Origin of the sequence: Oceanobacillus caeni, assembly GCF_019037185.1 — a bacterium.
In the GTDB taxonomy this organism is placed as follows: Bacteria; Bacillota; Bacilli; order Bacillales; family Amphibacillaceae; genus Oceanobacillus; species Oceanobacillus caeni.
Genome location: NZ_JAHHXM010000007.1, coordinates 304 through 57,974, shown reverse-complemented (window position 1 = coordinate 57,974; position 57,671 = coordinate 304). Strand labels below are relative to the sequence as shown.

64 protein-coding genes (1 of these 64 running past the window's edge) are annotated in these 57,671 nt (G+C 34.8%); 36 read left to right on the top strand and 28 right to left on the bottom strand.

Annotated elements, in window-relative coordinates:
- Together KM885_RS06250 and KM885_RS06245 are read right to left on the bottom strand one after the other, a co-directional pair.
- On the bottom strand, nt 1–446 hold the 5' portion of the coding sequence (locus tag KM885_RS06250) for an ABC transporter ATP-binding protein (RefSeq protein WP_047185273.1). The gene continues 652 nt to the left of window position 1, outside the view; only the first 446 of its 1,098 coding nucleotides appear in the window; its start codon is at nt 444–446; its stop codon lies off the left edge, out of view.
- A 90-nt stretch (nt 447–536) separates the two neighbouring features.
- Nucleotides 537–1,424 carry a PucR family transcriptional regulator gene (locus KM885_RS06245; RefSeq protein WP_060667487.1) on the bottom strand — a complete coding sequence of 296 codons (888 nt, stop codon included), beginning with the start codon at nt 1,422–1,424 and terminating at the stop codon, nt 537–539.
- Between the two features lie 140 nt (nt 1,425–1,564).
- Between KM885_RS06245 and KM885_RS06240 the strand changes: the two genes are divergently transcribed.
- Nucleotides 1,565–1,918 carry a YlbF/YmcA family competence regulator gene (locus tag KM885_RS06240; protein ID WP_047185274.1) on the top strand — a complete coding sequence of 118 codons (354 nt, stop codon included), beginning with the start codon at nt 1,565–1,567 and terminating at the stop codon, nt 1,916–1,918.
- Nucleotides 1,919–1,990: 72 nt separating this feature from the next.
- Here KM885_RS06240 and KM885_RS06235 read toward each other — a convergent pair whose 3' ends face one another.
- Complete coding sequence (locus KM885_RS06235) at nt 1,991–2,176, bottom strand: YhzD family protein (RefSeq protein WP_216883692.1); 186 nt, start codon at nt 2,174–2,176, stop codon at nt 1,991–1,993.
- Nucleotides 2,177–2,340: 164 nt separating this feature from the next.
- Here KM885_RS06235 and KM885_RS06230 point away from each other — a divergent pair, with 164 nt between their 5' ends.
- The 7 genes from KM885_RS06230 (at nt 2,341) to KM885_RS06200 (ending at nt 10,183) form a co-directional block, all read left to right on the top strand.
- Nucleotides 2,341–2,550 carry a helix-turn-helix transcriptional regulator gene (locus KM885_RS06230; RefSeq protein ID WP_047185276.1) on the top strand — a complete coding sequence of 70 codons (210 nt, stop codon included), beginning with the start codon at nt 2,341–2,343 and terminating at the stop codon, nt 2,548–2,550.
- On the top strand, nt 2,543–2,689 hold the full coding sequence (locus tag KM885_RS06225; protein ID WP_157851580.1) for a hypothetical protein: 147 nt from the start codon (nt 2,543–2,545) through the stop codon (nt 2,687–2,689). The genes KM885_RS06230 and KM885_RS06225 overlap by 8 nt, the downstream gene beginning before the upstream one ends.
- Nucleotides 2,690–3,110: 421 nt before the next feature.
- Nucleotides 3,111–4,010, top strand: coding sequence for an ABC transporter ATP-binding protein (locus tag KM885_RS06220; protein ID WP_204798127.1), 900 nt, complete (start codon nt 3,111–3,113; stop codon nt 4,008–4,010).
- Entirely contained in the window at nt 4,003–5,256 is a 1,254-nt protein-coding gene (locus tag KM885_RS06215) for an ABC transporter permease (protein ID WP_216883691.1), read from the top strand. The genes KM885_RS06220 and KM885_RS06215 overlap by 8 nt, the downstream gene beginning before the upstream one ends.
- Before the next feature lie 123 nt (nt 5,257–5,379).
- Complete coding sequence (locus tag KM885_RS06210) at nt 5,380–6,603, top strand: metallophosphoesterase family protein (protein ID WP_204798129.1); 1,224 nt, start codon at nt 5,380–5,382, stop codon at nt 6,601–6,603.
- A 4-nt stretch (nt 6,604–6,607) separates the two neighbouring features.
- Nucleotides 6,608–9,565 (top strand): ATP-binding protein, encoded by a 2,958-nt coding sequence (locus tag KM885_RS06205; RefSeq protein WP_216883690.1) that lies wholly within the window; start codon nt 6,608–6,610, stop codon nt 9,563–9,565.
- 69 nt (nt 9,566–9,634) lie between these two features.
- Complete coding sequence (locus KM885_RS06200) at nt 9,635–10,183, top strand: GbsR/MarR family transcriptional regulator (RefSeq protein WP_216883689.1); 549 nt, start codon at nt 9,635–9,637, stop codon at nt 10,181–10,183.
- A 158-nt stretch (nt 10,184–10,341) separates the two neighbouring features.
- Here KM885_RS06200 and KM885_RS06195 read toward each other — a convergent pair whose 3' ends face one another.
- Nucleotides 10,342–11,568, bottom strand: coding sequence for an HD domain-containing protein (locus KM885_RS06195; RefSeq protein WP_060667480.1), 1,227 nt, complete (start codon nt 11,566–11,568; stop codon nt 10,342–10,344).
- A 149-nt stretch (nt 11,569–11,717) separates the two neighbouring features.
- Between KM885_RS06195 and KM885_RS06190 the strand changes: the two genes are divergently transcribed.
- Nucleotides 11,718–11,912, top strand: coding sequence for a sporulation YhaL family protein (locus KM885_RS06190; RefSeq protein ID WP_052771720.1), 195 nt, complete (start codon nt 11,718–11,720; stop codon nt 11,910–11,912).
- Nucleotides 11,913–11,957: 45 nt separating this feature from the next.
- On the opposite strand, the gene KM885_RS06185 is transcribed toward KM885_RS06190, so the two are convergent.
- Entirely contained in the window at nt 11,958–12,857 is a 900-nt protein-coding gene (locus KM885_RS06185; protein WP_047185304.1) for a peptidylprolyl isomerase, read from the bottom strand.
- A gap of 156 nt (nt 12,858–13,013) precedes the next feature.
- The gene (locus KM885_RS06180) at nt 13,014–13,556 is read right to left on the bottom strand and encodes a DUF3267 domain-containing protein (protein WP_047185305.1); all 543 of its coding nucleotides are present in this window, start codon (nt 13,554–13,556) and stop codon (nt 13,014–13,016) included.
- A gap of 343 nt (nt 13,557–13,899) precedes the next feature.
- On the opposite strand from KM885_RS06180, the gene KM885_RS06175 reads away from it, so the two are divergent.
- Nucleotides 13,900–14,253, top strand: coding sequence for a DUF1878 family protein (locus KM885_RS06175; protein WP_052771721.1), 354 nt, complete (start codon nt 13,900–13,902; stop codon nt 14,251–14,253).
- 5 nt (nt 14,254–14,258) lie between these two features.
- Here the strand turns inward: KM885_RS06175 and KM885_RS06170 are convergent, their stop codons facing one another.
- The gene (locus tag KM885_RS06170; RefSeq protein WP_216883688.1) at nt 14,259–14,738 is read right to left on the bottom strand and encodes a GbsR/MarR family transcriptional regulator; all 480 of its coding nucleotides are present in this window, start codon (nt 14,736–14,738) and stop codon (nt 14,259–14,261) included.
- Nucleotides 14,739–15,127: 389 nt separating this feature from the next.
- On the opposite strand from KM885_RS06170, the gene KM885_RS06165 reads away from it, so the two are divergent.
- The 3 genes from KM885_RS06165 (at nt 15,128) to KM885_RS06155 (ending at nt 18,146) form a co-directional block, all read left to right on the top strand.
- Nucleotides 15,128–16,327, top strand: a complete 1,200-nt coding sequence (locus KM885_RS06165) for a quaternary amine ABC transporter ATP-binding protein (protein WP_060667479.1) — start codon at nt 15,128–15,130, stop codon at nt 16,325–16,327.
- Nucleotides 16,320–17,174, top strand: coding sequence for an ABC transporter permease (locus tag KM885_RS06160; RefSeq protein ID WP_047185308.1), 855 nt, complete (start codon nt 16,320–16,322; stop codon nt 17,172–17,174). Before KM885_RS06165 ends, KM885_RS06160 begins: the two co-directional genes overlap by 8 nt.
- Before the next feature lie 69 nt (nt 17,175–17,243).
- On the top strand, nt 17,244–18,146 hold the full coding sequence (locus KM885_RS06155) for a glycine betaine ABC transporter substrate-binding protein (protein ID WP_047185309.1): 903 nt from the start codon (nt 17,244–17,246) through the stop codon (nt 18,144–18,146).
- A gap of 52 nt (nt 18,147–18,198) precedes the next feature.
- On the opposite strand, the gene KM885_RS06150 is transcribed toward KM885_RS06155, so the two are convergent.
- The 3 genes from KM885_RS06150 to KM885_RS06140 all read right to left on the bottom strand — a co-directional run bounded on the left by KM885_RS06150 (nt 18,199) and on the right by KM885_RS06140 (nt 19,781).
- Nucleotides 18,199–18,570 carry a YtxH domain-containing protein gene (locus KM885_RS06150; RefSeq protein ID WP_370447396.1) on the bottom strand — a complete coding sequence of 124 codons (372 nt, stop codon included), beginning with the start codon at nt 18,568–18,570 and terminating at the stop codon, nt 18,199–18,201.
- 121 nt (nt 18,571–18,691) lie between these two features.
- Nucleotides 18,692–19,213 carry a tryptophan transporter gene (locus tag KM885_RS06145; protein ID WP_047185311.1) on the bottom strand — a complete coding sequence of 174 codons (522 nt, stop codon included), beginning with the start codon at nt 19,211–19,213 and terminating at the stop codon, nt 18,692–18,694.
- Nucleotides 19,214–19,349: 136 nt separating this feature from the next.
- On the bottom strand, nt 19,350–19,781 hold the full coding sequence (locus KM885_RS06140) for an HIT family protein (RefSeq protein ID WP_047185312.1): 432 nt from the start codon (nt 19,779–19,781) through the stop codon (nt 19,350–19,352).
- Nucleotides 19,782–20,408: 627 nt separating this feature from the next.
- On the opposite strand from KM885_RS06140, the gene KM885_RS06135 reads away from it, so the two are divergent.
- Together KM885_RS06135 and KM885_RS06130 are read left to right on the top strand one after the other, a co-directional pair.
- Complete coding sequence (locus KM885_RS06135; RefSeq protein WP_047185313.1) at nt 20,409–21,152, top strand: ABC transporter ATP-binding protein; 744 nt, start codon at nt 20,409–20,411, stop codon at nt 21,150–21,152.
- Complete coding sequence (locus KM885_RS06130) at nt 21,145–22,359, top strand: ABC transporter permease (protein ID WP_204798131.1); 1,215 nt, start codon at nt 21,145–21,147, stop codon at nt 22,357–22,359. Before KM885_RS06135 ends, KM885_RS06130 begins: the two co-directional genes overlap by 8 nt.
- 91 nt (nt 22,360–22,450) lie before the next feature.
- Here KM885_RS06130 and KM885_RS06125 read toward each other — a convergent pair whose 3' ends face one another.
- Nucleotides 22,451–22,888 carry a ferritin-like domain-containing protein gene (locus KM885_RS06125; RefSeq protein WP_047185315.1) on the bottom strand — a complete coding sequence of 146 codons (438 nt, stop codon included), beginning with the start codon at nt 22,886–22,888 and terminating at the stop codon, nt 22,451–22,453.
- Between the two features lie 90 nt (nt 22,889–22,978).
- Between KM885_RS06125 and KM885_RS06120 the strand changes: the two genes are divergently transcribed.
- The 3 genes from KM885_RS06120 to KM885_RS06110 all read left to right on the top strand — a co-directional run bounded on the left by KM885_RS06120 (nt 22,979) and on the right by KM885_RS06110 (nt 24,615).
- Nucleotides 22,979–23,608 (top strand): phosphatase PAP2 family protein, encoded by a 630-nt coding sequence (locus KM885_RS06120; protein WP_244986925.1) that lies wholly within the window; start codon nt 22,979–22,981, stop codon nt 23,606–23,608.
- Nucleotides 23,609–23,696: 88 nt separating this feature from the next.
- On the top strand, nt 23,697–24,143 hold the full coding sequence (locus KM885_RS06115) for a disulfide oxidoreductase (protein ID WP_047185316.1): 447 nt from the start codon (nt 23,697–23,699) through the stop codon (nt 24,141–24,143).
- A complete protein-coding gene (locus tag KM885_RS06110; RefSeq protein WP_204798132.1) occupies nt 24,136–24,615 on the top strand; it encodes a thioredoxin family protein in 480 nt (159 codons plus the stop codon). The genes KM885_RS06115 and KM885_RS06110 overlap by 8 nt, the downstream gene beginning before the upstream one ends.
- 185 nt (nt 24,616–24,800) lie before the next feature.
- On the opposite strand, the gene KM885_RS06105 is transcribed toward KM885_RS06110, so the two are convergent.
- Nucleotides 24,801–25,286 carry an antibiotic biosynthesis monooxygenase family protein gene (locus KM885_RS06105; RefSeq protein WP_225344049.1) on the bottom strand — a complete coding sequence of 162 codons (486 nt, stop codon included), beginning with the start codon at nt 25,284–25,286 and terminating at the stop codon, nt 24,801–24,803.
- A gap of 358 nt (nt 25,287–25,644) precedes the next feature.
- Between KM885_RS06105 and KM885_RS06100 the strand changes: the two genes are divergently transcribed.
- From KM885_RS06100 to hemY, 4 genes are all read left to right on the top strand, one after another.
- Nucleotides 25,645–27,852 (top strand): transglycosylase domain-containing protein, encoded by a 2,208-nt coding sequence (locus KM885_RS06100; protein ID WP_204798133.1) that lies wholly within the window; start codon nt 25,645–25,647, stop codon nt 27,850–27,852.
- Nucleotides 27,853–28,066: 214 nt separating this feature from the next.
- Nucleotides 28,067–29,101, top strand: coding sequence for a uroporphyrinogen decarboxylase (gene hemE / locus KM885_RS06095; RefSeq protein ID WP_145523891.1), 1,035 nt, complete (start codon nt 28,067–28,069; stop codon nt 29,099–29,101).
- A 20-nt stretch (nt 29,102–29,121) separates the two neighbouring features.
- Nucleotides 29,122–30,057, top strand: a complete 936-nt coding sequence (gene hemH, locus KM885_RS06090) for a ferrochelatase (RefSeq protein WP_216883687.1) — start codon at nt 29,122–29,124, stop codon at nt 30,055–30,057.
- The gene (hemY, locus tag KM885_RS06085) at nt 30,057–31,457 is read left to right on the top strand and encodes a protoporphyrinogen oxidase (protein ID WP_216883686.1); all 1,401 of its coding nucleotides are present in this window, start codon (nt 30,057–30,059) and stop codon (nt 31,455–31,457) included. Before hemH ends, hemY begins: the two co-directional genes overlap by 1 nt.
- A gap of 315 nt (nt 31,458–31,772) precedes the next feature.
- On the opposite strand, the gene yhfH (KM885_RS06080) is transcribed toward hemY, so the two are convergent.
- Nucleotides 31,773–31,898 carry a protein YhfH gene (gene yhfH, locus KM885_RS06080; RefSeq protein WP_379566188.1) on the bottom strand — a complete coding sequence of 42 codons (126 nt, stop codon included), beginning with the start codon at nt 31,896–31,898 and terminating at the stop codon, nt 31,773–31,775.
- A gap of 108 nt (nt 31,899–32,006) precedes the next feature.
- Nucleotides 32,007–32,135: a protein YhfH gene (gene yhfH, locus KM885_RS06075; RefSeq protein ID WP_083452453.1), complete on the bottom strand. Its 129-nt coding sequence runs from the start codon at nt 32,133–32,135 to the stop codon at nt 32,007–32,009.
- 105 nt (nt 32,136–32,240) lie between these two features.
- Between yhfH (KM885_RS06075) and KM885_RS06070 the strand changes: the two genes are divergently transcribed.
- The 3 genes from KM885_RS06070 (at nt 32,241) to KM885_RS06060 (ending at nt 35,089) form a co-directional block, all read left to right on the top strand.
- Nucleotides 32,241–32,972: an MBL fold metallo-hydrolase gene (locus KM885_RS06070; RefSeq protein ID WP_047186735.1), complete on the top strand. Its 732-nt coding sequence runs from the start codon at nt 32,241–32,243 to the stop codon at nt 32,970–32,972.
- A 238-nt stretch (nt 32,973–33,210) separates the two neighbouring features.
- Complete coding sequence (locus KM885_RS06065; RefSeq protein ID WP_047186736.1) at nt 33,211–34,206, top strand: lipoate--protein ligase; 996 nt, start codon at nt 33,211–33,213, stop codon at nt 34,204–34,206.
- A 349-nt stretch (nt 34,207–34,555) separates the two neighbouring features.
- Nucleotides 34,556–35,089, top strand: coding sequence for a competence protein ComK (locus KM885_RS06060; RefSeq protein ID WP_216883685.1), 534 nt, complete (start codon nt 34,556–34,558; stop codon nt 35,087–35,089).
- Here the strand turns inward: KM885_RS06060 and KM885_RS06055 are convergent.
- Nucleotides 35,025–35,414: a YhjD family protein gene (locus tag KM885_RS06055; protein WP_216883684.1), complete on the bottom strand. Its 390-nt coding sequence runs from the start codon at nt 35,412–35,414 to the stop codon at nt 35,025–35,027. The genes KM885_RS06060 and KM885_RS06055 overlap by 65 nt on opposite strands.
- A gap of 212 nt (nt 35,415–35,626) precedes the next feature.
- Here KM885_RS06055 and KM885_RS06050 point away from each other — a divergent pair, with 212 nt between their 5' ends.
- The 3 genes from KM885_RS06050 to addA all read left to right on the top strand — a co-directional run bounded on the left by KM885_RS06050 (nt 35,627) and on the right by addA (nt 43,681).
- Entirely contained in the window at nt 35,627–36,262 is a 636-nt protein-coding gene (locus KM885_RS06050; RefSeq protein ID WP_216883683.1) for a TVP38/TMEM64 family protein, read from the top strand.
- A gap of 158 nt (nt 36,263–36,420) precedes the next feature.
- Nucleotides 36,421–39,918, top strand: a complete 3,498-nt coding sequence (gene addB / locus KM885_RS06045; RefSeq protein ID WP_216883682.1) for a helicase-exonuclease AddAB subunit AddB — start codon at nt 36,421–36,423, stop codon at nt 39,916–39,918.
- Entirely contained in the window at nt 39,911–43,681 is a 3,771-nt protein-coding gene (gene addA, locus KM885_RS06040) for a helicase-exonuclease AddAB subunit AddA (RefSeq protein ID WP_216883681.1), read from the top strand. Before addB ends, addA begins: the two co-directional genes overlap by 8 nt.
- A 145-nt stretch (nt 43,682–43,826) precedes the next feature.
- On the opposite strand, the gene KM885_RS06035 is transcribed toward addA, so the two are convergent.
- From KM885_RS06035 to KM885_RS06010, 6 genes are all read right to left on the bottom strand, one after another.
- Nucleotides 43,827–44,045, bottom strand: a complete 219-nt coding sequence (locus KM885_RS06035) for a spore germination protein (RefSeq protein WP_216883680.1) — start codon at nt 44,043–44,045, stop codon at nt 43,827–43,829.
- A gap of 68 nt (nt 44,046–44,113) precedes the next feature.
- Nucleotides 44,114–44,482 (bottom strand): spore germination protein GerPE, encoded by a 369-nt coding sequence (locus tag KM885_RS06030; RefSeq protein ID WP_047186461.1) that lies wholly within the window; start codon nt 44,480–44,482, stop codon nt 44,114–44,116.
- A 16-nt stretch (nt 44,483–44,498) separates the two neighbouring features.
- Nucleotides 44,499–44,672: a hypothetical protein gene (locus tag KM885_RS06025; protein WP_047186460.1), complete on the bottom strand. Its 174-nt coding sequence runs from the start codon at nt 44,670–44,672 to the stop codon at nt 44,499–44,501.
- A 154-nt stretch (nt 44,673–44,826) separates the two neighbouring features.
- Entirely contained in the window at nt 44,827–45,402 is a 576-nt protein-coding gene (gene gerPC, locus KM885_RS06020) for a spore germination protein GerPC (RefSeq protein WP_047186459.1), read from the bottom strand.
- An 82-nt stretch (nt 45,403–45,484) separates the two neighbouring features.
- Nucleotides 45,485–45,688 carry a spore germination protein GerPB gene (locus KM885_RS06015; RefSeq protein WP_047186458.1) on the bottom strand — a complete coding sequence of 68 codons (204 nt, stop codon included), beginning with the start codon at nt 45,686–45,688 and terminating at the stop codon, nt 45,485–45,487.
- A gap of 10 nt (nt 45,689–45,698) precedes the next feature.
- Entirely contained in the window at nt 45,699–45,914 is a 216-nt protein-coding gene (locus KM885_RS06010) for a spore germination protein (protein ID WP_047186457.1), read from the bottom strand.
- Nucleotides 45,915–46,090: 176 nt separating this feature from the next.
- Between KM885_RS06010 and KM885_RS06005 the strand changes: the two genes are divergently transcribed.
- From KM885_RS06005 to KM885_RS05985, 5 genes are all read left to right on the top strand, one after another.
- The gene (locus tag KM885_RS06005; protein ID WP_244986924.1) at nt 46,091–47,266 is read left to right on the top strand and encodes a DUF418 domain-containing protein; all 1,176 of its coding nucleotides are present in this window, start codon (nt 46,091–46,093) and stop codon (nt 47,264–47,266) included.
- Between the two features lie 133 nt (nt 47,267–47,399).
- Nucleotides 47,400–47,759, top strand: coding sequence for a YisL family protein (locus KM885_RS06000; protein ID WP_047186456.1), 360 nt, complete (start codon nt 47,400–47,402; stop codon nt 47,757–47,759).
- A gap of 173 nt (nt 47,760–47,932) precedes the next feature.
- Nucleotides 47,933–49,429 carry an alpha-amylase family glycosyl hydrolase gene (locus tag KM885_RS05995; RefSeq protein ID WP_216883679.1) on the top strand — a complete coding sequence of 499 codons (1,497 nt, stop codon included), beginning with the start codon at nt 47,933–47,935 and terminating at the stop codon, nt 49,427–49,429.
- A gap of 348 nt (nt 49,430–49,777) precedes the next feature.
- Nucleotides 49,778–50,317, top strand: a complete 540-nt coding sequence (locus tag KM885_RS05990; RefSeq protein ID WP_047186454.1) for a DUF6944 family repetitive protein — start codon at nt 49,778–49,780, stop codon at nt 50,315–50,317.
- A gap of 276 nt (nt 50,318–50,593) precedes the next feature.
- Nucleotides 50,594–51,238, top strand: coding sequence for a cupin domain-containing protein (locus tag KM885_RS05985; protein ID WP_084824119.1), 645 nt, complete (start codon nt 50,594–50,596; stop codon nt 51,236–51,238).
- Nucleotides 51,239–51,356: 118 nt separating this feature from the next.
- Here the strand turns inward: KM885_RS05985 and KM885_RS05980 are convergent, their stop codons facing one another.
- From KM885_RS05980 to KM885_RS05970, 3 genes are all read right to left on the bottom strand, one after another.
- Complete coding sequence (locus tag KM885_RS05980) at nt 51,357–52,229, bottom strand: SDR family oxidoreductase (protein ID WP_216883678.1); 873 nt, start codon at nt 52,227–52,229, stop codon at nt 51,357–51,359.
- 110 nt (nt 52,230–52,339) lie between these two features.
- The gene (gene yppF / locus KM885_RS05975; protein ID WP_047186452.1) at nt 52,340–52,540 is read right to left on the bottom strand and encodes a YppF family protein; all 201 of its coding nucleotides are present in this window, start codon (nt 52,538–52,540) and stop codon (nt 52,340–52,342) included.
- A gap of 118 nt (nt 52,541–52,658) precedes the next feature.
- Complete coding sequence (locus KM885_RS05970) at nt 52,659–53,528, bottom strand: DegV family protein (protein WP_216883677.1); 870 nt, start codon at nt 53,526–53,528, stop codon at nt 52,659–52,661.
- A gap of 174 nt (nt 53,529–53,702) precedes the next feature.
- Between KM885_RS05970 and KM885_RS05965 the strand changes: the two genes are divergently transcribed.
- Complete coding sequence (locus KM885_RS05965; RefSeq protein ID WP_216883676.1) at nt 53,703–54,089, top strand: putative periplasmic lipoprotein; 387 nt, start codon at nt 53,703–53,705, stop codon at nt 54,087–54,089.
- A gap of 71 nt (nt 54,090–54,160) precedes the next feature.
- Here the strand turns inward: KM885_RS05965 and KM885_RS05960 are convergent, their stop codons facing one another.
- The 4 genes from KM885_RS05960 to KM885_RS05950 all read right to left on the bottom strand — a co-directional run bounded on the left by KM885_RS05960 (nt 54,161) and on the right by KM885_RS05950 (nt 55,874).
- Entirely contained in the window at nt 54,161–54,424 is a 264-nt protein-coding gene (locus tag KM885_RS05960) for a NifU N-terminal domain-containing protein (RefSeq protein ID WP_216883675.1), read from the bottom strand.
- A gap of 113 nt (nt 54,425–54,537) precedes the next feature.
- A complete protein-coding gene (locus tag KM885_RS05955; protein WP_047186448.1) occupies nt 54,538–54,726 on the bottom strand; it encodes a DUF3813 family protein in 189 nt (62 codons plus the stop codon).
- A gap of 23 nt (nt 54,727–54,749) precedes the next feature.
- A complete protein-coding gene (locus KM885_RS18065; RefSeq protein WP_257456403.1) occupies nt 54,750–54,884 on the bottom strand; it encodes a hypothetical protein in 135 nt (44 codons plus the stop codon).
- A gap of 171 nt (nt 54,885–55,055) precedes the next feature.
- Nucleotides 55,056–55,874 (bottom strand): HAD family hydrolase, encoded by an 819-nt coding sequence (locus KM885_RS05950; protein ID WP_216883674.1) that lies wholly within the window; start codon nt 55,872–55,874, stop codon nt 55,056–55,058.
- A 204-nt stretch (nt 55,875–56,078) separates the two neighbouring features.
- Between KM885_RS05950 and KM885_RS05945 the strand changes: the two genes are divergently transcribed.
- Both KM885_RS05945 and KM885_RS05940 read left to right on the top strand, forming a co-directional pair.
- Entirely contained in the window at nt 56,079–56,840 is a 762-nt protein-coding gene (locus tag KM885_RS05945; RefSeq protein ID WP_047186446.1) for an alpha/beta fold hydrolase, read from the top strand.
- An 84-nt stretch (nt 56,841–56,924) separates the two neighbouring features.
- Nucleotides 56,925–57,236 carry a metal-sulfur cluster assembly factor gene (locus KM885_RS05940; RefSeq protein ID WP_047186445.1) on the top strand — a complete coding sequence of 104 codons (312 nt, stop codon included), beginning with the start codon at nt 56,925–56,927 and terminating at the stop codon, nt 57,234–57,236.
- Nucleotides 57,237–57,671: the final 435 nt, after the last annotated feature.

Genomic DNA, 57,671 nt, shown 5'->3' with positions numbered 1-57,671 from the left:
ATTGCACGACCAAGAGCAACACGTTGACGTTGACCACCTGAAAGGGCCTTTGGTTTACGGTCTAAATAAGCTTCAAGGCCTAAAATTTTGGCCGCATTATTCACACGTTTGTTAATTTCCTCTTTGCTAAATTTACGTAGTTTTAATCCAAACGCCATATTATCAAATACAGACATATGTGGATAAAGAGCATAGTTTTGGAATACCATCGCGATATCACGATCTTTAGGAGCAACATCGTTCATACGTTTACCATCAATATAAAAATCTCCACCTGAAATTTCTTCCAATCCAGCAACCATACGTAGTGTAGTAGATTTACCACAACCAGAAGGACCTACGAAGACGATAAATTCTTTGTCTTTGATATGTAGATTGAAGTCCTTTACTGCAACTACTTCTTTATCATATTTTTTTTGTATATGTTCTAATCTTAATTCAGCCATTTTTATTACCTCCAATTTGGTGTAAGCGGTTAATTATATTGTATGGTTTATGGAGAATTCTGAAAATGGTAGACGTGCACAAAGAATAGACTATTTCTTGTGCACCATGGACAATATCGCTAAATATACAGCCATTGCACCACTGAATTGTCTAACATCTATACCGGTTTTATCAATAAATTTATCTAATCGATATTGTAAGCTATTGCGATGTAAATGTAGTTTTTTTGCAGCAGTAGTTACATTTTGATTACTTAGAATAAATACCTTAATGGAATGGAGTAGATCTTGATCATTTGTCAATTCGCCTAATATCATATCTTTCGTTTTTTGTAAAAATTCCTTTTCTGCTTGGTGGATCAGAAGATAGGGAATCGCATCAACATACGTAACAACTGATTGGTCTGTATAGTGAAATGCAATATTAGCTTCCTTTATAAAAGTTGTATAAAAATCATTTAATCTTTCCAACTTATTCATATATGGTCCGATGCAAAAGCGTATGTTTATATATAAATCGCTCATTAATACGTCAATCATTTGTTCATAGGATATCGATTCATCCGAAATGTTAGGTTTTTCTTCGATGATAACCCCTTGATGATCGTTTTCCCACATGATTGCTACAGGGTTTGTATAGAAATTATGTATTGCTTCTTTAAATAGTTTTGGTTCCATTGGAGTGTTCTTTGTAGAAAAATAAACAAAACGAAATGTATTAACATATTCATTATTAGTATTAGTATGAATTCGTTGATTCCAAATTTGTTCTAATTCTGTAGGTTGAGGAATAAAAATATGGTATGGTGTAAGAAAAGCCGATAATATTTCTTCATCTTTATGGGTTAGTTCCTTTTTATCAATCCCAATTATTTTATGATCATCTGTTATAAACCAACTATATTTTTCTGGAATATTAACTCCTTCATCTTTATAGCATAAAGATGGGAATATTTTCTTTAGATCATTCATATACATGTAATTCCTCTTTTCTATCATATATATCCATTTTAACATGGTAGTGGTGATTCATTGAAATTAAATAATGACTTATGGGTATACATGGGAAATCACGTTTGATATAGTGGATAAGAATAAAAATCTAGGAGGGTACGTTTTTGGCTAATATTCATGATAGTGCGTACGATTTGGAGAAAGCAATTCGAGAAAGTGAGGAATTTAATCATTTAAAAAATTCCTTTGAAGCAGTAATGAGTAATCCACAAGCAAAACAATTATTTGAACGTTTTCGCGATACACAAATGCAATTACAAGAAAAACAAATGCAAGGATTAGATATAACGGAAGAAGAAGTAGAACAAGCTCGCACAGTTGTAGAAGAAGTACAACAACATAGTGATATTTCTAAACTAATGGAAGATGAACAACAACTAAATCTTTTAATTAATGATATTAGTAAAATTATTACAAAACCATTAGAAGAGCTTTATGGAAATCCGGATCATCAGTAATACGAGAAACGACTTCACCATGTGAAGTCGTTTCTTTTTACGTTGTCTAGCTCCAGCGCCCGCTTTTCTTATTTACCTATGGAATAAAACTAATTTAGCTTCAGGTGACACACAGCGATGTGTATATTCACTAAAACCTTTCTCTTCCAATTGTTGTTGTCCGATTGCTTTTGCTTCCTCATTATTTTGTGCTGTAAATTTTTCATCTAATAATTTTTCCCCAGATTTACTGAATACCGTTAATGTATATTCTCCCATAGCATAGCCTCCTTATGTTTAATCGCTATATTCTAAATATTATTATAAATTAAGACAAGAAAAATTTAAACTAAAACATTTGTAAAGCCTACTTGACATTAAGGGGTTTGTGAAGTAAACTTAACGTCAAGTGAACTTTACTATTTGTAAGGGGCGGAGTGAAGATGAAGACATTAATTCGTGAAAAAAGAACGGAATTAAACATCACACAAGAAGAATTATCTAAAAGGTTAAAAGTTTCCAGACAAACCATTATTTCACTTGAAAAAGGAAAATACAAACCTTCCTTAGTTTTAGCACATAAACTCGCCCAGACATTCGGATGTACGATTGAAGAATTATTTATTTTTGAAGGGGATGAGAATATTGAGTGAATCCTTTTTAGCGAATCCTTGGGGGTTAATGGGGGTCATTGGAGCAGGAATTATTTTGCTTGTTGTATACTTTGTTAATAAACATATTGGGAAGAAGAAACATTTATTTGATAAGATAAGTGAAAGTATAAGAATTTAGCTTATAAATCTTGTCATAGGGAAGTCCACGTCCAGCTCCAGCGCCCAGCGACTAGCGAGACTTCCTTCACCTCCGTGCGATAAGTCAACATCGACTCACTCCGTTCGTCGTGTTTCCTTTATCTCCTACGGCTCAGTCCAGTCCGTACGTCGCTAAACGGGCGCTTGCGCTTTTGGTCTGAACGTTATCATCAACAGACGAACCGTATGAAGGCAAGATCTTGGGATGCCATGATTGTGATATATATGATTGCATGGTGTATGGTGATTATATTTGATGGCATTTCATTTAGTTTCTTTCTAATAACAGCCCTTTATGTCTTCCATAATATTACCGCAATTATTGCAAAACTATATTTTCTTAACAAAGAATGATATGTTTTTGTTATAATCATACTGTTACTTTTAGGGGGGGATACAGAATGACGTTAGTGTTAAATCAAGTAACAAAAAGATTTGGAAAAGATACAGCAGTTAATCATTTATCGTTAAAAATCCCAGAAAAAGAAATGTTTGGATTTTTAGGTGGAAATGGCGCTGGAAAAACGACAACCTTTCGAATGATTCTAGGTCTTTTGGATATTACGGAAGGGGAAATTACTTGGAATGGCGAGCGAATTAACTACAGTAAAAGTCATCTCATAGGCTATCTTCCAGAGGAAAGAGGTTTATATCCGAAATTAACGGTTAAAGACCAAATCATTTATTTAGGTAAATTACGTGGGATGAGAAAGAAAGAAATCGTATCAGAGCTTGAAAGTTGGTTAGAGCGTTTTAAAGTACCGGAGTATATGAATAAACGGGTAGAAGAACTTTCAAAAGGGAACCAGCAAAAGATTCAATTCATCTCCGCAGTAATTCATAAACCCAAATTATTAATATTAGATGAACCATTCTCTGGGTTGGATCCTGTCAATGTAGAATTGTTGAAGCATGCTGTGATTGATTTGAAAGAACAAGGTACATCCATTGTATTTTCTTCACATCGCATGGAACATGTAGAAGAATTATGTGAGCATCTATGTATTTTGCACAAAGGGAACCCAGTTGTGGAAGGTTCATTACGGGAAATTAAACGTTCCTTCGGTAAGAAAAATCTTATCATTCATGCAGATTTTGAATTAGATTTTTTAGGTAATGAATCTGGAGTAGTACGATATAAGAAGGTAGCGGAAGGTTGTGAATTACAAATTGAAAATGAAGATGTTTCACAACGAATTTTTTCTTTGTTACAAGGAAAAGGATTTATTCGTAAATTTGAACTAGAGGAGCCTTCCCTAAATGATATTTTCATAGAGAAGGTAGGTGCAAGCTATGAATAAATTTTGGGTAATCCTTTCACATACCTATTTATCAAAGCTGAAGGCAAAACCATTTATCATAAGTACTATCATTTCGCTATTATTCGTTGTTGCGTTGGCAAATATCCAGTCCATTATTGATCTTTTCACTGATGATGAGGTTGACCAAATTGCAGTAATCGATGAATCGAATACATTATTTGTTCCATTAACAACAAATGTAGAGGCGGCTAGTAATGATTTGGAATTAGTGGAGTTTGATGGGACAGTAGAAGAAGGGAAAGACGCTGTCATTAATGAGGAGTACAATGCACTTCTTGTTATCACGTTAAATGATAAGCAATTACCAGAAGCGTCGTATTATGCAAATAATATTTCCGATACAGGTGATCAAATACTCCTCGAACAGCAAGTGCAACAGTTAAAAGTTGCATTAGCTACCCAATATTCAGGAATTGACGAAAAGGCATTAATGGAAATTAATGAACCGGTAACTTTTCAAGCAACAGCTTTGGACGAAACAGCTAAGACAGAAGAGGAATTGAATCAGGCAAGGGGTATTGTCTATGTCATGCTATTCGTTCTATATATAACGGTCATGTCATATGGGCAATTGATTATGACGGATGTGGCGAATGAAAAATCATCACGAGTAATGGAACTCTTAGTCTCTAGTGCTCCAGCTGTGACACATATGTTTGCAAAGATCCTTGGTATTGCACTTCTTGGACTTACACAAGTCGGTTCTATTATCATACTAGGAATCATTCTTATTAAATCAAAACAGGATGAGTATATGGGAGGCATTTTTGAATATTTAGGGTTTCAAGATATTTCCCCAGCAGTTTACGTATATGCTATTATTTTCTTCTTACTAGGATATTTAGTATATGCAACCATTGCTGCAATGCTTGGTTCACTAGTTAGCCGAGTAGAAGATACAGGACAAATGATGTTACCACTTATTTTCTTAATTATGATTGCATTCTTTATCGCTATGTTTGGTTTAGAAGCTCCGGATTCAACTATCGTTAAGGTTACTTCCTTTATCCCATTTTTCTCTCCAATGATCATGTTTATGAGAGTGGGAATGTTGGATATACCAACTTGGGAAGTAATGGTATCAATAGGAATAATAGTATTATCCATTCTTTTATTTGCGTATATTGGAGCAAAAGTATACAAAGGTGGAGTTTTACTGTATGGAAGATCCAGCTCATTAAAGGATTTCAAAAAAGCATTAGCCTTATCTAAAAAAGATTCTTAATTTAGTAGGGGAAGGTCAATATTAGATCTTCTCCTTTTTTGGTTGAAAAGTACTTAGGATGCAGAACGTGCATTCTGTTTCTTCGTTTGCTAGAATAGAAGTAAAAAAGGGGTGGGGAGGACAATGAAAGAGATATCTTTTATTCATGCAGCTGATTTACACTTAGATAGTCCATTTAAAGGGCTAGCCCATACACCAAATCATATTTTTCAAGAAATCGTGGAGAGTACCTTTGTTAGCTTAGATAGATTAGTTGCGGTTGCGATACAAAAAGAGGTAGATTTTGTTCTTATTGTCGGAGATTTATTCGATAATGAAAAACAAAGTTTAAAAGCACAAATTCAACTTCGTAAAGCTTTTGAAGAATTAAAAAGACATAACATAGAAGTTTATCTATCTTATGGAAATCATGATTTTATAAATGGTAACCTCCATCCTGTAACTTACCCAGATAATGTTCACATTTTCGAGAATGTTACCGTGTCCCATTTCACCTATAAGAAGAGAAATGAAGCTCTTGCTAATATCTATGGTTTTAGCTATGAGAATAGAGCTGTAACAGATGAAAAGGCGAAGGAATTTAAAGTAATCAATCATGATATTCCTTTTCACATTGCAACCTTACATGGAAGTATACAAAGTAACACAGATCATGATGTTTATGCTCCTTTTCAACTTTCCGAGTTACAAAAAGAGCCATTCGATTATTGGGGACTTGGCCATATACATAAACGAGAAGTTTTAAAGGAAAATCCATTTGTTGTTTATCCTGGGAATATACAAGGAAGAAATCGTAAAGAAACTGGGCAAAAAGGGTGTTATCATGTGGTATTATCGGAGACAGATTCGGTGTTAACTTTTATCCCATTAAATACGATTACATTCCAACCTGTCCAAGTTGATCTTACTAATTGCGAGAATCTTCACCAAGCAGAACGTCTCATTCAGGAAACGATAAATAATGATAGGCAAATAGCAGGGAAGACCCTGATAGATCTTAGCTTAACTGGCGACTTCGTATTGAAACAATGGGAAAACGCTAAGCAGATCGAGGAATTAATAGAAATAATAAATCAAATGATTTCCCAGGACCAACAGTGGAAATATATTTTTCACTTTACTACAAACATAAAAAGGAAAAATTTAGATGCGGAACTAAAAAAAGGGGAACATTTTATAGGTGAAGTTATTAGACAAGCTGAAAAGATGGATTTACAAAAATCTATCCAGGATCTGTATTTACATAAGCAAGCAAGAAGATATTTACATTCAGTCTCCTTAGAAGATCAACAAGTAATGAAAGAAGAGGCAAAAGAATTATTATTAAATGAATTGTTAAAGGGGTGATGCAATGAAATTTACAAAAGCTTATATTTATGGATTTGGTAAATGGATAAACTTTGAAATAAGCTTCTCTGATGGGATTTGTATTTATGGAGAGAATGAATCAGGAAAATCTACTATTTACCATTTTATTCTGTTTATGTTATTCGGATTACCCCCTAAGCAAAGGGAATTTTATCGTCCAAAGTCGGGGGGACAGATTGGTGGAAGGTTGACAATCGCCGATGAGGAAGTGGGAATTTTTACAATTGAGAGACTAGACAGTTTAAGAAACGGGGCAGCAAGTTGTTATACCCCTGATGGAATGGAATACGACGAAGATTGGTTAAAGAAACGGTTAAAGGGAACAACGTTAGAAACCTATCAATCTATATTTTCCTTTTCTGCAATGGATTTAAATAAGATTACAAATATGAAGGAATCCGACCTTGGTGAAGTGCTGTTAGGAATTGGATTAACTGGTTCAACGGAGATCCACCATCTAGAAAAAAAGTTAGACAACAAATTGGCTGAACTTTTTAAACCATATGGGAAAAAGCCAATGATCAACCGGCAATTGGATACATTAGATAAGCAGTTTGCTTCACTACAGGGGTATAAGAAGAACGAAACAACCTATCGCGAGAAGAAAATGAATGAATCCCAACTTGAAGATAGGTTGTGTGAATTAAAGAATGAACTTCAGGAAGAAAAGATAAAGCTACTAAACATTGAAAAAAATATACAAGCATTACCACTCATAGGAGAATATATTCGATATCAAAGTAATTTGGAAAAGTATGGACAAAATCTTGATTTTCCTGAACATGGTGAAACTCGTATTGAAAATATAAAATCTAATCTTTTACCACTCCAAAGCGAATTGGCTGTTTTAAAAGGGAATGCAAAGAAGTATCAAGAGAAATTGGAGCGGCTCCAAAATAAATTAGCAAATCAAAAGCTATATGAAGCAGCACAAACATTGGTTAAGCTGAAACATGAGTTTCTGGATAATAAAAAGGAGCTTGAGCGGACTGAAAACATCATTGATAGTAAGAAAATGGAAATAGAAATGGAATTAAATCGGTTAAATGTAGATTTACATTTTGAGCATTTATATAAGATGAATTTTCCATTTCACATAGAACAAACATGGTTACAAATTAAAAGAGATGAAGGAAATGTAGCCTTAGAAAAAGAAAGAATCCAGGCAGAAGTACAACAATTAAAACAAGAAAGAAACTATCTCTATAATCAATTGGAAGAACTGGAAGAACAAATTTTACCAGATGAGAAGGTTTTTGAGTTAAATGAAAAAATAAATAGATTTCATAAACATCATGCTGTTCGAAATTTGCAGAATGAAGCAGCTCAAAAACAGCAAAATTGGGCGAAGAGAAGAGAAAAGAAAGAAAAAGATATGAATGTTTTATTTATTAGTTGTCTTGTCATTGGAGTTATTTTTTCGATGATCGGGCTATTTACTGATATAAGAATACTCCTTGATATTAGTTTTTTATTATTGCTATTTGGAGTCGGACAATGGATGTGGGGAAGAAAAAGTTTAAAAGAAATGGAAATTGTTATACAATCAGATTTTGAATCTGACACGTTCCATACATTATCAAAAGACGATCTTCAGGATGCAGAAATCCAAATCTCTGATCACCATAAACGTGTGTCTGAAATGGAAAATATTAAAGAACAATTAAAATCCAATGACATGAAACGGTTAAATTTTCGGGATAAAATGAAGGTTGTGGAAGATAGGTACGCGAATATTCAACAACAAATAAAGGAACAGTATCAATTCTATCCCTTTTTAAAACATATTGATATTTCCTATTGGCCAGAATTGTTTCATGCATTGAAGCAACTTGTTTCCCAATTTAAAGAGTATATGAAAGTACTGGAGGACAAAGAAATACTTCTAGAAAAAGTAATCCGATTTCAGTCGGAAGTAAATGAATTTGTCAAAGAACAAAATTGGGAAACTGGTGATTTGATAGAACAACAGCTAAAAGCAATTGAATCTTTTATAAGGAAACAGCAAGAGATATCCCAACAAATCGAGCAATACACCGATTTACTAAAAGAAAATAGTAAAGAACAAGATGAATTATTGCTGCGAATAGGAACGTACGAAAGCGAAATAAGGAATCTATTGGAATTGGCTCAAGTGGAATCAGAGGAATCGTTTTATCAAAAGGCGAATCAAGTAAATGAAATAAAGCAGAACGAGGAAGCATTAGACAACACGTATGCTCAATTAGAAAGATTATTTCCCAATAGCCAATGGAAATCCTTTGTAGAAAAGGCCCAGTCGGAAAGTGAACTAGAATGGATGCGAAATGATACGGCGAATACGATTGAAGATTTGCAACAGAAGATTGCTAAAACGCAAAAGGAATTAGTTACGATTCAAGCTCAGTTAGAAACAATGGAATCTTCTGAGGAGTATTCAAATAATTTACATCAGTTTGAAATGGAACAGGAACAATTAAATAAATTGGCAAGAGAATGGGCAATAATAAAAACAGCAAAAGAACTATTAAGTGAAACAAAACGAACATATAAGGAAAAGCATTTATATCAAGTGATGGAAGCTACATCATACTATTTTAGTAGGCTAACTGGATATAAATATAAAAGTGTATATGCCCCAATGGATCATAGGTCGTTTCAGGTTGAGGCAAATAACGGTTTACGATATGAGGTTAATGAACTTTCTAAGGGGACAATAGATCAACTCTATGTGTCATTGAGACTTGCCATTGGAAAGACAATGAGTGAAAGTAATCATTTACCGTTTATTTTGGACGATGCATTTTTACATTTTGATTCTTTACGAATAAAACAGGTAATTAACCTATTGGAAGAAATATCGAAAACGTATCAAGTCATTTTATTCACATGTAGGAAAGAGATAACCTTAGATATGGATCAAATGGAGACTATTTCTCTAAAAGCGACAGCCTTCAAATAATCCTATTCGCATAAATTAAAATTTAATGATACACTATTTCCAGAATAGCGTTAGTAGGGGGGGCACCCATTGACAACAGAAAGAGACGGAAAGAACTGGGAAAAGCATGAAGTAACAATTGAAAAGTTTATCCAAGTAATTGCAAAAAATATGGATTTATATGATATTACACCGTCAATTGGAAGATTATATGGTGTATTATACTTCAATGATGAACCGATGACATTAGATGATATGCGGGATGCTTTACATATGAGTAAAACAAGCATGTCTACAGGTGTTCGTACATTATCCGAAATGAGAATGGTGGAAACTGCCTTTCGTAAGGGGATCCGAAAAGATCTTTATCAATCAGAAGAAGACTGGTATAAGTCATTTACCTCTCTATTCGGTAAACGATGGAGATCGCAAACGGAATCCAATATTGATGAAACGATGGAAGCCATTGAAATCCTTGAAGAAATGCATAAAGAGACAAATGACGAAGAGTTAAAGGAAAAAATCGAACATGACTTGGAGAAATTGGAATATGCAAAGAAATATTATCAATGGCTTATGCAATTTATCAAAGTTATTGATTCTGGAGAGATATTTAATTATATTCCAAAGAATAAATAGAACAGACTGAGATATAAAAACTAGAACATTTGCTATTGATTTGGCAAATGCTCTAGTTTTTATTTTTAACCCACCTCAAGCCTCTCGGGAAACCAAGAAGGTAGGTGGGAGATTAACTGCCCGTACATGAAGGAAACCTCCACTGATGGAAGTCTTCTTTATTTAATTACTTCTGCATTCTCATACCGGCTATCCAAATAATCTACTATGTGGATTAAATATCCTTCGATCGTTTCCGGTGATCTAACGGCTGACCCCCATTCAGGAAGACCATGGTGACAAAGAATACAATGAGCCATTTGGTGAATTTCTTCCATCGAAACGGGAATATTCTCCTTTTCGATGATTTTAGATAAAATAAGAACACCATAAGGTATATGCCCAACCATGGCACCTAGTTCATCCATTGTAATTCCTGCTTGTTTACGATTTTCAAAGTTGCTATTTGTGGCAGTGGGAAATAGAAAACGGAAATCATCATAAGTTTTTCCAGCGTGATCATACTCAAGTAATTTACCAATATCATGAAATAATATACTTGTCATAAGTAAATCATAGTTTGGTTGACTCTCCTTATGCTTCATCGCACCATAAAACATGTTATATAAATGATCAATCGTACCTTTCCAAATAAAAGGCTGACTCTGATTACCTTGAATTTCTGCCCATAGCTCATTTTTATGGGCCTTCTCCACTATATTTATTAATTTCATTAATGCTTTATAGGGATTATCCTCAAATTTTAAAATAAACCGAGCAAAGCGCATTAGTCCGACTGTATGCTTTAATAACCCGCCTAAATAATTATGGTGATACCCTTTGGCTGCAGGTCTAATTGAAAATTGCTCCCAAAATTGATTCATCGCGGCAAGGCTAATTTCTTTATATGGAGATTTTAATTCATTGAGGTATGAAAATAATTCGATAGTCAAACCTTCTAAATCCTGTTTTGTATAAGGTAAGTATGTAAAAGGATTAATTTCCTCCTCACATGGATTTAACTCATTCACTGTTAATGATTTAAACCCATTAAATTCATCTACTTTTCCCACAACATCGAAAATGGAATATTGCTCTAATAATGGCAGGATTCTTTCAACTGCACCTTGATTATCCCATATTTTAGCTTGAATTACCCCAACATTATTACTAAACCGTACTTTTAAGAATTCTTTATTCGTCTTTGTTAATTGTACTTGATAATCATTAACTAGTAGACGAACATGAACCTGATTTCCGGCAGTTTCATGATCTAAATTAAAAGTATCCTTGCCATTTGGTAAAGAGGGTGGGGGAAATTGTTTTAAGATTTGTTCTCGTTCCAGGTCACTAACTTCAACGTTAATAGGAACATTTGAATAAAAATAGGATTGTGTATTTGACATGATACCACTCCAATTGTGCCGTAAGTTTACTACTATTTTAACCCTTTATAGTTTACTAGACAAAATGAAAAGATTTTCAATAAAAGAATATTTTTATGGAATCCATCATATATATTGGGGTAGATAGAAGTGGACAAGGGGGAAGGGCTATGATTCTTGGAGTACCTTGGTGGGTTCTTGCAGTTATTCTATTAATATTCTTTAGTGGTTATATGGCTTTTCGGGCAATGGTTGCAGAACGAAAACTTGAGCAACAAAATGCGGAGAGGGAAGGGAAGATTTTTATAGAACGAATGATAAAAGAAAAAGAACAACGGGAGAAAGATAGACAACAGACTTCATAATAAAAATAGAGGTACAACTAAAAATGAGTTGTACCTCTATTTATTTTATCCTTTAGCATCCTCTTTAGGAGCTTCTTGTTCATTTTGATTTGGTTTTTCTTGTTTAAACATATCTTTATATTCTTTTATTTTAATATCTACGTCAGCATCTTTAATCATATCGTCAATTTTATCTTGTAAAGCATTCATGTCCACTTTTTCAGAAACTAATTGGCGACGAATGTCATCTTTTACATCCTCGTATTTTTCAACTTTTCCTTCTTTTTTACGGACATCATTTACCTTGATAATGTGATAACCGTATTCTGTTTTTACGGGGTCACTAATTTCACCAGGTTTCATGCTATATGCTACATCTTCAAATTCTTTCACCATTTGGCCTGCAGAGAAATACCCTAATTTTCCACCTTCTTCAGCACTGTTGTCAGTGGAATACTCTTTAGCAAGCTTAGCGAAATCTTCCCCTTTATCTAATTTCTCTTTTACTTCTTTAGCTGTTTTTTCATCAGCCACTAGAATGTGTTGTGCATCAATTTCTGTCTTTTGTCTATCATATCTATTTTTGATTTCGTCTTCTGAAACTTCAACATCTTCAGCAGCTGCTTGTTCTTGTAGTAGAGAGATCTTTATGACTTTACGAAGGCTCTCCTCATCCCCGAAGTTTTGTTGAATAACCATATCGTATTGATCCCCATACATATCTTTCATATTTTTAATTTCATTGTCTATATCTTCTTCAGAAACCTCGTACTTATCTTCCAAAACCTTAGTAGTGACTAATTCTTTTAGTACACCTTCACCATATCGGTCTTTTAGTTCATTATAAAATTCATCTTTTGTAATGTCTCCCGCTTTTGACTCCATAACATCAGAGTTTCCATTATTACATGCAGACAGTGTAAAGACACTAGCAGTTAATGCAACTGCTACAATTAGTTTTTTCATCTAAACGAACACTCCTAATCTCTAAAATATAACTCTTATTTTATACAAAATTAAATATAACATACATCAATAGGAAATGAATAGTTGGAAACTAAATTACTTGAAAAATACCTAAATTCTGCCACAATTAAAAAGAACCCAGTATATACTGGATCCTTAATGAGCTTTTAGTAATATATCGAAGCCGTCATTTTCACTTTGGACATACGCTTCTTTTGGTGCGCGGATGATTTGATTCATATACCAGAAATCAAGGAATGAAACTCCAACATGAATACATGTAAATAATAAAATATATAAATAATACTTTGCAAAAAGATAAGTCAAAATGATTCCAGTAAATGTAATGAGAATTGTCGGTGAAATTAAAACGATTAAAGACACTTTTTTTGTTATATGGCTTTTTGTATAATAGGTAAAAATAGGAAATATTTTCATTTTAAATTTATAATAAATATGGACTCGTTTATTTAAGAGAATTAATGGTAAAATATGCATGAACGAATGAATACTAGGTAAAAAACAAACGGATATTAAAAATGGGATAAAACCAGTTTCATGATTTCGGTTAGTTCCATGATAAATCGTAAACGGAACATATAAAATGATAAATGTAAGAACACCAATTAATGTAGATATAAAATACGTTCGAGTTTTACCGATTTCTTTATCTGGATTAATGGATTTCCAACAATTCATACTTAAACACCTCTTTTTACGTGACACTTTTTATTTCAAATTCTAAGATTGATAAGAAATTACTTCATGAATAATAGTACGATTTGAAATAAAAATCAATAGTTATTTTGGCAGATGGGAAAGCATAAAAATCTTTCCCGTCTACATAAGCGCAACTAAGGCATTCGCCCTAAGCAAATGCTAAGTTTCCTAAGGTGGAAGATATCATACTTTCTTCCTGTATAAGTGCAACTAAGGCAACCGCCCAAAAACCTGGCGAATGCCAAGTTTTCTAAGACATTAAATATGAAAACGAATGAACATAAAACTCTGAAGGAATGCATATAATGGGGGGTTGAAAATATTGAAGGAGTTTGGGAAGTGTGATACCTCTTCATTTCATATTCAATTAATTTCAAAGGTTATCAATCTTAATAGGTATCCATTTATTAGATTAATTATTGAAAATAATATATCGGAAAAAGAGTATAATGATTTGATGGAACTGTTAAATGGCCTTAATCAGACATACCATCAACAAAAAGAAGAGGGGCTTATAGACTTTACTACGCTTCTTGTAAGATTCGCAGGCATGCTAAATGAAAAACTCAACCCAAATGAAACAATAGCTGCACTAAAAAAAGAAGGATATTATCCTTCTTTAATGAATGAGTTTACCAATATCATAACGAGAGAATCGAAAATACGAAAAAGGTAGAATTACTATTTTTCATCTACTCTCTCGTAGAGTGATTCAATTTCGCTATGAAAAGCAATAATTTCCTTCAACCGATTAGAAACGTTCTTCACATCTGTTGAAGGTTCTTTATTTTGTTTGTCTATCATTATTTGTATTTCCTCTAATGTTTCTTTTTGGCTTTTTGCTGCATTAACCCATTCCGTGATATAAAAGTTCATAAATGTTTTAAATAATGGTGAATTTGCCTTATATAAATCCTTCCTTACGCCTTTTCTCCAAACGCGTTGTACTAAATTCATATCTAATAAACTACGAATATTGGTACTCATAGAAGTTTTACTTTTACCTAAAGCTTCGCTCATTTCATCAAGTGTAAGCGCCCTCCCGGAAAGGTATAAATATGAAAATAAACGTGCTTCTAATGGATGTAACCCGAACAATTGAACAGTTTTTGAAAATTCCGTAATAATTTGCTCTGTTTTTTCATTATTTATAATATCCATTAAACCACCAATCCCCTCTTATATAAAACCCTACAATAAATAATAAAATTTATAAAATTGACAGTTATGCAGTATTTTGACGTGATTAGGAGGAATTCAAAGCATTACTTACTTAATCTTTGTACAGTTCAAACTGTACATAAAATATATTCGAAAACAACGGTATTCACAGTTTGTGAAAGACTAACAATTAGATGTATAGTTATATAGTATGATCAGTTATTTAGAACTTTTGATGTCAAAACAGGTTTCTAAATAGTAAACATTTTGCTTAGCAGAAAGGAAGGTATAAGTTTTCTTCCTGTAAAAGTGTTACTTAGGCATCGCCCAACTTAATAGCGAATGCCAAGTTTTCTAATTAAATAGATTAAAAGAAAGAGGTGAAAGATATGTCAATCATCCAAGTAGAAAAGTTAACAAAAGTATTTGGAAAGAATACAAAGCAAGCATTAAAACTACTGAATGAGGGCAAATCTAAAGAAGCCATTCTGAAAGAAACAGGATGTACGGTTGGGGTTAACCAGGCTTCATTTTCTGTAGAACAAGGTGAAATTTTTGTAATTATGGGTTTATCGGGGAGCGGTAAGTCAACATTAGTTCGCCTTATTAATCGATTAATTGAACCAACGATGGGAAGCATATTTATTGACGAAGAGGATTTATCTAAAATGGATAAAACAGCTCTGCGTCAAGTAAGAAGAGAAAAACTAAGTATGGTTTTCCAGAAGTTTGGATTGTTCCCACATCGAACGATATTAAAAAATGCGGAATATGGTTTAGAAATCCAAGATGTACCTAAAGAGGTACGTGAGAAGAAAGCAAAAGAAGCTCTCGAATTAGTCGGGCTTGGTAATTATTTAGAACAATTTCCTGGTCAGCTTTCGGGCGGGATGCAACAACGTGTCGGATTGGCCAGGGCACTAGCAAATGATCCGAAAGTATTATTAATGGATGAAGCCTTCTCGGCACTTGATCCATTAATTCGTAAAGAAATGCAGGATGAATTAATAGATCTACAAACAACGATGCAAAAAACAATTGTTTTTATTACACATGATCTTGATGAAGCATTACGTTTGGGAGATCGAATTGCATTAATGAAAGATGGTTCTATTGTACAAATTGGTACTCCTGAGGAGATATTAGTTCATCCGGCAAATGATTACGTTGAAAAATTCGTGGAAGATGTTGATAAGTCTAAAGTATTAAGTGCTCAACACATTATGAAACGACCAGAAACGATTAATGTAGAAAAACATGGACCACGTGTTGCTTTAGAAAGAATGAGGGAAGAAGGTTTATCGAGTATTTTTGTAGTAGATGGTAAGAGAAATTTAAAAGGATATATTACTGCAGATGATGCTTCTGACGCACGTAAGAAAGACATTAGAGATGTACAACAAATAATCAAAACGGACATGCCGACAGTGAATAAAGATACGGCATTGCACGATATATTTTCTATCATTTATGATTCGCAAGTACCAGTAACAGTAGTGGAAGAAGGGAAACTAGTAGGAGTTATTGTCAGAGGTTCTGTTATAGCGGCTCTTGCTGGGGAAGGCGAGGTGAATGTAGAAAATGCTTAATAGTCTATTAGATTTTATACCAAAATTACCTATTGCAGAAGGTACGGAATGGGTAACAGATAAAACGAAAGAAACATTTGCATTTTTATTCGAACCGATCAAAAAATATTTAAATGAGTTTATGGGATTCTTCACAGATGATGTACTATTAGCAATTCCACCTGTCATTTTTATCCTTGCCGTTGCGGTGCTAGCGTTCTTTGTTTCCGGGAAGAAATTTGGTCTTGCAGCTTTTTCCATCGTTGGTCTTTGGTTAATTTATAATCAAGGTCATTGGGAAAATTTAATGAATACTGTCACACTAGTATTGTTAGCGAGTATCTTATCCGTTATTATTGGTGTTCCAATTGGTATATTGATGTCTAAAAGTAAAATTGCAAATACCATTATTACGCCAATTCTAGACTTTATGCAAACCATGCCAGCTTTTGTTTATTTAATACCTGCTGTAGCATTTTTCAGTATTGGTATGGTTCCAGGTGTGTTTGCTTCTTTAATATTTGCCACACCGCCAACTGTTCGATTTACAAACCTAGGGATTAGGCAAGTTTCCAGTGAACTGGTTGAAGCGGCAGATGCTTTTGGTAGTACAGGAGCACAGAAGTTATTTAAGGTAGAATTACCCATGGCGAAATCAACCATTATGGCTGGAATTAACCAAACCGTAATGCTAGCTCTATCCATGGTTGTTATTGCTTCTATGATTGGCGCGAAAGGTCTTGGTAGAGAAGTTCTTTCATCTCTTCAACGTGCAGAGGTGGGTACTGGTTTCGTAGCTGGTTTAGGTATTGTTATTTTAGCAATTATCATTGATCGTATTACCCAAAATATGAACAAGAAAAAATAAGTCTAGTTGGTATCTTTTCAATTTGAAAAGTCTAAATATAATAATTTTAAAAAAGGGGAGATTTTATTTATGTTTAATCTGAACTGGAAACGTCTTAGTGTTGTAGCTGGACTTTCCTTATCATTAGTTGCAGCAGGTTGTGGTGCGAATGACTCAGAATCAGATAATACTGCTTCTGACGGTAAATCAAAAGAGCAAAAAGAATTGAATTTAGCTTATGTAGAATGGGATTCAGAGGTCGCGTCTTCCAATGTTATTGGGAAAGTTCTTGAAGATTTAGGTTATAAAGTTGAATTAACTCCACTTGATAATGCCGTTATGTGGGAAGCAGTTGCAAGTGGGGAAGCCGATGCTTCGGTTTCTGCATGGTTGCCAGTAACACATGAATCACAAGCCGCCCAATACGGTGACCAGGTGGAAGATTTAGGACCTAATTTGGAAGGCGCTAAAATAGGTTTAGTTGTTCCTGAATATATGGAAGATGTTAATTCTATTGCTGATTTAAAAGATCAAGCTGATAAAAAAATTACCGGTATTGACGCAGGTGCTGGTGTAGTTGCTGCCGCTGAACAATCATTAGAAGACTATGATAATCTTGATGGATGGGAAGTTCAAACTTCTTCAAGTGGTGCAATGGCAACTGCATTAGGGGAAGCAATTAAAAACAAAGAAGATATTGTTGTAACTGGTTGGTCTCCACACTGGAAATTCTCCAAATATGATCTTAAATATTTAGATGACCCTGAAGGAACTTTTGGAGGAGAAGAAACGATTAATACCTTTGTTCGCGAAGGATTAAAAGACGATGCATCTGAAGCTTACCAAGTATTGGATAACTTCCATTGGGATATTTCTGATATGGAAGAAGTAATGTTAGCTATTCAAAATGGGGAAAGCCCTGAAGATGCAGCAGCAGCTTGGGTAGAAGAAAACCAAGATAAAGTAGCTGAGTGGACAGAAGGAATTGAATAATTAAATAGGCATAAAAAAGCTGATACATGTTTAAAATGTATCAGCTTTTTGTTTAATTTGTGGTGGTAGTCTTTACCTTTTCTTCAAGGTCTCTTAAACTGCTTTCTATTTGTTCCAAGTACTTATGAATATTTTCTTGGTGAGGCTCTACCGTGTCTTTCCATTCTTCTACTGATTTCTTGATATCTTGGGTTAAATCTTTAATTAAGGAAGCACTTTCCTTTGAAGTTTCAGTAATTTGTCTTTTAAGACGTAATCCATCTTCTTTTAAGTTATTAAGTAATTCTTTCATATCATGTTCTCTAAAACGATTACGAAAGTCTTTTCCAGATGAAGGTGTAGTTAATAAAGCTACGGATGCACTAACAGCTCCGCCAACAATGAGTCCTAAAACGAGTGATTTCGTTCTTGACAAAGTTAACACGCTCCTTTCACTTTATATTATAACATAATAATACTACAGTAATGCGTTGGTTGTAAGTGATACATCTCTATTTTTAGAAAAAAAGATCCTCAGGCATGATGCCAGAGGAACCTCTTTGCGTTTAAGTTGCTGCGATGAACTTTGTTCGTTTCATGATGGATTGGACAACAGGGTAAATAACTACCATGATTAGCGTGTTTACTGCAGCAGCGGGTAGGACAGCACCAACAAACATTGCTAAGAAAGTTCCATTACCTAACCCAGCAAACAATGCAACTACACCAACAAATACGGAACCACTAATGACCGTTCCAATGAAAGTTAAGATAGGTGCACTGATCGCATTGCGAACTTTCTTTTGTAGTAGTACAAAAAGAGCTAAAACAATAAATGCAGATAAAGGCTTATCAATCATGTTTGCAATTTGTCCACCGGGTGCTTGTGTAGTTAAAGCAGAAATAACTCCAGATACTAATGCCAATAACAGAACGTATCTTGCTTTAGGGAATAGAAATACGCCTAAAAACATCATGGATAACAACATATCTGGCTTAACACCAAAAACAAACCCTGGTACGACTGCGTGTAATACTGTACCAATCCCCACCAAAAGTGACAAAGTAATTAAAATGCGAATATTCATACTGATCTCTCCTCATCTATGCTTTTCTAAGCTACTCCCAACTGTACACTCGTTGTCAGTTGCGGAAACTTACAGCTATTATAACAAAAATAGAAATAAATAAATAGTGCTATTTATTTATTTCTATTTTTTCAGACTAATTTTGGATGTTTTGTCCGATTTCTTTAGCAATCTGTTGTAAATCTTCTGAAGTATAGTCATCGGTGTGAACGGTCCAATTTGGTGTATAGCCGTCTCCTTCGCCATATCGTGGGATAAGGTGGATATGTAAATGAAATACAGACTGTTCAGCAGCTTCTCCGTTGTTGTTTAACGTATTTAATCCAAGTGGTTGGTATGTTTCTTTTATAGCATTTGCTACTTTTGGAATTCGCGCATACAATTCTTTAGCTACTTCGGGTGGTGTTTCGAAAATATCTTTGACATGTGTTTTTGGAATGACTAATGTATGTCCTTTTGTAACTTGAGAAATGTCTAAAAACGCATACACATGCTCATCTTCGTAAACTTTTGCAGACGGAATATCACCATTTATAATCTTACAAAAAATACAATCTTCATGATTCATATTGATCACTCCTAATTAATAGTAATTACTACCTTCATCGGACTTTTTGAACATCCTCTTCTATTGTATATAGGAAGCGGAAACAAAGTAAAGTGTTTTAGAAAAAGAAATAGGCCCAACCCGTATATATACGAGCTAGACCTATTATTTGAAGAAACAGGATGGTAAACCTAATGAGTGGGGACAGTAAACTTGTTAAATCGTAATTTAACTGTTTACAAAAACCTTTTTGTCAAAGCCTCATATAATGAGACGATATCTGGCAAAAGGGTTTTCTACATTAGAATCGCCAACACCAACACCTCATTTGTGTGTAAATTAGTCTCAAATTCAGAGTAGATTATCGTTCACTAACACCTCATTTGTGTTTTTTAATATACACAAAATCTATATTAGTAACTCGATCACTAACACCTCATTTGTGATTCACACTTGGTTAAGTGTTTGCTGCATCCTGTTTCTTCACTACCTATTCTGTACTTGTTTCTTATTTTATATACAACAAATTAAAAATATTTCTTTAAAAAAATAAAACCCTATTTTCGTGTCGAAATTTTAATGACAGTTTGTTTTGGAAAAGCTTGCTAAACGTGATAAAATCAAGGGTAATGAAGAGGAGGAAATGATTTGGATTCACTTTTACATATTGATAATCTTTATGGTGGTTATACACATAAAAACGTCCTTCATGGTATTTCCTTTGATGTGAAGCCGAAAGAAATTGTTGGGTTAATTGGATTAAATGGTGCAGGAAAAAGTACAACCATTAAACATGTAATTGGACTTATGCAACCCAAAAAAGGGAACATCGTCGTAAATGGAAAAACATTTAAAGAAAGTTCTACAACTTATCGAAAGCAAATCGCATATATTCCTGAAATGCCAATCCTTTATGATGAATTGACTTTATATGAACACCTTCAACTTACTGCAATGGCATACGGACTTAGTGAAGATATCTTTAAGGAACGATTAGATCCTTTACTAAAGGAATTTCGTATGGAAAAAAAGCTAAATTGGTTTCCTGTTCATTTTTCAAAGGGGATGCGTCAAAAAGTAATGATTATGTGTGCATTCTTAATTAATCCTCCATTGTATATTGTCGACGAGCCGTTCGTTGGACTAGACCCATTAGGAATACAGTCTTATTTACAATTAATGAATGATGTAAAAAACAATGGTGCAGGTGTCTTAATGTCTACACATATTTTAGCAACTGCTGAACGGTATTGTGATCGTTTTGTTATTTTGCATGACGGTAAGATTCGTGCTTTAGGTACATTGGACGAGTTAAGAGACGATTTCAATATGCCTCAAGCAACTTTAGATGATTTATATGTTCAATTAACAAAGGAAGATAGCCATGTTTGATTCCCATTTGTTTTATAAAAGGCGTTTATCTGCCCATATAAAGGAATTAGGGAGATATTTACGCTATATTTTAAATGGACATATGGTTATTGTGCTTTTCTTTTTAATTTCTACTTTAGCTGTCTATTATCGGCAGGCTTTAGATGATTTACCGTCTAACTTTCCAACTGCTCTGGTTATTGGAGTTTTATTTGGTTTAGTTGCTAGCTATAGTCCTGTACGAACGTTATTAAAGGAACCTGATCTTGTTTTTATCATTACTGCAGAAGATAAGATGAGTGCTTATTTTCGTAATACTTTAATTTATAGTTTCGTGATTCAACTATATTTAATTTTACTTATAGCAGCTGCTTTAGGTCCTTTATTTTTTGCTTCTTATCCGGAACGTACTGGAAGTATTTATCTACTTACTTTACTCGTTTTACTTATTATAAAAATAGGCAATCTTTTTGCAAATTGGTGGATGCTAAAAGTTAGAGATAAAAATATACGATTATTGGATGCTTTCGTCCGTATCATATTAAACATAACCATTTTTTATTTTGTAATACGTGGCGATGTTATGTTTGCAGGGATTACGACGTTTATTTTTGTTATCATCTTTCTCTACGATTATTATTATTCCAAAAAGCAAATAGGGATTAACTGGGAATTATTAATCGAAAAAGACCAACATCGCTTACAGGCATTTTATCGTTTTGCTAATATGTTTGCAGATGTGCCACATTTAAAGGTACGTGTTAAAAAACGTCAGTGGCTCGTTCGATTGGTTACAAATTCTGTTCCATTTCATAATAAAAATAGTTATGACTACTTATACCGTATCACTTTTGTACGTAGTGGAGAGTACATAGGGATGTATTTCCGTTTACTCGTAATTGGAGGATTATTCATTTTCTTTGTCCCAAATATGTGGTTAAAGGTTATTCTTAGCATCCTATTTTTATATTTAAGTACATTCCAAATGATGACATTGTATCATCACCATCGAGTGAATATATGGTTAGATTTGTATCCTGTTGAAATGAGTGAGCGCAAAAGAGCCGTCATGAAAATTTTATATCAATTAAGTATTGTTCAAACGATTCTTTTTGCTCTTGTTATTGTATTAACACAAGAATATTTAGGATTTGTGATTGCTTTAATTGGTGGGTTATTGTTTAGTTTCGTATTTATTAGTGGGTATGTGAAATCTAAATTAGAATAAAACAAAAATAATCAGTGGAATAATAAGCTCCACTGATTTATTTTTGGAAGATAGAAACCCCCGATTGATAGAAGTCTTCTTTATAGCTATTTCATGAATTAAATCTTGGATCTTCTAATAACCGTTCGATTTCTTCTTTATGATTGGTTTCATCCGAAATTAAATCTTCTAATTTTACAACAAGTTCTGTTAATCCTAGATTTTCTGCCTGTTGTTTTCTTGTTTCATATCGTTTAATGGTATCAGATTCAGCTTTTAGAGTCGCCTCTAGTAAGTCTTTAACATCAGTAGGCTGTGGAACTTCTGCAGCGCTAGTTGTTGGTGTTCCGCCAAGTGATTTGATTTTTTCAGAAAGATACAATGCATGTCCTAACTCATCTGTAATCTCTTCTTCAAAAAATGGTTTAAGAGCAGAACGGTAAAGTCCGGATACAACGGAAGCACTATAAGTATATTGGATAGCTGCACCGTATTCATGAGATAGGTCTTCGTTTAGTCCATCTATTAATTGCTTCATTTCTTTTTCCATGATTATCCCTACCTTTATATTTTTGTTATACTACCTGTATACCACATCACGATTATTTTAAACATTACATACAAAAAGGGGTTAACATTATTGCGAAAAAGAAATCTAATGATATTGCTAACCATCATTATATTCATACCAATCTCGGTTTGGATATTTCAAATTAGGAATGGCTACGTTCCATTAGTGGATCAGTGGACAATTAAATTAGTAGAAGGGTATGCAGGTACACCTTTATACTATTTTGCGTTTGCCATTACTCAGTTGGGTTCAAGACAATTTTTAATTCCTTTTGTTCTAATAGCGTCGGTAATTTTGGCCTTGATATATAAACATTTGCTTCCTCCTTTTATATTTGCGGGAGGGACACTTTTTTCCTATTTTATAAATGGATTTATCAAAGATATTATCCCTCGCGAAAGGCCTAGTATTATAGTAGCAGCTAATGCGGTAGGAGGAAGTTTTCCATCAGGTCATGCCATGATTTCGATGGTTTGCTACGGTTTACTAGCATTTTTTATTACAAGAAAAGTGAAAGTACATAGTATATCAATAATTATCCAAGTTAGCTTATCTCTTCTTGTATTTCTAATTGGAATTAGTAGGTTCATTATTAATGCACATTATTTAACAGATGTATTAGCAGGGTTTGGTATAGGATTTATTCTATTGATCTGCTACATTTATCTATATGAAAAACTTTTTCCAAAAGAGTCATAAAGTTGTCATAGTTTTTTTTAGGCAGATAGGAAACCAACCATGTATAATTAGTTTTTAGAGAAAAGTAAACCATGAAAGGGTATATTATATGGGAAAACTATCCAAAAAAGCTGAAAATTTATTAATGTTAGCATGGACCCAGGCCTTTATCGCAATGGCAGGGAGTTTGTTTTATTCTGAAGTAATGGGATACATACCATGTGAATTATGTTGGTATCAACGAATTTTGATGTACCCATTAGTTGTTATTTATGGTGTTGCTGCAATCAAGAAAGAAATTAATAGTATTGTGTCTGGTATTATTTTAAGTGGAGTCGGTATCGTTGTTTCTTTCTATCATTATCTTGTTCAAAAAGTACCAGCAATGCAAGAAATGGGAGGGTCATGTGCTGGGGGCGTTCCTTGTAATGCAATATATGTGAATTATTTTGGTTTTATTACCATACCATTTTTAGCATTTGTCGCTTTTACTGTTATATTTGTTTTAAGTATATTTTTATGGAAAGTAGTAAAGGAGGAAGTAAATAATGGGTAAAAAAATGATAGCAATCATTGGGGTTATTGTGGTTTTAATTATTGCTTTGTTTTTCGTTGTCCAGTATCAAAATAACCAAAAAACGAATGGTTCAGATAATCCTTATGGAACGAGTGATTTAGATCAAGCAACTATTGATCAGCTAGATGATCCAAATTATCAAAATCAAATTTTGCCAGATGAGCTGGAGTCAAAGTTGAAAAATGGTGAAGACGTGACCGTATATTTCTTTAGTCCGACATGTTCGTATTGCCAAAATACGACACCATACCTAGTTCCGCTTGCTGAAGAAAACGGTGTCGATATGAAGATGCTCAATCTTCTAGAGTTTCCTGAAGAGGGTGAGCCTTACGCTATTGAAAGTACTCCAACATTAATTCATTTTAAAGATGGGAAAGAAGAAGCAAGGATTGTAGGTCAACAATCAGAAGAAGAATTCCAGAAATTTTTTGATGAATATGTACTTAAATAGGCAAACAAAAGCGTAAGCGCCCGGTTAGCGACGTACGGACTGGACTGAGCCGCAGGAGATAAAGGAAACACGACGAACGGAGTGAGTCGATGTTGACTTATCGCACGGAGGTGAAGGAAGTCTCGCTAGTCGCTGGGCGCTGGAGCTGGACGTCTTACTACGGAAAGAGCTAACTAGATAAAAAACTAGTTAGCTCCTTCTTTTTCATAAAGAAAATAGGAAGTAGTAAACGGTAAATCGCTAGGGTAAGCAGGTGTTTCTGCGTGCAATATTTTTTGTGCATCTTGAAATCGTTGAGATTTTTTCCAGTTATTATAGTTTTCAACGGACTTCCAAACGGTTAGAATAACAAATTTATTACCTTTTACCGGTTTTAGAAAACGGTAAGCGTGGCAGTCATCTATTTTATTCACTAGTCTATTTTTTATTCGATCCTCAAATACGTTTTGATCTTCTTCATATACAGTAATGGTATTCATAACAATATAGGCTTTTTTAATAAAATTACCGGATTGTTTAACTATTTCATACGTTCTACCAGCACTGAATACCTTCTTATCACTGTTCTCATAGTATGCTAATGCTCCACTATTACTAGTCATAAAGTGAAATGAAATGTTGGGGTGCTTTTCTTCTAGTTTAAGTAGAAAATCTAACGTACCATTTGTCATATGGGCCCTCATCGTACCACCCTTTCTCTTCTTATTATATTACCCGAATAGAAAAAATATAAGTTTCAGTTATGTATATACTACTAAATATAAAGAATACTTCCAACAGTGGGGGTTCTCTTCATCCCCCCATGATGGTTAGTTGCATTTATCGCCCATAAGTGCAGTTGGTCTCCACCAACCTTTTTGATTTTCAAGAAGCTTAAGAGGGGAGTCTTGCTTCCAGTTTAGGTGAGAAAAATCATTCACAGGGAGTTTGTAATTTATAATTATTATTAACTAATAAATAATTTATTTTGCTTTTCTGATTGCGGAATTTGTCGTATAATTAGGTGAGTATCATTACAGAGGTGAATCGATGCAGAATAATAAGAAGGAACAATTATCAATACGACATCGGTTAATAAGAAAATTGAAAAGGTATTTCATTTTTCTTATTAGTATTTTATTATTTTGCTTCATTGGTTATGGGGCCATTTGGGTTGGTGGAAGTTTAGTTGTTGACAAAGAAAAATTAAGTTTAGATGGGACTACTACAATTGAAACGACTAATGGTGAAATAATAGGCAAACTCTATAATGAGAATAGAAACTACATATCTATTGATGAGATACCTGAACATGTAAAAGATGCATTTATTTCGATTGAAGATAGACGTTTCTACGACCATTTTGGTGTGGATCTCAAATCTGTTATACGTGCTGTTTACAAAGATATTCTTGCTATGGGAAAGGTAGAAGGGGCAAGCACTTTAACCCAACAATTAGCGAAAAATCTCTTTTTATATAATGATAAAACATGGTCTAGAAAAGCTAAAGAAGTAATGGCCGCTATTTATTTAGAGCAGCAGTTTACAAAGGATGAACTATTAGAATTATATTTGAACCAACTCTACTTTGGAAAGGGGGTATATGGATTAGAAACTGCTTCTCATTTCTTTTTCTCTAAATCTGTTTCCGATTTAACCATTGCAGAAGGTGCTATGTTAGCAGGTCTTGCAAAAGCTCCGAATGGTTATTCCCCAATCGATTATCCCGATAAGGCCTTGAAACGAAGAAATATCGTTTTACAGTCCATGGAAGATGCAGGAAAGATTTCTCATGAAGTAAGATTAAAAGAACAAAGTACAGCCCTTGATCTAAATTTGCAAAAGGAAAAAGAAAAACCATGGAATGATTCTTATATGGATCTAGTAGTAAAAGAAGCTGAAGAAAAATATAAATTGTCCTTGGATGATTTAGAGAGGGGAGGTTACCGGATTGTTGTTAATTTAGACAATAATATACAGAAGGTTGCTTACAAAAAGTTCCAAGATAGTGATTATTTCCCGGGAAACAATGATGAGGTGGAAGGAACATTTGTCATGATGGAGGCGAAAAGCGGGAAAATTGTCGCGACTTTAGGGGGAAGAAATTATCAGTTTGGTAATTTAGATCGCGTGTTAGTGAAGAGACAACCAGGTTCGACATTCAAACCTTTAGCAGTATATGGTCCTGCTATGATGAAAGAAGATGCATATTCAGCATTTACACTTATTCCCGATCAACAAATGGATATTCATGATTACGAGGTTTCAAATGCAGATGATACGTACGCGAATATAACTACGGTTTATGAAGCAATCGTTCAATCCAAAAACACTTCTGCTGTGTGGTTATTGAATGAAATAGGGGTAGACTATTCTAAAACGTATTTAGAAAAAATGGGAATACAACTAGATAATGATGATAAAGGACTTGCAATTGCTTTAGGTGGATTAACTCGTGGAGTTACCCCAATTCAGTTGATGGAAGGGTATAGTGCCTTTGCTAATGAGGGAAAAATGGTGAAATCATATACGATTGATCGGATTTATGATCGATATGATAAAGTGGTTTATGAGGCAGAATCCCGAAAAACTAAGGTTTTCAGTCCTCAGGTCGCATGGGATATGACAAAAATTTTATCTACTACAGTGAAGAAGGGGACAGGAAGTGCAGGGGAATATAAGAAGGCCTTAGCAGGAAAAACGGGAACCACGGAACATCCTCACGTCGAAGGACAAACAAAAGATGCATGGTTTGTAGGATATACACCAGAATATGTAAGTGTATTATGGATGGGGTATGATCAATCGGATGAAAATCATTATCTTACAGGTGGCAGTACTTATCCTACTGCTCTTACTAAATCGATACTAACGGAAATGGATAAAGAACATTCATTATCCAAGGACTTCATCAAACCTAGTAATGTGAAAGACTTACCTGAACCAATTGTATTACCTGAAATTGAGAATATTCGCGCTGAACTCGAATTCGGAGGAGTTTCTTTCGTCAGAGGAAAAATTTCATGGAATGGGTCTAAGGATAAACGTGTAGTTTATCGTATCTATCGTGAAAAAGATGGAATCGATGAACGGGTTGGAGAAGTTACAGGAAAGGATGAATTTTATATAAATTTTAATTTATTCCATTCCAATAACTATTATGTTGTTCCTTATGATCCACTTACAAAATTGGAAGGCGTAAGGTCTGATACGGTAAATTTATCCTACCTCAAGCCTTCTAGGGAACAAAGAAGGTAGTTGAGAGATCAACTGCCTGTAAAAGTCCGATAGGTGCGGCCGTCAGTAGGGGATGAAGAAAAACCCCGCCGATGAAAGTCTTCTTTATCATGGTAAAATGTTTTCATATCATCGTGTAATTGAGTCAAATTAGTGACAAAAGTGGATTTTACTACACTTTTGTTACGCAAATCTTTATAGTAGGGATAGAAGAAACGGTTAAAGGATGAAAAAAATGTCGAAAAAAATCAATGATACTATTATTAAAGCATATAACGGGGAAGAAACGGATTATACTCCTGGCTGGTTTATGAGACAAGCAGGTAGATCACAACCAGAATATCGAGAACTAAAGAAAAAGTATTCTTTATTTGAAATCACTCATCAACCAGAATTATGCGCATATGTAACGCGTTTACCAGTAGAAAATTATGGGGTTGATGCTGCTATCTTATATAAAGATATCATGACACCACTTCCTTACATTGGTATTGAAGTGGAAATAAAAGCGGGCGTTGGACCTGTTATTGATAATCCGATAAACAACTTCCAAGATGTGGAAAGCCTAGGTGAAATCAATCCATCCCGTGACGTTCCATATGTATTAGATACGATCAAATTGTTAACGGAAGAACAATTAGAAGTACCTTTGATTGGGTTTAGTGGTGCGCCATTTACGCTTGCTAGTTATATGATTGAGGGAGGTCCTTCAAAAAACTATAATAAGACAAAGGCATTAATGTATCGTGAACCATCCACATGGTTTGCTTTAATGGATAAATTAGCTGATATGATTATTTCCTATGTGGAAGCACAAGTTGAAGCTGGTGCAAAGGCAATTCAAATTTTTGACTCATGGGTAGGGGCACTTAATGCACCAGATTACCGTGTATTCATTAAGCCTGTGATGACAAGAATTTTTTCGGAATTACGTAACCAAGATGTACCGTTAATTTATTTTGGTGTTGGTGCTCGTCATTTATTATTAGAGTGGAATGACTTACCGGTTGATGTTATCGGGTTGGATTGGAGAACTTCTATTAAAGAAGCGCGAGAAATGGGCGTTACGAAGGTTCTACAAGGAAATCTTGATCCTATGATTTTACTTACAGAATGGGAAACAATAGAAAATAGGACAAAAGCTATTTTAGACGAAGGTAAAGAGTATGGAAATCACGTCTTTAATTTAGGACATGGAGTGACTCCAGAAATTAAACCTGAAACATTGAAGAAATTGACAGCTTTAATTCATGAATACTCAAGGAAATAGACACGAAAGGACGCGAACAAATGAGTAAGAAACAAATTGGACTACTAGTAATGGCATATGGAACTCCATATAAAGAAGAGGATATCGAACCATATTATACACATATCCGTCATGGTAGAAAGCCAGAACCTGAGGCATTGCAAGATTTAAAAGATCGTTATAAAGCAATTGGCGGGACTTCTCCATTAGCTAAAATTACAAAAGACCAAACGAAAGCACTAGAAGAACAATTAAATTCTATTCAAGATGAATATGAATTTAAGGCTTATATTGGCTTGAAACATATTCATCCATTTATTGAAGATACCGTGAAAGAAATGGCAAAAGACGGAATTACGGAGGCTGTTTCCCTTGTATTAGCACCTCATTATTCTACATTTAGTGTGAAATCTTATAATGATCGTGCGCAAAGCGAATGTGAAAAACACGGAATTTCTATTAAATCTGTACAGAGCTGGTATACCGAAGAAGGCTTTATTAAATTCTGGGCAGATGGTGTCAAAACTATCTTTAATAAAATGAGTGACGAAGAACGTAATAAAGCTGTATTAATTGTTTCTGCACATAGCTTACCAGAGAAAATTTTACAAAATGGAGACCCATATCCGAACCAGTTAAAAGAGACTGCTGATCTTATAGCGAAAGAAGCTGGAATCGAAAATTATGAATTAGGTTGGCAAAGTGAAGGAAATACTCCCGATCCTTGGCTAGGACCAGACGTACAAGATCTAACTCGTGATTTATTTGAACAAAAAGGATATCGTTCCTTTGTTTACGCACCAGTTGGATTTGTAGCGGATCATTTGGAAGTTTTATATGATAATGATTATGAATGCAAAGTAGTTTGCGACGAACTAAATGCGAATTATTATCGTCCAGAAATGCCGAATGTCCATCCATTGTTCATTGAGACACTTGCTAATGTTGTATTAAATACTACGAAGAGTGAAGCATAATGGAAAAGAAAAATATAGTCATTGTAGGTGGCGGAATTACAGGTCTTTCCGCTGCCTACTATTTAAAAAAGTTAATCCAATCAAAGTCTCTTCCTTATACATTTAAATTAATCGAGGCAAGTGAGCGTCTAGGTGGAAAAATACAAACAATAAAACGCGATGGATTTACAATTGAAAAAGGACCGGATTCTTTACTAGAAAGAAAACCTTCCGCAATTAAGCTTGTGAAGGAACTTGGTCTAGAAGATGAAATGATACATAATGCAACTGGACAGTCCTATATTTTAGCACAGAATAAATTACATCCTTTACCAAAAGGAACGTATATGGGTGTACCTAAAGACAAAGGTGCTTTGATGTCATCCAGTCTCCTTTCCTGGAAAGGTAAGATTAGGGCACTAAATGATCTTGTTTTACCAAAAAGTAATAATGATGGAGACCAATCATTAGGCAAATTTTTACGTGCTCGTTTTGGAAATGAGACTGTGGATATGCAAATCTCTCCACTTTTATCTGGTATTCATTCCGGAGATATTGACGAAATGAGTATTAATGCCACTTACCCTCTGTTTTATCAATTAGAACAAAAATACGGAAGTGTGATGAAAGGTCTACAAAAAACAATGCCTAGTACCAAAAAGAAAAATAAAAAGCAAAAAGGGGCATTTTTTTCATTTGAGAATGGTTTGGAGACTTTAATTCACCGTTTAGTAGAAGAAATAGATAAAGAATCTATTTCCATGCAAAAATCGGTAGATCATATTGAAAAGAAAGAACACGGTTACCATATATTATTAAGTAATGGTGACGTAATAAAAGCGGATACTGTTATTATGGCAACACAGCATGATGTTGTACCTAAAATATTTAGCCAATTTGAATTCTTTAAGACGTTACAAGAGATTCCACTTACATCCTCAGCGAATGTAGTTATGGCATTTGATGAAAAAGCTATTAAGAACAAGGTAGAAGGAACAGGTTTTCAAGTTGCCCGTAACAGTAATAAATACCGAATTACGGCATGTACATGGACTAATAAAAAATGGCCAACAACAACACCAAAAGGCAAAGTATTACTACGTTGTTACGTTGGAAAACCGACTGATCAAGAGATTGTGGATTTATCAGATGAAGAAATAACGGAGTTAGTAATAAATGATTTAAAACAAGTGATGAAAATTAAGGGAAAACCTGAATTTACTATTGTCACTCGGTGGAAAGATTCCCGTCCACAATATACAGTAGGCCACTTGGACAGAATAAAGAAAGTGAAAGAAAATATAGCGGAACAATTACCAGGAGTTTATTTAATTGGTAGTTCGTATGATGGTTCAGGAATTCCTGATTGTATTGCAAGTGGAGAAAACATTGCACATGAAGTTTTAAATAACTTAGCGTAACTAGTGGCGTTGATTATTTTAATCAACGCTATTTTAAAAGGCAATTTAGCTACAATAGCACTTATCAACCTAATGGCTAATACAAGTTTTCTTAAATAAAAAATACAACTGCAATGCAGCTGTATCCATTTTGAATCATTAGGAAGATGAGATTGATAAAGAAGACTTCCATCAGTGGGGAAGTTCCATCATCCTCCACTGATGGCGAACCTTTACGGGCAGTTGATCTCCCACCTATCTTTTTGTTCCCCGAAAGCTTGAGGTGGAATAAATATATCGTGATTCTGTTATAACGAGAAAAATACTTAATATTTATTATCTAGCCGGATGATCGCATTCGTCACAAATATTACCATAACAATCGGCTTTTTCGTGGATTTCCCCTCCGCAAACGTGGCATTGCTTTTTAGGAAGATTTTTAAAGAATTCGATTATATTCATCATGATAACTTTCCCCCTTAGTAAATACTTAGATTGTGTTGTATGTTAGGTGTTGCTTTTTTATTATGTTGTATAACAGCAGTGGTATAAAAAAAGAGCGATATTGGATTATCTTGCTGGGTGGTCACATTCGTCACAGATATTACCATAGCAATCTGCCTTTTCGTGGATGTCTCCACCACACTGCTTACATTGTTTTTTAGGTAGGTTTTTGAAAAACTCAATTACGTTCATCATGTTTTTATTTCCCCCTTTTGTTATTGTACTATTATTGTATTACAACAGGGTTAAAAGTGTCAATGCTGTTTTATAACATTTTTAAAAAAATGAAGGAGTGTTTTGATGAAGCTTACTGTAATTGGCTTTTGGGGCGGTTATCCAGCCGTAGATGGTGCAACTTCTGCTTATTTGTTGGAGAAGGATGGGTATTCACTATTAATGGATGTTGGTAGTGGTTCCTTATCGAAATTGCAAAAATATAAGCATATCGCAGACCTTGATGCTGTGATTGTTTCCCATTATCATCATGATCATGTCGCTGATATTGGTGTATTGCAATATGCAAAATTAATTGAGTATTATGTAACAGGGAATGATACAGTTTTGCCTATTTATGGACATGCAGAAGATAGCGATGGTTTTCAAGCCCTATCCCATACATATACAAAGGGAATGGCTTACAGTCCTGATGAAGCATTGCAAATTGGTCCTTTTACGATCACATTCTTAAGAACCAAACATCCTGTGCCATGTTTTGGAATGAGAATTACAGATGGTGAATCTGTTGTAGTATACACCGCTGATTCTAGTTATCAAGAAGAATGGGGGGCTTTCGCTGAAGGTGCAGACTTGCTTATAACGGACTGTAACTATTATGCGGGTATTGACGGTTCGAACGCCGGTCATATGAATAGCGAGGAAGCTGGTCGAATTGCTGCAATGGCTAATGTCAAACAACTATTATTATCTCATTTGCCTCAATATGGGGAGAGGGAAAAATTAATTAAAGAAGCAAAGCAACATTTTCCCGGAGAAGTTCAACTGGCAAAAGAAGGGTTAATTTGGAATAGGTAATTTAGGGCATTTTTCTTTGAATTGTGATTCAATTTGTTAAAATAATGAAGTAGGATAATTATAGTGTGTGTTCAAAAAGGAGGATGAAAAGGACCAAGCAGTTCGAGGCGGCGTAGCTTTGAGTACCGGAACGTATGCAATTAATACGTGAGGAACGGAAAAGCAAGCCAACGAAGAAATGCGAAGTGTCATTTTCACCGGACTTTTTTGAACAACCTCTTATAGGAGATGATAGGTTATGAAGTTTATCGACAACAAAGGTATTACAGATCCAATGATTAATTTGGCTATCGAGGAATATATCCTTGAAAACTTTGGGGAAAAGGATACATATTTACTTTTCTATATTAATCAACCGTCTATTATTATTGGTAGAAACCAAAATACGATTGAAGAAATAAACACAGATTATATTGATGAAAAAGGTATTAAAGTGGTTCGTCGTTTATCTGGCGGTGGGGCAGTTTACCATGATGAGCAGAATATAAACTTTAGCTTTATTACGAAAGATGATGGAGAAAGTTTTCAAAACTTTGCTAAATTCCTAAAACCGATTATAAAAGTGTTAAATGATATGGGTGTTCCAGCAGAACTACAAGGGCGAAACGATGTTGCAGTCAATGGACGAAAAATATCTGGTAATGCTATGTTCTCAACTAGAGGACGGATGTTTAGTCATGGAACATTAATGCTAGATTCTGAAGTAGAAGAATTAACGAAAGCGTTAAAAGTGAAAAAGGAAAAAATTGAATCCAAAGGTATTAAATCCATTCGCAGTCGAGTTGCAACTATTTCGGAATTCTTAGATGAAAAAATTTCAATGGAAGAATTTAAAGAAATAATCTTAAAAAATGTTTTTGAAGTAGATGATGTGAAAGATGTGCCTCAGTATGAACTCACAGAAGAAGATTGGGAAAGAATTCATGAAATTTCTAAAAATAGATATCAAAAATGGGAATGGAATTATGGAAAATCCCCATCTTATAATGTTCAAGAATCTCATAAATTCCCTGCAGGATTAGTAGACGTTCGTCTTGATGTCCAAAAAGGGATAATTAAAAACTGCAAAATTTATGGAGACTTCTTTGGAATCGGGGACATAAAGGAATTAGAAGAAAAATTAATAGGAATTCGTCACGAACGTCAAGCAATTGAGAATGCATTAGAAGAAGTAGACGTTCCACATTATTTGGGTAAAATCTCTAAGGAAGATTTTTTAAGCTTATTATATTAAAAATTAAAACAGCTCACGTTTTGTGGGCTGTTTTTTAGTTGTTAGGAAGTTATAAAATTTGCTGCATGTGGATGATTATTCAGAAGAGGCCACGTCCGGCTCCAGCGCCCAGTGACTAGTAGACTTCCTTCACCTCCGTACGATAAGTCAACATCGGCTCGCTTACGCTCTCCGTGTTTCCTTTATCTCCTACGGCTCAGTCCAGTCTATACGTCACTAAACGGGCGCTTACGCCTTTGTTCTTGAAAATGTCAAGTTTTCTAATTTTTTACTACCATTTTTAGACAAAATTTGTTAAATTAGTAGTAAGCTACTTTCTTTTCGTTTTCTAATGGAAAGGAAGGTTATTATGTTAGAAGAACAAGATACCTCAATTTTTGAAATAAGCCCTCTTACATTGGCAATTGTCGCGGAACAGAATGATCATAATGGAATTATTACTAGAATCATGGAAGAAGATGAAGAATATATTGTTGATGTTACCCCTTATCAAATTATCAATTTTGCCTGCAAATATTTCGGATCGAGTCTAAGAGGCAGGCAAGATGGAGCCAGGAACATTTCTGGCTTTACTAGTAAAATTCCAATATCCATCGATCCTTCTAGCGGCATGTATTTTTTTCCTACAACATCACCTAAAAACCCCAAATGTTCTTGGATTTCCCATTCCCATATTGACAAAATTAGTAAGGTGACAGAACGCAAAACTAAAATTCTATTTAAAAATGGAAAAAAGTTAATATTAGATGTATCCATCAGAACGATGCTGAATCAAGTACAACGAACGGCACAGTTTCGTTTTCTACTTGATAAGCGTCTTAATTATTTACAACAGCAGGGTCCTGAAATGATAGCAGAGCCTTTTCCATTAAACTTCGAATAACTTCTTCCACTTTCTTACGAATAGCAGGGTTAAAATAATTTCTTTTTTCTTCTCTTCCTTGGCAAAGGAAAAGAAAAGAAGAAAATGAGTCATTTTTATTTAAATGGATGATTTGCATTTTTTTGTCTTGCATGATTTTACGAAGTTTTCTACGTTCTTTTCTCGCGAGCAATGCCATTCTCTCTATAAGGTCAAGATAGGGCTCATTAATTTTAAACTTACCATCTTTAATATGGTTCATATCTTGATTCAATACGACGATTGCCATGGATAGAAATAAGAATCTTGTTGCAACTTGTAGTTCATCATCATGAAGATATCGCATATGAACTCCTCCATTAAAGAACAAGTGTTCTGTGTTTATTCCTATTATATGATAAAATCAAACTAAAATACAACATAAATTAATATTTTTTAGTAAAATGAAAGAAAGTAGCTTAATTCAACTTAGAAAGTATGCAGGTACCTTCATTTAGGATAGAATGAGAATAAATACACTCGGAAAGATAGAACATTTACATAATGAGGAGTATTAATTTGATGTTAATGAACATTAGCTTTTCCAATTGGCAAACGGTGCTCCAAAAAGAAGGAACCGAAGATTTTATTATGCAATTACTGGATCAATATGAAGGATTAGGTCCAGTTCCCGGCTTTGTTCTTCCCTTTATCGAAGCATTTTTACCTTTTTTACCATTGATTGTATTTGTCTTAACAAATGCTGCAGCATATGGGTTATTTGAGGGTTTTCTATTATCCTGGCTTGGTGCTAGTTCTGGTGCAGTGGTTGTTTTTATTATTATAAGGCAAGTAAGAAATAGAAAATGGGTAAAGAAAATAAGGAAGAATAAACAAGTAACTGCGGTTACATCATGGGTAGACAAGCACGGTTTTGGACCATTATTTGTTTTACTTGCCTTCCCGTTTTCTCCATCCTCTATTATTAATGTTGTAGCTGGATTATCGAAAATTAGCATTCAACAATTTGCATTAGCGGTTCTTCTTGGGAAATCTGTTATGATTTTTTCTATATCTTATGTCGGTTCAAGCATCATGGAGTTTGCGGAAAAACCGATGAAGACCATTATTGTCTTAATCATTATTGTCTTGTTCTGGATTATTGGAAAGGTCGTCGAAAAGCGGCTGGAAAAACGGGCGGCAAGAAATAACTGACAGAATTATAAACTATAATAGAGCTTCTATCTTTGGTAAAATAGAAAAGGTAGGAGCTTTATTATATATAGCACCGTAAAGATATACCTAAATGCAACTAAAGCATCCGCACAGCCTAAAAGTGGATGCCAAGTTTTATTAACGAATGGAGGAGAAATATGGGACTCCGATTTATTATAGGTAGGTCAGGAACAGGGAAAAGTGGAAGAGTCATGGATGAAATAAAAGAAAAACAATTAGAAAATCCATTGGGAAAACCACTTCTATACATCGTTCCAGATCAGATGACTTTTCAACAGGAATATGCTTTATTTCATGATAAAGAATTAACAGGAAGCATTCGAGCTCAAGTGGTAAGTTTTTCAAGACTTGCTTGGCGCATTTTGCAAGAAACGGGAGGAGCAACCAAACAGTTTATCAGTTCCGTTGGTATTCAAATGATGCTCCGAAAAATCATCGAAGAAAAGCAAGGCGAATGGTTCACTTTTCATAAAGCGATGGAAAAGCAAGGATTTTTAAACCAGTTAGAACAAATGATTACTGAATTTAAACGATATCAAGTCACTCCAGAAGTTTTAAGAGCGCAGATTGAACATATGAATCAATTTGTCCATAAAGAACCTGGGGAAGTAGCACTGACAAATAAATTAGAAGATTTATTATATGTTTATGAAAAATTGGTGTTTACATTAAAAGATCATTACGTAGATAGTGAAGATCAACTGCAAATTTTGGCGGAAAAGATAAAGGAATCATCGTTATTACGAGGTGCAGAAATCTATATAGACGGTTTTCATAGTTTTACTCCAAAAGAGTTAACTGTTGTGGAAGAGCTAATGAGAAATTGTAGTTCGGTCACTATTACATTAACACTAGATAATCCGGAAAAAACGGGTAATGAAATGGATTTGTTTTACCAAACGACGGAAACGTATCATGTATTAAATCAAATAGCTGCAGAGAATCATATCTCAATTGATGAAGTAGTTCGAATGGAGCCGGAAAACGGGAAATTTAAAGATCGACCTTATTTTGCCCATTTGGAAAATTACTTTGACACGAGACCTGCTCCAAGTTTTGCAGGCAATGCCAATATACAGATTGCAGAAGCAGTTCACCCTCGAGCAGAAGTAGAAGGGGCAGCACAGGAAGTTCTTCGTTTAGTAAGAGAAGAAAATTACCGTTTTCAGGATATTGCAATATTCATGAGACAATCCAATGTTTATCATGATTTAATTCATACCATATTTGCCGATCATGGAATCCCCGTGTTTATTGATGAAAAACGTACGATGTTAAATCATTCCTTAATTGAATTTATACGTTCGGCATTAGATATTGTGGAGGGGAATTGGAGATATGATGCTATTTTCCGTGTTTTAAAAACAGGATTTATTCCGAAGTCAGACCAAGAGTATCCGCTGACTAATGATGCAATAGATGAATTAGAAAATTATGTACTAGAATATGGTATCCGTTCTAGAGATCGTTGGTTTAGCGAAAAAGAATGGAAGTTTCAGCGATTCCGAGGGTTTGATCAAGCTGCACAAACAAACCACGAAAAAGAAATACAAACAAGAATTAATCGCTATCGCGCCCAAGTTATTCACGCTTTGAAGCCATTTGATGAAGATATCCGTCAAGCAAAGACAGTGGTGGAGTTTTGCGAAACGATTTATTTGTTGTTAGAAAGATTAGGGGTACCATTACGTTTGGAAAAAATGCGAACGTATTATGATGAGGAAGGTTTACTAGAAAAGGGTAGAGAGCAGGAACAAGTATGGAATGCTGTTGTTCAATTATTCGATGAAATGGTAGAAATGGCTGGAGAAGAAGAAATGACATTGTCCATATTTAGCTCAGCCCTTGATGCTGGGTTTGAGACATTGACATTCTCCCATGTTCCGCCAAGCATTGATCATGTCATTGTCGGTACGATTGACCGTTCTCGGATGAGTGGGATTAAATGCTCTTTCCTATTAGGAGTAAATGATGGAGTATGGCCAATGAAGCCGCCAGCAGATGGAATGATTAGTGAAGAGGAGAGGGAAATGTTAGCTTCACAAGGAATCCAACTGGCAGACAGTAGTAAACGTCAACTCCTTGATGATTGGTTTTATATGTATTTGGCATTCACGGCCGCGAAAGATCGTCTTTGGGTTAGCTATCCTTTAAGTGACGAAGAAGGAAAAGGAAAAATGCCTTCTCAATTATTGAAACGATTAGAGGATTTATTTCCAACATGTAAGGATCGGTTATTGCTCCAGGATCCAGATGATTTATTTGAAGCCGAACGCTTTGTAACCTCACCTGTGAAAACAAGGTCAGCTCTTACTGCCCAACTATCACGTCACCAAAAAGGTTATCTGATTCAACCAATTTGGTGGGAGGTTTTCAATTGGTATGTGAAAAACCAATCGAAAAATAGTACAACCTATAAAGTTTTACAAAGTCTCTATTATCAAAATGAACCGAAAGATTTAGACGAGGAGACAGTTAAACAATTATACCCGAAAGAAATTCATGCAAGTGTAAGTAGATTCGAATCCTATTTCAGGTGCTCTTATCAGCATTTTGCAAAATATAGTTTAAAACTAGATGAGCGGCAAACATACAAGTTAGATGCTCCAGATATTGGAATGCTTTTCCATGAGGCTATTAAAATAATTACGGAATGGATTCAAAAAGAAGGTAAGGATTACTCTACTATTAATCAGACGGATGCAAATACGTATGCCAAAAGGGCAGTGGGGAATCTAGCCCCGATATTGCAACATCAAATCTTACACAGTTCTAATAGACATAAATATATTAGTCAAAAGCTTGAGGAAATTATTGCGAGAGCAACTTACATTTTAAGTGAGCAAGCCCGTCTTAGTCATTTTTCCCCGGTTGGTTTAGAATTAGGTTTTGGTGTTGATGAAGACCTTCCACCATTAACGATGAATCTTCCTAATGGATATAAATTATTGCTGCGGGGTCGAATCGATCGAGTAGATAAAGCTACGAACATAGATGACTTATACTTACGAATCATTGATTATAAATCTAGTTCAAGAGGACTCGACTTAATTGAAGTATATTATGGATTGGCATTACAAATGCTCACTTATTTAGATGTAGTTCTTACACATTCAGAACGATGGTTGAAGCAAAAAGCAACTCCTGCTGGGGTACTGTATTTTCATGTACACAATCCCATGATTTCAAAAGATGTGAAATTAGATTCAGAGAAAATTGATGAGGAAATTTTCAAGAAGTATAAAATGAAAGGCTTATTACTTTCTGATGAAGAGATTGTAAAGAAGATGGATACTTCGATTGATTCAGTAAATATGAGTCATATTGTACCAGCAGGACTTAAAAAGAATGGAGAATTTAAAAGCAATTCTAGTATTGCTGGAAAAGAAACATTTGATCAGTTACAATCCCATATTCATCATTTGATGGAGCGTGCTGGTTTGGACATTACTTCTGGCAAAGTTCATTTAAATCCATATGAAAATAAAAATCAAATTGCATGCACCTATTGCCCTTTTCATTCTGTATGCCAATTTGATCCGATATTAGAAGAAAATAATTACCGTAAATTGAAGAGTATGAAAGATAAAGAAGTTTTAGAAAAAATAAGGGTGGAGGTGGAAAACGATGGTTAGTTGGACAAAAGAACAAGAAGAAGCAATTTATACAGATGGTGCCGATATCCTTGTAGCAGCAGCGGCTGGTTCCGGAAAAACAGCCGTATTAGTTGAAAGAATCATTCAAAAGCTTCTAAATCGAAATAACCCTGTTGATATTGATTCATTGCTTGTTGTGACATTTACGAATGCAGCTGCAGCAGAGATGCGGAGTCGAGTAGGTTTAGCTTTAGAAGAAGCTCTAGAACAAAATCCGAATTCGATTCATTTGAAAAAGCAGCTATCTTTATTACAGCGTGCATCCATCTCCACGTTGCATTCCTTTTGTTTGGAAGTAATACGTAAATACGCCTATTTATTAGATATTGATCCGGCTTTTCGTATCGCCGATGATATGGAGGCAGATTTAATCAAACAAGATGTGATGGATGAGTTATTTGAAGAATGGTATGGAATGGAAGGAGAAGAACAAAAAAAATTCTTTGCTGTTGTCGATCGTTTTTCTAGTGATCGAAGTGATGTAGATTTGGAAAAGGTAATTTTAGATTTACATACCTTTGCTATTCAAAACCCTTGGCCATACGAATGGTTAGACAGTCTAGCTAACCGTTATGCAATACCAGAAATCTTTCAAGAGGAAGATTTAAATTGGTTAGACCTAATGAAAAAAGAAGTGAAGAACCAATTTTTCGCTATGGAACAGGAAATGTATTTAGCACTAGAAATCACAAGGGAAAGTGATGGGCCATATCAATATGCGGAAACCATTGACAATGATCTTGCTTTATCAGAGGCAGCCAAACAGCATATAGAGAACTGGGACGATTTGCAAAATTTCATTCAAGAACATACATTTAAAGCTCTGTCTAGGAAAAAACAAGATTGTGATGAAATGAAAAAGGAGCAAGTAAAAAATTTAAGAGATAGTTACAAAAAGCGCTGGAAGAAGATGGCAGACAAATGGTTTAACCGAAATCTTGCTGGGCACATAGAGGATATGCGGGAACTTGCTCCAGTTATTAAACAATTAACAACATTAGTAAAACAATTTGATGCTAAATTTACCGAACAAAAAAGAGAAAAAGCATTGGTTGACTTTTCTGATTTGGAACATTACTGTTTACGGTTATTGTTAGACGACCATTCAACTTCTGAGAAGCTTATTCCTTCAAGTGTAGCTGTCCAGTTTCAACGCCAGTTTAGCGAGGTTTTGGTAGATGAGTATCAGGATACGAACCTTGTGCAAGAAACGATTCTTTCCCTTGTTAGTGATCAAAAAGGAAAAGGGAACAGGTTCATGGTTGGGGATGTCAAACAGAGTATTTATCGGTTCCGTCATGCAGAACCGTCCCTCTTTATTAAGAAATATAAGCAATTTACTAATGATGATTCTGTTGGAATCCGCATTGACTTAGCTAGGAATTTCCGTAGTAGAGAGCAAGTTTTAATAGGTGCGAACTATATCTTCCGTCAAATCCTTGACGAAACACTGGGGGATATTGACTACGATGAAAAGGCGGAACTCATCTATGGAAATAAAATGTATGATGAGTACGACTTTCCCAAGCCTAATCCGGAATTGATTATTATTGATCGCGATTCAGAGGACGAAAAGGATGAGGTAGAAGAAGGTGAAGAAAGCTTTCAGGATTTAGAAAAGGCACAAATCGAGGCGCGTGCCTATGCTAAAAAAATAAAGTCATGGTTAGGTCATGAAGGTGAAAATAAACCGTTACAAGTTTATGATAAAGGCATGGGGATTCAGCGTGATATTCAGTATCGAGACATTGTTATATTGCTTCGTTCCATGACATGGGCACCAACGATTGTTGATGAATTGAAAAATCAAGGAATCCCGGTATATGCGGAACTATCTTCAGGATATTTCGAAGCGATGGAAGTGAAAATTATGATTAGTTTACTTAAAACCATCGATAATCCTAGACAAGATATTCCGCTTGCATCTGTTCTAAAGTCACCAATTGTTGGCTTAACAGAAAATGAACTAGCCAAAATTCGCTTAGTTGATAAATATAATCCATACTATGATGCCTTAAAAATATATAGACAGCAAAATTCGGATGAGACAGCTGAAAAGATTTCTCATTTTCTAAAACAATTAAATCAATTTCGCCTTGCGTCAAGACAAGGCGCATTGTCAGAATTAATTTGGGATATTTATCAAGAAACTGGTTACTATGATTTTGTAGGCGGGATGCCTGGTGGACGTCAGCGTCAAGCGAATTTACGTGCGTTATATGATCGTGCAAGAGGTTATGAAAGAACATCATTTCGTGGATTATTCCGTTTCTTACGTTTTATTGAAAGAATGGAGGAACGCGGAGACGATCTTGGAGTAGCACGTGCACTAAGTGAACAGGAAGATGTTGTACGCATTATGACCATCCATAAAAGTAAAGGATTAGAATTTCCCGTCGTTATTCTTGGTGCAATGGACAAGCAATTTAATATGCAGGATTTAAATCAGAAGTATTTACTGCATAAAGACTTGGGGTTTGCGAGTAAATATATTGATCCTGTAAAAAGAATTATGTATCCAACATTGTTTTATCACGCTGTACAAGGAGAGCAGAAACGAGAGCTATTAGCAGAAGAAATGCGCGTCCTTTATGTTGCGTTAACACGTGCAAAAGAAAAGCTTGTTATGATTGGAAATGTTGCTTCATTTAAGAAAAAGTTAGAAAAATGGCAGAGGATGGTTGACCATTCCGAGTGGGTTTTACCAGCGTATTTCCGCATGGCCGCTGTTTCTTATCTGGATTGGGTAGGCCCAGCTTTAATGCGACACCAAGATGGGGGCTCCTTACGTTCAGGTGACGTGAAGGATGTCGTTTTAAAAGACATTCAAATGGATCCATCTAAATGGGATATATCGGTTGTTCATGCAAGTGATTACACAAATCTGGATGAAACATCAACTGAGTTTGACCAGGTTTTAAAAGAGAAAGTAATCGGATGGAAAACAATAGGCACTCAAGATGAACAGTGGAAAGAAGTAGTAGAAAATAGATTGTCCTATACTTATCCACATGAACAAGCAGCATATTCCCGAGCAAAGCAGTCTGTAACGGAAATTAAAAGACAGCGGGAAATCAAAGATGAGTACAGTGCAGATCAATTGGTGAAAGAATTTAAGCCGCCGATTGTGAAACGACCGAATTTTATGCAAGAACAAAAAGTTATTACGGCTGCAGAAAAAGGGACTGCAATGCATACCGTGATGCAACATCTTCCACTAACTAAGCCACTTAATCAAGTGGAAATTGAAGAACAACTAGAAGTTTTTGTTGAAAAGGAAATTTTGACGAGACAAGAAGCGGATATTATTGATATTCCTGCAATCAAGAATTTTTATAATACAGAAATAGCCGCTACTATGTTGGAACAAGCGACATCGGTCCATAGGGAAGTACCTTTCAGTTTAACCCTTCCGGCAAATGAAGTATATGCACATTGGACTGGTGGGAATGAAAGGGTACTTATTCAAGGGGTAATTGATTGCCTTATCCCTTTTGAAGATGGATGGATGGTACTAGATTATAAGACAGATGCGATCAATGAGGAATTAACAGATAGATTAAAAAATAAGTTAATCAAAAAATATGAAACCCAAATGAATCTCTATCGCCATGCTATAGAGGAAATATCGAAACAACCAGTGAAGAAAACATACTTGTATTTCTTTTCTAAACAACTTGTTGTTGAAGTACCAGAAAACTTTAACACTCTACAGAGTTTATCATACCTAAATGAGCAGTAAGACTCCTAACTCAAGAAGGTAGGTGGGAGATCAACTGCCCATAAAAGGTTCGATAAATGCGACTAACCATCCGTGGGGATGAAGGAACCCCTAAGGATGGTTAGTCTTCTTTATGGACCTGTAAGGTTTTTTGTTTTTTGAAAAATTAGGCATTGGCGGTTTGAGTTTGATCAGCTATATCGGGATCGTTTGTTCCAGTATTACTAATTCCTGAGTTAGTATTAATAAAATCCCCCGTATTAAATCCGCCAGAACCTGCATTTGTTTTAGAGGAGCTTTTTGGTGATAAATAAAATGTATCACCGAAATTAATGACGCCTCCATCGACACTGTTTATTCTTATTGGGCCAACAATTGATGGCATGCTAACACCTACTTTTGGGTTATGAAATTTATTTATAGTATATGACACTAGTTATATATTGTTAAGAATTAATCTTCAGCAATAACATAGCGAATATGCAATATTCTAGACTCCGCTGAAATATGATTTAAATTTCCTACTTGCATGATAGATGAAGAGGAAAGAGCAATGACGTTAACATTTTGTACATAAATATTAGGTTGATGGTTGATCGTATGTTTTATAACTTTAGGTTTGGTTTTAGGTAAATTTTTTTTTTGACTAAAGATGGAATAATCTTCAAACTCTAATTCACCTTGAAACGTCTCACCTTCTTTTTGTAAGGCTATGGCTCTTGTTTCCGGACAGGCTTCATGTGTATCTCCAATATTAATGAAAGAGGCATTTATAGCAGAGACTGTATTTATTAATTGAACGTTGGATGTACGTTTTACCAAATAAATCCCCCCCTAGTTAGGCTCCTAGTGGTACCAAATTGAGTATAGAATAACTCTCAGGAGGTGTATCAAAAAAAGATGATAAAACGATTGAATCATTATCTCCGATTAAAAAGACAGAAGAAGCAGCAATTGCATCAATTTGAACATTGGCAACATGTAACCCGTAATTATGAACTTCCATTATCATTTAATATTCTCCTTTGTCACGACTTTACCGGCTTGTAATCCCCCACTTCAAGAATCATCGTTTAAATTAAGTTTTGTGAATGGGGAAAACAGCTAGTAGGGTTCTGATGAGTTCAACCATATCAATGGGGGGTGGAAAAAGCCCACTGAATAAGTTAACCTTTATATTTTTTAATATAGTTAGCTAAGGAATGTTGGATTTCTTCCATTACCTTAGACTTTATAAAACTTTCAAACTCTTGTTCCTCAGAAATATTATTATCTTTTTCGGCTTGTTCCTTATAATAGGAAATTCGATTTGGCAGCTGCTTTTGAATATCTTGGAGTAATAAGGATTGATGCGAGCTATCAATGGTCCGTTCATGAGTATTAGCTAGATCATTAATCATGTTTGGTCCGGATTGGTGCAGCCAATCGCTAAGATCAGTACAAAGTTTTTGATTAAATAAAGGCAAACTTTGAGCAGTCTGTTGATTGGTTTGACCAAGTGCAAAGTCTTCCATTTGTTCTAAGTTTTCGGGTGAAAGTCCAATATGAAGACTACCTGATAATGTTTCAATTTTTAATTGATCAAATTTGTACTCGACTTTTTCAATATTAACCCTGTCTTTTGATTCTTTGTTCGCGTTTAGTTGGTGTACTTGGTCTTCTAAATTTTTCATCCGAATTTCCAAGTTCTGTATATGTCTTTGTAATTCATAAACGTACTGGTTCCAATCTTGACCATACATTGCATTGCCTCCAATACAAGGTCGTAATTTAGTTCTCCGACAAATGCCTAGATTATTTTATGCGAATGATTAGAAGTTGTGATTAAGCATTTGGAGCTAAAGGAACAAGTGGAGCCTCTGTTTGCGCTTCAGCAACTTCAGCAGTTTCAGTATAACCCCCAGTATTATGAATATCTGATTGAGCTTGAATACAGCCAGTGCTACCAATTTGTACAACGGAAGAATTAGTGATAGCACCGATTTTTAAAAAATGAATATGGATTGCTTGATGAATGGTCATGTCCATCGTTGTCACCTCATAGAACTTTCGGTTGATCTATATGATCTCGGTCATTAACGTGTGTATTTGAATTTCCTAAATGAATTCTAATTCCATTTCCCGTATTAAAGGATCCTCCACCGGCATACGTTTTCGCACTACTTTGTGGCAAAATGGAATATACGTCTCCAACATGAAATACACTCGAATTGGAAACACTGACTACTTTAATAGCTCCAACGATTGCAGGCATATAACATCCTCCTTTATCACAGTTTATGCTTGATTTTAAGAATGTGCGTATGAATAGAATAAAAAGTGGAATAGGTGAGAGGATTTAGTTTTACTTTAAAAAGAGGGTGCTATAATTGAATAGTGTGTGCAAGTAAAAGAATTTGCTAAATCAGATATGAAAGGGGAAGGGATTGGATGATGAAAAATAATGCAACGCCATTACAGGAATCGAATCGATTAGAATGGATTGACGCGGCAAGGGGATTAGCGATATTTGGAATATTTATTGTGAATATTGGGGCTTTTAGTGCACCATACTTTATGTATGGCGGGGCGGAAGAAGCATGGACATCAAATATAGATCAAGCTGCGCTAATTTTTATTGATATTTTCTTCCAGGGTAGTTTTTACACGTTATTTTCCCTTTTATTTGGATTTGGGTTACAAATGATGAGAGAGCGGATAATGGCAAGGGGAAATAATCCCAATCTCATTTTATTAAGGAGATTATTAATTTTATTTTGTTTTGGTGCGATGCATGCTTTTCTACTTTGGCATGGGGATATTTTATTATCTTACGCTTTAGTTGGAATACTGTCGCCTTTATTCCTACATACAAAGTCAAATACAAAACTGGCAATTGGAATAACTATGATGGTCGGAAGTGTAAGTTTTCTTTCCTTTTTATTTTATTTAACCAAAGATTACTTAGATTATGTAGATGTTGTGATGATTGAACAGTCATACCAAAATTATCTAAGCAATGATATAGGATTGGTTTGGTTACAGAATTATGAGGATTGGTTGTTTGCAAATAATCCTGTTACTCTAATATTTTTAATACTAGTACTCCTTCCGCTATTTTTATTTGGTATGTTTATAGGGGAGAAACGTTGGCTCCATGAACCTGGAAAATATAAATCTCTGTTAATCAAATGGTGGGTTATTTCCCTTTTACTCTTTATAGGTTTAAAAATGGGTGCCTATTTATTCGGAAATCCAATATGGTTTTCTTATATTCAAGATAATATTGGTGGAATGTTTTCTGCTTTATTTTATATTTTTTCAGTTACTCTTTTGTTTAGAACGGACCTAGGAAGAAAAATAATGAAACCATTTACATATGTTGGGAGAATGGCATTATCAAATTATATATTTCAGTCTATTATTAGTTTTCTATTGTTTTACGGAGTAGGGTTTGGGCTATATGGCAAAATTGGCCCTTTTACTGGAGTAGTAATGGTTGTTATCATTTATATAGGTCAAATTATCTTTAGCAAGTGGTGGTTTAGCCGTTTCCGATTCGGCCCATTAGAATGGGTATGGAGAAGCCTTACGTATTGGAAGCGACAACCATTTTTGCGCAGATAAGAAAGCATTCTTTCGGCAAAGGTTTGTCGAGCGCCTTCGTTTTCTAATGCTAAAAAGAACAAAAAATGACCGTTGTACCAGATTATGGTATGATATCGTTAGAATGAAAGTTGAAAGGGAGGATACATAATAGATGACACATATGCATATTACTTCGTGGGTACTAGGTTTTATTCTTTTTATCATTGCACTTGTCTTCCTTAATCAAGGAAAAGAAAAACCTGCGAAAATCGTTCACATGATTTTACGTCTTGATTACTTATTTATTTTATACACTGGTGGGGACTTACTTGGAGTATATTTCCAAAGTATACAAATGCCATTATTTGCTGAAGCCATTACAAAATCATTAGCTGGTATATGGTTAATTGCTGCAATGGAAATGATTTTAGTGAAAAAATCTAAAGGAAAACCAGTCAGAAGCTTCTGGATCCAATTTGTTATCGCGTTAGTCATTGTGTTGATTTTAGGTTTTGTAAGATTACCGATGTAGTTATCATATGAAGGATTAAAAACTGTCTAAACGGCAGTTTTTTTATTTAGTGGAACGTCTTTAAATGATGTTCCACATTATGAATGATTTTCAACAATATTCGAAATCTGGTTGACTAATAGATTAGTTGGTTAATAATAAAAGGGTGAATACATATTTTGGGGGATAGTTGAATGAAAAAAATACGAATGCTATTTTTAATAGCTGGTGTTTTCTTGCTAAGTAATGAAAACACTTTATTATATGCAGATGAACGACAGATTCAAGAAGAGGTTATTTATCACATCCTAATTGACAGATATAATAATGGCGACCATAGCATGGATAGTAATGTTGATGTTAATGATCCATATGCATATCATGGAGGGGATTTCCAGGGGATTATTACAAAATTAGATGATCTTCAGGAACTTGGGATTACAACTCTCTCTCTTTCACCTATTATGGCAAACGCTGATAAAGGTTACCATGGTTACTGGATTGAAGACTTCTATCAATTGGAAGAACAGTTTGGAACAATGGAAGACTTTCAATTGCTTGTAAAGGAAGCGCATAAGAGAGGGATGAAGGTTGTCATTGAATTTGTAACACAATTCATCGCACTAACGAATCCAATCGTTCAAGATACTGAAAAAGCTGATTGGGTAAAGGAACAAGAATTATCTGGACCTGAATGGATCAATAATACCGTGCAATTAAATTTACAAAATGAAGAAGTTCAACAATATTTAATGGATGTTGCAGACTTCTGGATGGCAGAAACTGAAATTGATGGTTTTAACATTCATGCAGTTGATCAAATGCCAGTTTCTTTTTTACAAAAGTTAACAGAACATATTAAATCTATTCATTCTAATTTTTATTTAATAGGAGATATTCTTGAAACGAATGAGAACAGTCAAAAAATATTAGATAGCACTGGTATACAAGTGATTGAAAATACAGCGTTAAATCAAACGATGAGAGAAACCTTTTCTAAAGAAGACAAGGAGGTTTCCGCTATCTATAATGTTTGGGAAGAAAGCGGAAATCAACTACCAATACTTTATATGGATGATATGTATTCGAAAAGGTTCACACAAGAGTTCTCAGAAAATGGCCGAAACTCATTGACGGCTTGGAAACTGGCATTGACATATATGTATACAACGCCAGGAGTTCCAATGATTTTCCAAGGATCCGAGATTCCGATGTATGGCGAAGATGCGGTTGCCGCTCAAAATCTTGTTCAATTTAATAGTGGAGATTCTGATTTACAAGAGTTCTTCCATAAAATATCATCCTTACGATCCCAATTTCGCGCGTTACAATACGGGGATTTTGAATTAGTTGATACAAGTAATGCTATGAGTGTTTTTCGTAGGTCATATGAAGGAGACACCTTATATATAGCAATTAACAACAGTAGTACATCACAGGATATTACTGTATCTGGTATAGAGCCCGGAATGCAATTGAGAGGTTATTTGGAAGATAATTTAGTACGCGCTGATGATAATGGCGACTATCGTATCGGATTACCTAGAGAATCTGTAGAAGTTTTTCATTTGCAACCAGACAAAGGATTAAACTGGGGATTCATCAGTTTTATTTTTGGGACATTGCTATTATTCATTGTTGGGGTTATTTACTTAAGTAGAAAACAAAAAAAACGTGAAGCAGAAGAGTAAAAGGATATTTTCCTTAAATAGGATAGGAGGTGCAAAGAATGATTGGACTTATTGCATTAACATTAGTACTATGTGTTAGTCTTAGTACCATTATTCTTAGTGAAGTGACAGATTAAAATAGAATGGCCATTTCGTAAAAAAATCTGGAAAAGTTTTAGGACGCTATCCTGTAAAAAGGATTTAGCGTCTACATTTTATTTAAGGCTATTATTGATGATTTTCAATAGGCTATGACCTATTTAAAAAATGTTTACGAAAAATGATAATCATATAGGTATAGTTTTCATATGATACTGCAGTGAATACACGGTATAAGAGTAGATAAATGATTAGTGAGGTGAGAGTCATTTGAGTCACCATACGGTTATCGGGGCGTGGATTCAAGCAGTAGGAACAGTAATCAATGCTATAGACCCTCCTTTTAGTGAAGATGATGGTAAGGTAATTGCGAAAGTCGGAAATATACTGCAAGCTATTGGAAGTTCGATTATTTCTGATTATACATCAGAGGAATTAGTTAAATTAGCCAACGAAGTCCAAACCATTGGAAATCTTTTTGTAGTAACAGGTTTATATGTAGAAAACATCAATCTTGAGATTCAAGGTAATTTTATTCAAGCCATGGGAGCAGGAATTGGATTAATACCAGCAATTGAAGAAAACGATGTGTTCGGATTTCAGGGAGATTTCTTACAGTCTATCGGCAATGGCATTCAAGGAATATCAGGAATTAAAGAAGAGGTGGAAAATGTAGATGTAAGTTTACTAGATGATACGGGAGCATGGATTCAAGCTGCTGGATCTGTGATTTCGGCTATTAATATGACAATACAAAATCAAAAAGACCAACATTCTGATCAGCCATTATATCACTTTATACCAATATAATTTAATGGAAGATGCTGCAATTTGCTATTTCCAATTGAATCAAATTGTTAAATAACCTCTGAAGTTCTTCGTTCATGTCCTCTTCTCCTAATTTTGAGATGTTTAATCCCTATAATATATAGGTGTTTATCTAAAATGTTGCATCAATTTTTAAGTGAAACGTTTGAGAAATTTATTCAGGGTAGGTTTGTGCCTATTCATAATAAATACGATTGCATAATATTTATATTAGTTGTTTTAGCTACCCAATTATAAAATGTGAGAGGATGGAGTAGAATGTATTTTTTTCCTTACAATAATCCATATTATCAATATCCTTATTATGTAAATGCACCACCAATGAATAACTATACAAGGCACTCTGAATACTGGGAAAAACCAGCCGAGTTATATGAAAATAGATTTGAAACAGTTAGACAAAATAATAATATTTTATTAAGAGATTACGGTCCTAATCCTTTTGTTGTTAATATTAATGAGGCATCTAAGCAAAATAATACGTATCGCACGGCTTTATGGACCGGACCACATTTACAGGTTACGGTGATGAGTATTAATGTAGGGGATGATATTGGTTTAGAAATACATCCTGAAGTTGATCAATTCTTACGTATCGAACAAGGACAGGGGATTGTTCAAATGGGTAAGAGAAAAGATAACCTTGATTTTGAAAGAAGAGTTGCTGATGATTTTGCAATTATGGTACCCGCTGGAACATGGCATAATGTAACGAATACAGGAACTATCCCGCTAAAACTTTATTCCATCTATGCACCACCGAACCATCCACGTGGAACGGTTCATGTAACAAAAGCAGATGCAATGGCCGCAGAAGGTGGAAGTCAAGATCATACAAGTATTCCTGGTAGAACACAAGAAGAATGGGTACCATATACGGGGTTTTTAGAAAATAAGGATTAAGAGATGTGAAAAGAATATCAACTGCCCATAAAGGTCTGATAAGTGTGACTAACCATCAGTGGGGGAGAAGGAACCCCCCACTGATGGAAGTCTTCTTAATAACTAACCAAAAGTTATCTTACCCATTCACAATCGTTCCGCCATTTACATGAATCATTTGCCCCGTTACGTAGCTACTGTCATCGCTAGCTAAATAAACATAAGCGGGTGCTACTTCTTTCGGTTGACCAGGTCGTTTCATCGGAGTATCGGCTCCAAATGAATCCACTTTCTTTTTATTAAAAGAAGCGGGAATTAGTGGAGTCCAAATCGGACCCGGAGCAACAGCATTAACCCGAATTCCTTGGTCAGCCAAAGCACCGGATAATGATCTAGTAAATGAAGTAATTGCTCCTTTTGTTGCCGAATAATCAATCAAATCCACATTTCCTTTGTAACTAGTAATCGAGGAAGTATTAATGATAGAACTTCCTTTTTTTAGATGGGGAATGACTGCTTTCGTTAAGTAAAACATACTGAATATATTCGTTCGGAATGTTTTTTCTAATTGTTCACTTGTTATATCTAAAAAACTTGGTTGAGGATGTTGTTCTGCAGCATTATTTACTAATATGTCAATTTGATGAAACGTATCAAATGTCTTTTTTACTGCTTCTGAACAAAAAGCTTCATTACCAATATCCCCGCTTAGGAGTAAACATTTTCTGCCTTCCTGTTCCACGAGTTCTTTCGTTTTATTGGCATCGTCATGTTCATTTAAGTAAATAATCGCAACATCCGCACCTTCTTTAGCAAAATGTACGCTCACGGCTCGGCCGATACCACTATCCCCACCGGTAATAATAGCTACTTTGTTTTTTAATTTATTACTACCTTCATAATCATGGCGGATAAATTCTGGATTTGGAATCATCTCCGATTCGATTCCTGGTTGTTTCCCTTGAACTTGTTTTGGTGGAGTTATTTTTCCGTTATGATGCTCCATACTCATCCACATCTCCTCCTTCATCATTAATGTACCCATCGTGGGAAAATCCAATCATGAAGAAAGCATAATAGAAAAAAAGCCCTTTTTAAAAAAGGACTTTAGTCGCTTCCGTATTAATAGGTTACTGATCTTTCGTAATCAAATGCTGATATGGCACCTTGTTTATGCAAGTATGCAAATATGTGTCGATAATCTTTTATGTCAATTTCCCCCATAATGTACTTATGTTGATAAAAGTCGAGTAAGTCGTTAACTGAATCTGGCATGTGATTTCGAACGGACATATATCTGTCTACTAAATCGAAAATATGCAATGTAGATTCCCCCTCATTAAGTGTATGACTTTATATCTATATTTAATTGAATATATGTTAAAAAAATAGATTTCATGCTTTTAATCTTAAAGTTTTTCCATGGGGTTAGGATGTTGTTTTAATTCGGTTTTGGTTTATTGGAAAAGAATAGGGCTATCGTTCCTGGACCAGAATGTGCTCCTATGACAGAACCAACCATTTCAATTACAATTTGATTTTCACTAACATTAAATTTATCTTGAATCATCTTGGAAAGTTGTTCGGCTCTTTCTAGGTCGTCACCGTGACTTATACCAATGGTTTGATTCGTGAGATCGAGCCCTCGTTCCTCCATTAGTTCTAGCATTCGACTTAAAACTTTTTTTGAACCTCGAATTTTTTCTAGTGGAACCAACTTTCCGTCATCTACGTGTAGTAAAGGTTTTACCTTTAATAAAGTACCAACAAAAGCTTGAGCCTTACTAATACGGCCACCACGTTTTAGATATTCTAAATCATCCACGGTAAATATATGTTCCATGTGTTCCGATTGATATTTTACTGCGTTTACAACCTCATCTACTGAAGCTCCTTGTTTTGCGAGTTTTGCTGCATGTAATACAACTAAACCCTGCCCAAGGGATGCACATTTCGTATCGATAACATGTATTGGTGCATCAGGATACTCTTCCTTTACTTCCTGTTCCATCATTTTCGCGGTTTGATAGGTTCCTGAAAGTTGGGAAGAGAAAGCTATGTATACTAATGGTTTATTTTCTTTTGCATGGGAAGTGAATATTTCTTTAAACGTTTGTGGAGAGATCTGGGAGGTTTTTGGTGCTTTTCCTTGTCTCATGGCATCATAAACAGTTTTTGCTTGAATCGTTACACCGTCTTCGTAATCTTGTCCATCTAGATGAACTGTTAACGGTGCAATTTGTATGTCTAATTCCGAAAACTGCTCTAGCGTTAAATCACAACTGGAATCGGTAAGTATTTGAATTGCCATTCAATCACTCCTAATAAAAAATCTTTCTTTATTTCAGTTTATAGCGATATCCATATTTAGTCAAAAATAAAATTTTATATGGTATATCCCTTACATCACGAAGGTGGTTAAATTTTGGAAAAAAGCTTACAATGATGATGACATTTAAAAGAATATGAGAGGGGAGAGTGAAAAATGAAACGAATCATGCTTTTGATGCTATTTGCTGTTCTTCTTGTCGGTTGTAGCAACACAGATGAATTGAATTCAAATTCCGATTCACCGAGTACGATAGATATTCGAAATGTGGATGTCCAGGTTGAAGATCTTACGGCTAAATTGGTTGCTGATGTAAAAACATCGAGTGAAGAAATATTCTATCGAGTTGAACTAGGGGAGGAAGTTCTACAAGAAGAGAAACCTATCCAACTTAATGGTCAGGAATGGAAACCTTTTGAAATTGAAGTCACATTACCTAAAAAAGTAATGGAAGCGGATGATGCTCCAATTTTTGTTATTTATGGAAAAAGTGAAAATGGAAAAGCAATGAATCCTAATTACATACCGATTGAAATAAAATAGAGACCAAAAATAATTATTTATTTTTGGTCCATTTATCCCACCCAAACGGGTACTTGCGCCTTTCTTATGTATTAATAACCGTATCTTTCCATTACCTCTTTAACACGAGGGGTTAAGTCTTCCCATTCCGCATCAAATTGTTTATTGATGGTAATAAAGTTTTGATATCCAAAGACGTTGTCAACGCCTTCCACTTTCATTAAATCGTTAAGAATGTCGTGCTCACTTGTGCTTCCAGGCATAACAGAAATACTATTTGTACCTTCAAAAATAATTTTATCTGTTGTGAATTTCATTGCGTTTGGATTTGGTGTACCTTCAACATGAATTGCCATATTTGTCATTCCTCCTCGTAAACCTACTTGTCTTTATATTACCAAATTATTTTTAAGGATGAAAGTAACATCCCCTTCCTGATGAAAGGGGATGTCTATACTTGTTACATGAATTATTTTAGTTGGTTTGATTGCTTCAACTGTTGCTCAAGCTGTTGTAGATGTTCCTTCTCTTGCGGAGATGCATCCTCGTATGCAGACTGAATTGCGCTTTCGGCTGCTTGTTTATCAGCTTCACTAGCATTACCATTAATGAGGTTATTTACTGCGTCTTTAGCTTGTTGAAATAAGTTGTTTTGCAATGAAAACCCTCCTAAAGGTACTTCTAAAGATTCTCTTGTCCATTCACTTCTCTTTCACGTTCAGCTAATGTAGAACGATAGGGGAAACGCTCGGCATGTTTTTTAACGGAATCAGAACCATGTTGTACAAATCGACGTGATTTACTTCCTTTTCCCATACCTGAATTCCTCCTTCAGAAATTAGAATGGAAACATCAGGGGTTAAATTTAACCCCTGAATGATGCTCAAGAAGTAAAACAAAAAGTGAACGTTTTTTACGTTCAATTATAGTATGGTTCGCCTGAACGAAATTAAGCTTGGTAATAATCGGGAATTAGTGCGCATTTGTCTAATCTAACTTTAAATACTCTTCAAGAAACGTACCAATACCATTTTGTTCATTGGTATTTGTTATATGGTTTGCAACTTGTTTTAATTCTTTAATAGCGTTTCCCATTGCAACACCTACACCTACATAATCAATCATTTCTAAATCATTATCTTCATCCCCGAAGGCAATGATATTTTCTTTGGAAATATTGTAGTATTTCGCAATTTTATGGAGTCCAACTGCTTTGTTCATTCCCTTTTTTACAATTTCTACAACATGATATGGTGCACCCCCATTACGATGCTCGATGAGTTCAGCGTGAAATTCTGTTAAATGATTACGCAATGTATGAACCTCTTTTTCGTTTGGAAAAATAAGAAGAGAAGTTGGATCTTCCGTTAATTTGTTTTTTAAATTGCCAATCGTAAACGGAGGATTGTTTTTAGGTCCTTGAAAGAGTTCTATTACTTCTTCATCAAATTGTTCTAGGTATACATTATCCATTACCTCAGCTAGAATATTTCGTACATTTAAATCATAACTTGCTTCTATAATCTTTTTGGCTGTTCTCAACGACATTGGATTATGTAGTATATCCCACTTTTCTTCAGTTGGATGATGAAGGAGTGCACCATTGAAATTTACCATAGGTGTATTTAAACCAAGTTCATGGTAATAATTTATACTTGACCGATGTGGTCTCCCTGTAGCGATAACAACGATATGTCCTTCGTTCATTGCTTTAAGCAAGGTTTGTTTCGTTCGAGGATCTATTTCTTTACTTTCCGTTAACAACGTTCCATCTAAATCTAACGCAATTAAGTACTTATCTAACATTCCATTCACCCCATTTAGAAAACTTGGCATTCGCTATTAGGTTGTAAATGCCCTGGTTATACTTATTTAGTAAGAAAGACCTTTCTGCCAAGTTTATAGTGGAAAAGGCAATGTGTAAAGGTGTAATGTATTTACAAAATTTGCAAGAAGGGGTCCAACAAGCTTAAAATATAATTATTATAGTTCAAGGAGAGTCGCGTCGTAATGATTGGTGTGTTTAAAGAAGAAATAAAAAAGATACCTAGTTTAATCGTAGTTGAAGCTTCAAAGGAAAAAGAAAAATTGCCGACAGTAATATATAGTCACGGATTTACAAGTGCAAAAGAACATAATCTGGATTTAGCTTATTTACTTGCCGAGAGAGGTTTACGGGTTATTTTACCAGATAGTTTACATCATGGTGAAAGAGAATTTGATATAGACCCGGTAAAACGAACCTTAGCATTTTGGGAAATTGTTCTGCAAAATTTAAAAGATATCGATACCATTCGTCATGAGTTAAAGGATAGACAAATTTTATTAGATGAAAGAATTGGATTGGCTGGTACGAGCATGGGAGGAATAACAACATCTGCAGCGCTAACTCAATTCCCGTGGATTAAAGCAGCCGCTGTATTAATGGGATCTCCCAAGCCATCAATATTTGCAAGGGAATTAATTAAAAGTGTTCAAGATCAAATAACGATACCTAATTTTGATGAAATGATTGCTCAATTATATGATCAATTAAAGGAAATCGATTTATCATTAAGGAAGGATACCTTGAATGATCGACCATTGTTATTTTGGCATGGTGAAAAGGATTCGGTTGTTCCATTTGACCATTCTTTTAGCTTTTATAATGAAGTGAAAGAGCAGTATAAGATTAAAGAACATATTCGTTATATAAAAGAAAAAAATCGAGATCATAAAGTTAGTCGCATGGCAAAGCTGGAAACTGTGAAATGGTTTGAAAAATACGTATAATGTGGTTAAAGTGATTTACATCATTTAAATAGTATGAAAAATATGTTTAAATATAGGAAAGGCATTAAAGGGAGGTTGAAATGGATGGATGAAGCACTTAAAGAAAATATTATGGGTGCATTAGAGAACGTTATTGACCCTGAGCTAGGGATAGATATTGTTAACTTAGGACTAGTCTATGACGTTGATTTGGATGAAGAAGGATTGTGTACGGTCGTAATGACTTTAACTTCAATGGGATGTCCGCTTTCTGCGCATATCGAACGTGATGTGAAATTCGTTTTAGCAGACATACCTGAAATAAAAGAGCTAAAAGTTGACATTGTTTGGGAACCAGCTTGGAACAAACATATGATGTCCCGTTATGCAAAAATTGCTTTGGGTATTCCGGATTGATTCAAGAAGACGCAGCTCTTTTTGCGGTAACGAGTTCCCAGGACGATTCAGCATTTGAAAAAATGTATAGAAAATGACGCAATATCAGGTTGAGAATTAATATTTATTCTCAACCTGATATTTTTTATGCAAATAAAAATTTAATCTAAAGAAGCCCCTTTGGAAAGCTTATCTCACGGACAAAATTCATTCAGGAAAACCGGGATACGTCCATGAGAGGTGATATCATGGCCAAAACATCAATGGAAGCCCCATCAAATGTCCGTGAGAGGCGATATCACGGCCAAAACGTCAATGGAAGATGCATCAAATGTCCGTGAGAGGCGATATCACGGCCAAAACGCCGATGGAAGACGCATCAAATGTCCGTGAGAGGCGATATCACGGCCAAAACGTCAATGGAAGATGCATCAAATGTCCGTGAGAGGCGATATC

Coding starts and splice junctions, on each gene's coding strand:
- KM885_RS06055 (WP_216883684.1), bottom strand. CDS start 35,414: ATGCGATATCTTCATGATGATGAACTACAAGTTGCAACAAGATTCTTA.
- KM885_RS06220 (WP_204798127.1), top strand. CDS start 3,111: ATGACGTTAGTGTTAAATCAAGTAACAAAAAGATTTGGAAAAGATACA.
- KM885_RS06155 (WP_047185309.1), top strand. CDS start 17,244: ATGTTTAATCTGAACTGGAAACGTCTTAGTGTTGTAGCTGGACTTTCC.
- KM885_RS06185 (WP_047185304.1), bottom strand. CDS start 12,857: ATGAAAAAACTAATTGTAGCAGTTGCATTAACTGCTAGTGTCTTTACA.
- KM885_RS06235 (WP_216883692.1), bottom strand. CDS start 2,176: ATGGGAGAATATACATTAACGGTATTCAGTAAATCTGGGGAAAAATTA.
- yhfH (WP_083452453.1), bottom strand. CDS start 32,135: ATGATGAACGTAATTGAGTTTTTCAAAAACCTACCTAAAAAACAATGT.
- KM885_RS06115 (WP_047185316.1), top strand. CDS start 23,697: ATGGGAAAACTATCCAAAAAAGCTGAAAATTTATTAATGTTAGCATGG.
- KM885_RS06245 (WP_060667487.1), bottom strand. CDS start 1,424: ATGTATATGAATGATCTAAAGAAAATATTCCCATCTTTATGCTATAAA.
- KM885_RS05945 (WP_047186446.1), top strand. CDS start 56,079: ATGATTGGTGTGTTTAAAGAAGAAATAAAAAAGATACCTAGTTTAATC.
- KM885_RS06180 (WP_047185305.1), bottom strand. CDS start 13,556: ATGAATTGTTGGAAATCCATTAATCCAGATAAAGAAATCGGTAAAACT.
- KM885_RS06130 (WP_204798131.1), top strand. CDS start 21,145: ATGTTTGATTCCCATTTGTTTTATAAAAGGCGTTTATCTGCCCATATA.
- KM885_RS06015 (WP_047186458.1), bottom strand. CDS start 45,688: ATGGACATGACCATTCATCAAGCAATCCATATTCATTTTTTAAAAATC.
- KM885_RS06140 (WP_047185312.1), bottom strand. CDS start 19,781: ATGAATCATGAAGATTGTATTTTTTGTAAGATTATAAATGGTGATATT.
- hemY (WP_216883686.1), top strand. CDS start 30,057: ATGGAAAAGAAAAATATAGTCATTGTAGGTGGCGGAATTACAGGTCTT.
- KM885_RS06190 (WP_052771720.1), top strand. CDS start 11,718: ATGATTCTTGGAGTACCTTGGTGGGTTCTTGCAGTTATTCTATTAATA.
- KM885_RS06010 (WP_047186457.1), bottom strand. CDS start 45,914: ATGCCTGCAATCGTTGGAGCTATTAAAGTAGTCAGTGTTTCCAATTCG.
- KM885_RS05960 (WP_216883675.1), bottom strand. CDS start 54,424: ATGGCAATTCATGTTGAAGGTACACCAAATCCAAACGCAATGAAATTC.
- KM885_RS05995 (WP_216883679.1), top strand. CDS start 47,933: ATGAAAAAAATACGAATGCTATTTTTAATAGCTGGTGTTTTCTTGCTA.
- KM885_RS06215 (WP_216883691.1), top strand. CDS start 4,003: ATGAATAAATTTTGGGTAATCCTTTCACATACCTATTTATCAAAGCTG.
- KM885_RS06025 (WP_047186460.1), bottom strand. CDS start 44,672: ATGATAATGGAAGTTCATAATTACGGGTTACATGTTGCCAATGTTCAA.
- KM885_RS06105 (WP_225344049.1), bottom strand. CDS start 25,286: ATGACAAATGGTACGTTAGATTTTCTACTTAAACTAGAAGAAAAGCAC.
- KM885_RS06145 (WP_047185311.1), bottom strand. CDS start 19,213: ATGAATATTCGCATTTTAATTACTTTGTCACTTTTGGTGGGGATTGGT.
- KM885_RS06205 (WP_216883690.1), top strand. CDS start 6,608: ATGAAATTTACAAAAGCTTATATTTATGGATTTGGTAAATGGATAAAC.
- KM885_RS06195 (WP_060667480.1), bottom strand. CDS start 11,568: ATGTCAAATACACAATCCTATTTTTATTCAAATGTTCCTATTAACGTT.
- KM885_RS05970 (WP_216883677.1), bottom strand. CDS start 53,528: ATGGCAATTCAAATACTTACCGATTCCAGTTGTGATTTAACGCTAGAG.
- KM885_RS05985 (WP_084824119.1), top strand. CDS start 50,594: ATGTATTTTTTTCCTTACAATAATCCATATTATCAATATCCTTATTAT.
- KM885_RS06110 (WP_204798132.1), top strand. CDS start 24,136: ATGGGTAAAAAAATGATAGCAATCATTGGGGTTATTGTGGTTTTAATT.
- KM885_RS06210 (WP_204798129.1), top strand. CDS start 5,380: ATGAAAGAGATATCTTTTATTCATGCAGCTGATTTACACTTAGATAGT.
- KM885_RS06170 (WP_216883688.1), bottom strand. CDS start 14,738: ATGGATATTATAAATAATGAAAAAACAGAGCAAATTATTACGGAATTT.
- KM885_RS06060 (WP_216883685.1), top strand. CDS start 34,556: ATGTTAGAAGAACAAGATACCTCAATTTTTGAAATAAGCCCTCTTACA.
- KM885_RS06065 (WP_047186736.1), top strand. CDS start 33,211: ATGAAGTTTATCGACAACAAAGGTATTACAGATCCAATGATTAATTTG.
- KM885_RS06100 (WP_204798133.1), top strand. CDS start 25,645: ATGCAGAATAATAAGAAGGAACAATTATCAATACGACATCGGTTAATA.
- KM885_RS18065 (WP_257456403.1), bottom strand. CDS start 54,884: ATGGGAAAAGGAAGTAAATCACGTCGATTTGTACAACATGGTTCTGAT.
- KM885_RS06125 (WP_047185315.1), bottom strand. CDS start 22,888: ATGGAAAAAGAAATGAAGCAATTAATAGATGGACTAAACGAAGACCTA.
- KM885_RS05980 (WP_216883678.1), bottom strand. CDS start 52,229: ATGAGTATGGAGCATCATAACGGAAAAATAACTCCACCAAAACAAGTT.
- KM885_RS05965 (WP_216883676.1), top strand. CDS start 53,703: ATGAAACGAATCATGCTTTTGATGCTATTTGCTGTTCTTCTTGTCGGT.
- KM885_RS06005 (WP_244986924.1), top strand. CDS start 46,091: ATGATGAAAAATAATGCAACGCCATTACAGGAATCGAATCGATTAGAA.
- KM885_RS06165 (WP_060667479.1), top strand. CDS start 15,128: ATGTCAATCATCCAAGTAGAAAAGTTAACAAAAGTATTTGGAAAGAAT.
- hemH (WP_216883687.1), top strand. CDS start 29,122: ATGAGTAAGAAACAAATTGGACTACTAGTAATGGCATATGGAACTCCA.
- KM885_RS05950 (WP_216883674.1), bottom strand. CDS start 55,874: ATGTTAGATAAGTACTTAATTGCGTTAGATTTAGATGGAACGTTGTTA.
- addB (WP_216883682.1), top strand. CDS start 36,421: ATGGGACTCCGATTTATTATAGGTAGGTCAGGAACAGGGAAAAGTGGA.
- KM885_RS06070 (WP_047186735.1), top strand. CDS start 32,241: ATGAAGCTTACTGTAATTGGCTTTTGGGGCGGTTATCCAGCCGTAGAT.
- yhfH (WP_379566188.1), bottom strand. CDS start 31,898: ATGAATATAATCGAATTCTTTAAAAATCTTCCTAAAAAGCAATGCCAC.
- KM885_RS05940 (WP_047186445.1), top strand. CDS start 56,925: ATGGATGAAGCACTTAAAGAAAATATTATGGGTGCATTAGAGAACGTT.
- KM885_RS06160 (WP_047185308.1), top strand. CDS start 16,320: ATGCTTAATAGTCTATTAGATTTTATACCAAAATTACCTATTGCAGAA.
- KM885_RS06035 (WP_216883680.1), bottom strand. CDS start 44,045: ATGCCATCAATTGTTGGCCCAATAAGAATAAACAGTGTCGATGGAGGC.
- hemE (WP_145523891.1), top strand. CDS start 28,067: ATGTCGAAAAAAATCAATGATACTATTATTAAAGCATATAACGGGGAA.
- KM885_RS06230 (WP_047185276.1), top strand. CDS start 2,341: ATGAAGACATTAATTCGTGAAAAAAGAACGGAATTAAACATCACACAA.
- gerPC (WP_047186459.1), bottom strand. CDS start 45,402: ATGTATGGTCAAGATTGGAACCAGTACGTTTATGAATTACAAAGACAT.
- addA (WP_216883681.1), top strand. CDS start 39,911: ATGGTTAGTTGGACAAAAGAACAAGAAGAAGCAATTTATACAGATGGT.
- KM885_RS06000 (WP_047186456.1), top strand. CDS start 47,400: ATGACACATATGCATATTACTTCGTGGGTACTAGGTTTTATTCTTTTT.